The organism is Campylobacter sp. TTU_617, assembly GCF_016599045.1.
In the GTDB taxonomy this organism is placed as follows: domain Bacteria; phylum Campylobacterota; class Campylobacteria; order Campylobacterales; family Campylobacteraceae; genus Campylobacter_D.
On sequence record NZ_JAENKV010000004.1, the window covers coordinates 1 to 57,671 of the forward strand.

Below are 57,671 nucleotides of genomic sequence, written 5' to 3' on the forward strand. Positions count from 1 at the left end.
TATTCATAGTATCAAAAGCTATTTTACTATCTAATTCTTTACAATCTATATAAAAGATTTTAAATTCTTTTTTACTTTCTAAAAATGCTTTTATGTTGGAATAGTAGTTGAAATTTGTTGTAACTTTTTTAATTGGTTGCATCCAATAAGATAAACCCTTACAATCTGGTTTAGTATTGGTATTTCATAACCATTTTTTCCAATATAATATATAGTATCAAAGTTATCATCTAAATGATAAAAAATCTTTTTTTCACAAAGTCCGTGATTGATAAAAGTTTTAAATCTTGAAATAGGATCTCTTGTTAAAATGAGAATTTTAGTAGAATTAAAAATGCTTACTATATTTGAAATATATTTATTTTCTTTATTCCAAAAAATTAAATCCAAATAACTTTGTGAATTTTTAATCTTTTTAAGTTCATGTTTTGCGGTATAACAACGAGTAAGACTATCTTCAAAAGCAACATTTTTTTCAAATTACAAAATTACAAAAAATTTCCTAAAGCCCAATGAGCTGAAACACTATAAGAGCAAAGTATAAATTTATAATTTTTAGGCAAGGGCTTAAAGCATTTTGTATATTTTAAAACTATATGTTTTTCATAAGTTCTTAAAATTTTAAAATATCTATATTCTAACCAAGCTTTTAAACCTTTTTCTTTTAAAAGTTTAAAAGATTTACTTTGCGATAGTAGCTTCATAAAACTATCTCCAAATCACTTTTAAAATCTATTTCACACCAATTTCCATAAATTTCTATTGCTTTAGCATTATTAAATGTATCAATTAAAGCTTGCAGAAAACTTGTCATATACATATTGTTAAAATCTTTTCCATCATAAAAAATATTTTTATCAAGATTATCGTAAAAGTTTAAAACAGAAGGTAAAAAATTAGCACTAATTTTAAAAAGTCCTATGTATTGTCCTTCTATTTCATCATAACTTTTAGCCTTTTTTCCTAATTCTTTAATAAATCCTTTATTATCAAGTTTTAAAGTTTCAGCATCATCTAAAGGATTTTTAAATCTTTTTTGCCAAAGCTTTCTCCATTCTTTATCTATCACTATAGCCAAATCATCTTTAGCTTGCATAAGTTTTTCTATACTATCTTTAAAATAGATTATATCTGCATAAGAGACAATTAAATCTTCTTTTTGTTCTATGCATTTTTGCAAAAATTCTCTTGCACAAAAAAGAGTTTGAACCATATTTGTATGAGCGTAATTTTTATTTTCATAAAAATTATAAAGATTAAATTTATCCTCGATAAATTCTTTTAAAATATTAGATAAGTATCCTCCAACTACTGCTATATCAGAAATTCCAGCTTCTTTTAAAGCTTTAATTTCATAAGAGATTAATTCTTCGTTTTGATATTTCACCATACATTTAGGATTATTTTTTGTTAGAGGCATAAGTCTTGATCCAAATCCTGCTGCTAAAATAATTGCTTTCATTTGTTTTCCTTTATTGTATTAAGCCATTGTTTCAAAATTTTTGTATTATTGAGTCCATTTTTTCTTTCTATATGCCACATTAAACCAAAAATATTTTTATCCTTATGCTTAAAAGCTTCTATACTTTGATCTTCTGCTATAGCTAAAATTTCTAAATCCTTGCCTAAATTTACAATAGCATAATTATGAAAGGAATTGCTTATAAAAGAATTTTCATCATTTAAAATCACTTTGTGATTTCCTACGTGATTAGAAAGCATTTGCAATGAAGAATTAAAAAAATAAGCTATCATTTGCGCCCCACGACAAATTCCTAAAAGTGGGGTATTTGTTTTTAAACAATATTTAATAATTTTTTCTTCATAAATATCTCTTTTTTTAGACAAAAAACTTTCTTTAAATATACTTAAATCATTGCCTCCGCTTAAAATAACAGCTTTTAAGTAAGGAGCATAGCGTTTAAAATCTATTTCATAACTTAAAGCAAGAGGAATAAAATCTTTAAAAAGAGCAGAATTTGAAAATAAATCTCCCCATTCAAGCGCTAAGGCTTCTCTTAATTCTTTATATTTTTCTTCTTCTATTAATCTTTGTGTAATACCTATAAACAAATGATTTGCTCACTTTCACAATCTATGATAAGTTTCTTTGCTTTTAAATATTTTGCAAAATCAACCTCTCCAACACCTATAACAGCTGGTATTGCAAGTTCTGAAGCTCTTATAGCCATATGAGAATTAGCTCCTCCATAACAAGTAATAAAACCAGCGATATTTTTAGTAAATAAATAATCATATCCAGGATCTGCTGCATAAATAAGAACGATTTTACCCTCTAAATCAGTTTCATTTTCTTTTGCTGTTTTAGCATTGATACGCTTTTGAGTAATAAAATTTGGGATAACAGAGCTTGAAGAAAAAGCAAAAATTTGACTAGCTTTATTTAAAAGTGAAGGAAGTTTCAAAGCCAAGGTTAATTCATACTCTTTTTTATGACGTTTAATTTCTTCTAAAAACTGCTCTCTAGGATTTTGAGAATAAAGACTTGAATAAAGATTTAAAATACTTTTTATATCAAGATGTGCCATATCTTCTTTATCTATTTTATAATATTTTCCAAGCTCTTCAATCATGGAAATGCTTTTAGAAAGTAATTTTGTAAAATCAAATTTTACAAGTTCTCTTCCTTCAATAGCATTTTTTAAAAAAGAAAAAAACTCATCTGTATTTATGCTAAATCCATGCTCTTTTAAAAGATTTTGTAATTTCTCTTTTTTATCAATACTAAGAATGAAATCTGATTTTAAATTTTCTTCTTGCTTATAATTTTTTATATCAAAATAAGCTTTAAAATTTTCATCATATCTTGGAGATAAAATATTATAAGTTCCAGCTCTTAAATGTCCAAAAATTTCCAAAAACTCTTGCTTATTTTCTTCATTTAAAGAATTTATTTTAAAACTTAAAGTTTTACTTATGGTTTCTAAAGAGTTTAAAAAAAGCATTTTTTCTTCTTTGGTAAAAAAATTAATCTCAACTAAAGAATTTAACATTTGCATTGCTACAAACCCAGCTCTTGCAACTCCAGCAAAAGGTAAAGTTCCATAACGCTTGCATTCTTCTAAAAGCCAATAAATTTTATCAATCAAAGAAAAATCAGAATTAATAATATCTTCATAGCTTTGTTTTAATTTTTTTGATTTTTCAATATCTTTTAAATAAAGTCCTTTTTTAGAATCTATAATCTCATTTGTAAGTTCAAGTAAAGAAAATTCAAGTCTTTTAATCTCGTTTTCATTGAATCCTTCATTCAAAAGAGTTTTAAGTTTATTAGGAGTATTAAAATCATAACAAGAAAATACTATATCAAATTCAACTTTATCATGTAATTCGTGATTTTGATCAAGCTTATCAAGATAGAAATTAATTAATTTCTTTGCAATTTTTTCATCTAATTTTTTAGGAATAAAAGAATTAAAAGAAAGTCTTACATCAACATAAGGAATTCCTAAAAAAGAATGTATCAAAGGATGAGATCTTAAATCTCGATAACCATAATTATTTCTTTGATATGCCCAAATATTATCAGTAATTATTTCTTTATACAGACTTAAAGCCAATCTTTTTGGTTTTAAACCTATAATTTCAGCCGGATTCCAATCAGGCATTACACCAAAAAGTGCTTTATCTCCTAGAACTCTTGGACGTTTTTCTTGTAAAGAAATAAATCGTTTATAAAACCTTTCTAAAGATTCTTTTGGTAAAGCTTTAAAAAGATTTATTTTATTTTGCATTACCAAAGGTCTTACTTGCAAACAAAAAAGTTCGCTTTTACCTTTATAAGTTGCAAAAGCAAATTCAATATCTAAAAAATTACAAGAAAATAATTTCTCTAATTCCTTTATCATAGTAATAATTTCTTGATTATTTTCATCTTCAAATTCTAAATAATTTCTATAATGAAAATAAACACAAGCATTATTACTTGAACCATCTGTAATTGAACTATTTGAACCACTTTTATCATAAGAAAGACAATAATAAGGAGCAAAATTATCTTTATCTACACTAAAAGCTACGCCACAAATTTTAATATCTTCTAACATAGGTTGAATAAGAATTTCATCATTTTTTGAAGGCATAGAATTTCCAACTTCTTTTAAAGCTTTTAAAAGATCTTCTTTATCATTTGAAATATTTGCAAGGGATAAAAATGCCCCTGCATTAGAATTCATTGTACTATCTTCACTTTTTGAAGAACTACGAACAATAAGTTTTTTAGAATCCAAAGTCTTAATTTTCTCTAAAACTTCACTAACTTTATACTCAAGCTCGTTTAAAGAAGTGATAACAAGAGGCAAAACCTTTGCACTTTTTAATTTATCTTGTAAAATAAGTAAATTTTTTGCCTTAGTTTGAAATTCTAGCTTCATTATGATCCTTATTTTTTCTTAGCACTCCAACATCTTGTAGTGTATTTAATATCAAATTCTTTTGGAAGTCTTTCACTCATTTTTAAACTAATTTTTTCAAAAAGCTCTGCTCCCTCTTTTGTTTCTAAATCCCAATAAGGATTTTTAACGCTTTTCCAAGCATTAATATAATTTTCTATACTTTGATGAAAATAAAAATCTTCTTCTATATAAACTATATTATCAAAAAGATCCTTTCTACTTTCAATAATAGGTCTTTGATCTTCTCTTCTAGTTCCTCTTGTATAATTTGGAACAAATTCTAGAATAGTATCTTCAGCAATTTTTTGGATAGGATCATTTAAATCTCTGTGATTCCACATACAAGAAAAATAAGCATCTTTTTTTAACAAACGATAACTTTCTTCTAAAGCTTCATTTCTATCCATCACATTAAAACTACTTCCAAAAGTTACCCAATCAAATTGATTATTTTCTAAAGTAGAATCAACTCCTGTTGCTCTAACCCATTTTATATTTTGCCCTTTAGTTCTCTCTATGCCAATTTCTCTCATAGCATCATTTGGCTCTACTGAAACAACTTCACAAGATCTCTCAAGTAACATAATACTCAAATTTCCAGTTCCAGCACCAATATCAGCAACTTTTAAATTTTTATTAATATCTTTTGATTTTGCTAATGTAATTAACATATCTATAGTTTTTGGTGCATAATTTGGTCTATAACTATAAAATTTTGCATGTTTTGTATAATCCCATACTTGCTCTACTAATTTTTGCATTTTATTTCCTTTTTTCATTCTTAAACAAGCTTTGATGAAAAAAGGGAAATTATTTTATGCTTTTCTAGCTGTCCAAGCTCTTATTTTATAAGGAATTTCTATACTTTGCATATGTGAAATTTTAGCTTCTATCATATCTAAAATTTCTTTCCATCTTTTTTCACCTGCTTGTGCTTGTATATCATTTACAGAATGCCAAGCTCCAAGATAACGTTCTTTATCCCAAAACTCTTTGTAATCACACTCCATAAAAAAGCAATCTGTGAAATCTCCTGTTGAGACAAGAATTTCTTCCCACTTTTTAACATTTTGCGTCCCACTGCTCACACGATTAAGCTCTGGAACAATATTCTTAATTTCCGTTTCAATTTCATCAAAAACAGAACCTTTTACTATATGGCGTGGATTCCAAATTGCAGTGAAATACCCCCCCCCTGTCAATATACGATTAAATTCAGGGAGTGATTTTTTAGGATCAGTCCAATGGAAAGAACTTGCCATAATAACCCAATCAGCTATACCACCTTCTATATTAGTTTCTTCTCCACTGCCTTTTTTCCAAGTAATATTTGAACAATCTTGAGTATATTTTATCCCCTCTTTTCTCATATTATCATTAGGTTCAACTGCTGTAATATTTAAATTAAACTCATTGGCTAAAATCTTAGTTAATTTTCCTGTTCCAGCTCCAACTTCAACGACATTTAGATTTTGTTTATTTTTATCATTAATACAACGAATTAATTTTTCAATCAACATAGAACTATATGCAGGTCTATTATGATAATGTTTTGCAACTTTTGTAAAATCACCTTGCTTCATTGAAATTCCTTATAAATTTTAAAGTATAAATAAAAAATTAATTATACCCCGCCCCTATTAAATTTAAATTAAACAAGAAGGCAAATTTAGGGTATAAAATTATATAAATATATAATCACACTTTTGCTTTAAATACTTAAAAGCTAAAGCAAAGATTTAAATTGCTCTAGAGCATCAAGTTGTTCCCAAGGATAATCTTTTTGACCTACTTGCCCACGTGCAGCTACATCAGCATATAAAAAAGTTTCTTTGCTTGGTCTATCAAGATGAAATTTATCTCTTATCCAATTTGGAGTTAAAGCAAAATTTTTCATTATAAAATCACTTAAAACCTCATCATTTATCTTGGTATTTGTCCCCATGCAATCAACACTTACTGAAATTGGCTTAGCAACACCTATAGCATAACTAAGTTGAACTATGCATTTCTTAGCAAGTTTTGCTGCAACTATATTTTTAGCAAGCCATCTTGCTGCATAAAGACCACTTCTATCGACTTTAGTATAATCTTTAGAAGATTGTGCACCACCCCCAATAGGTGAATACCCGCCAAAACTATCAACGATAAGTTTTCTTCCGGTTAAACCACTATCATGTAAAGAACTATGATTAACATATTTTCCTGTTGGATTTATCAAAATTCTTGTTTTTTCAAGATTAAAGAGTTCTTTTGGTAAATTTGTGTCTAAAATAAGCTTCATTATCAAAGCTCTTAAATCTTCTATTTTCATACTTTCAATACAAGGCGCAGAAACTACTATAGTATGAATACTTTGTGGCTTGCAATTTTCAAAATTCTCTTTTGTTCCATAATCAATAGTTACTTGAGTTTTAATATCTACTCCAAGTTCATGTGGGTGATCTTTAGCATAAGCATAAACTTTATCACAAAGCATTCTCGCATAAGAAATTGCAGCTGGCATATACTCATCAGCTTCACAACTTGCAAAACCAAACATAATACCTTGATCTCCTGCACCAGTTTCACCATCTTCTTGATCAACACCTTGGTTAATATCTGGACTTTGCTCATTTAAAAATACCATAACCTCGATTTCATCAGGATGCAAACATTGCTCTTTGCTAAAATGTCCTGCTCCATCATAACCTATATTTCTTAAAACATCTTTTACTAAATTGTCATAATCTTGTTTATTAAGTTTGTAATTTGATTTAACCTCTCCTCCAATTACAACTTTATTTCCTGCGACAAAAACCTCACTCGCCACCCTTGAATTTTTGTCATTTTTCAAGAGTATATCCACTATTGTATCAGCGATTATATCAGCACACTTGTCAGGATGACCAGGGCTTACGACTTCTGAAGTGAATAGATACATAAAAGTCCTTTCTAAAAAATAAAGCTTTATTATAGTCTTATTAAATAAATTTATAGTTAAAATATTTGTAAGATTAAGTTTAGTTTTGTTAGAATGAAATTAATTTTTATACTAATACAAAAAGGAAAAAAATGAGGCATCTTATTAGTACAAAAAATTTAAGCAATCAGGAAGTTTTAGATATTTTTAAAGATGCAAAGGATTTTCTAGACAAAAAACCAAGAACGCTATTAGAGGGCAAAAGTATTACAACTATATTTTTTGAAAATTCCACAAGAACACTTTCAAGTTTTGAAAGTGCCGCAAGAAGATTAGGTGCTAGAGTATTGCGTTTAGATGTTGCAAGAAGTAGTTCTAGTAAAGGAGAAACACTTTATGATACAGCAGCTAATTTAGATGCTATGAATCCTAATGCAATAATAATTAGACACTCACATTCAGGAGCGCCTGAAATTTTATCACGCTATATTCATTGTCCTTTGATTAACGCAGGAGATGGAAAACATGCACATCCAACACAAGCTTTGCTTGATTTATTTACAATTTATGAACATTTTGAAGGTGCAGTGCAAGGGAAAAAAATTGCTATTATAGGAGATATTAAAAGCTCTCGTGTTGCAAATTCAAATATTGATCTTTTAACACGCTTTGGAATTAAAATCACTCTAGTTGCACCGCCTCATTTTATGCCAAATTCTAATTTAGAATATACTTATGATGCAAAAAAAGCTATAGAAAAAGCTGATATTATTATGAGCTTAAGAACACAAGTTGAAAGACACGAAAAAATAGTTTATGCTTCACTAAAAGATTATGCTAATAATTTTTGCATTAATTCAAATTTGATTGATGATAAAAAAGTAATTTTATTACATCCTGGTCCTGTTAATAGAAATATTGATATCAGCGATGAAGTGATGAATGATCCAAGAAGTTTAATTTTAAAACAAGTTGAACATGGAGTTGCTATTCGTATGGCTGTTTTAAAAAAATTTATCTTAGAAAATTAAGGAGAAATAAATGCTAGAATGGGATTTAAGTTCATTATTTACAAACGAAAATAAACTTGATGAATTTATGCAAAATTATTTAAAAAAATCATCTGAATTTAAGCTAAAATATGAAAATAATCTTTATAAATTAAATCCTAAAGAATTTTTAGTTTCTTTAAAAGAATATGAAAATCTCAATCTAGTATTACAAAAAATTCTCACTTTTGCTTATTTAACTTTTGCAAAAGATACAACAAAAGGTTCTTTTTATGCAAAATATGAAGAAGAATGCAAAAAAATTGAAGAGAATATACTTTTTTTTGAACTAGAATTTTGCGATTTAAAGCAAGAAAAATCACAAGAATTTATTAATTTTTGCAAAGACTATAGCTTTTATCTTGATAATTTAATTAAAAACAAACAATATAATCTATCAAAAAAAGAAGAAAGAATTTTATTACAGCTTTCAAATACTGGAGCAAATGCTTTTGCAAGACTTTTTGATGAAAGTATGAGTGCTTTAAAAATTCCTTTTGAAGGAAAAAAATTAAGCGAAGAAGAGATTTTAAGCAAACTTTATCATCACGATAGAAAAATACGTAAAAAAGCAGCTAAAAAATTCACTAAAAGTTTAGAAAAAAATTCTCTACTTTTAACCTTTATTTTCAATATGGTAAAAACCCAAAGACAAATAATTTGTAATTTAAGAGGTTATGAAAATTACGAACTTCCAAGACATATAAGTAATCAAATTTCACAAAAAAGCGTTGATACTTTAATTTTAAGTGCTCAAAAAAATTTTCATCTTGTTTCTAAATTTTATAAAAGAAAAAAACAAATTTTAGGTTTTAATAAATTAAAAGATTATGACAGATATGCACCTATTGGCAAAGAAGCCCATTTTGACTTTAAGGAAGCTAAAAAAATAGTTTTAAATGCTTTTGGAACTTTTTCTAAAGAATTTAAAGATATAGCACAAGAAGCCTTTGATAAAGGTTGGCTTGATGTATATCCAAAAAATAAAAAACAAAGTGGAGCATTTTCTCATCCAGCAACACCTGATTCTCATCCTTTTATTTTATTAAATTATACTAACCAAAGACGTGATCTTTTTACCCTTGCACACGAATTAGGACACACTATACACCAAAAACTTTCTTATAAAGTAAGTTTTTTAAACCAAAATACTCCTTTAACTACTTCTGAAATGGCTTCTGTTTTTGCTGAAATGCTTGTTTTTGATTATATTAAAGACAGACTTAATAAAGAAGAATTATTAGCCCTTTATGCAGCTAAAATTGAAGATATTTTTGCCACTTTTTATAGACAAATTAATTTTACTTGTTTTGAAAGACGTATTTATAAAGAAAAAAATGAATTAAGCAAAGATAAAATTGATAGAATTTGGCTTGAAGAATCTCAAAAAATGTTTGGAGATAGCGTTATTTTAACTAAAAACTATGCTTGCTGGTGGTCTTATATCCCTCATTTTATACATTCGCCATTTTATTGTTATGCTTATGCTTATGCACAACTTTTAGTCTTAGCTCTTTATGGACTTTATAAAAGCAATAAATGTTCTAATTTTAAAGAATTGTATCTTAAGATGTTAAGTTCAGGAGGTAGTATTAGCCCTAAAGATCTCATAGCTTCATTTGGTTTTGATATAGAAAGTAAAAATTTCTGGGAAATAGGCATTAAAGAAATTGAAAAATTAATTAATGATTTTATTAATTTTAAATAGTCTTTTATTTAAGGAAAAATTATGATAGAAAAGCTTTTGCAAGATAATGATTTTATAAAATTAATGCAACAACACTGCTATGAAATTATCCAAACTTTAATTGAAAAAAATATAGAATTTTCTATAGTTTGCAATACAAAATATATTCAGTTTAATCCCGAACTTCCTAAACATTTAGATCTAAGCGAAAATCCTTATACACTTTTTGCTTTAGCAGGATATACCTTTACTTCTATCAAATTAGATAAAGAATACATTCATTTTCATGCAGGATTTGGAGCAGATGATTTTGCTACTTTTGTTAAAGTTGATTTAGGAGCTATCACTCAAATCCAAATTGAAAATAATGCTATATTTATCAATTTTAGTTTCTATAAAAGAAAAGATGAAAATCTTGCCAAAAAATCAATAGATTTATTTTTAAATAATCCTAAAAATAAAGATATCTTTAAAAAATGATTTTTAAAGATTTAAACCAAAGCCAAAAAGAGGCTATTAAACATATAGATGGACCTATGCTTATTTTAGCAGGAGCAGGAAGTGGAAAAACAAAAACTATTACAACAAGACTTGCTTATTTAATTGATGAAGTTGGCATTCCTGCGCAAAATACTTTAACTTTGACTTTCACCAATAAAGCAGCTAATGTTATGAAAACTAGGGCTTTAAATTTGATGAAAAATTCCAAGAATCAAAATCCTTTATTATGCACTTTTCATAAATTCGGTCTTTTATTTTTAAGAATGCACATAGAAAAATTGGGGCGTAAAAATAATTTTATCATTATTGATACCGAAGATAAAAAAAAGATTATCAAAGAACTTATAGATGAAGATTTAAATGCTTCAAATCTTTCTAATTATATTTCATATTTAAAAAATCATTCTAAAAATGTAGAAATGGTTTTTAATGATTTAAATCTTTACAAAAATGAAGAGGAAAAATTTAAAAAATTTGAGAAATTAGCTCTTTGTTATAAAAATTATCAAAACTATCTTTTAAAAAATAATTTTGTTGATTTTGATGATTTATTAATGTTAAGTAATATAATCTTAGAAAGTGATCAAAATTTTGCCAAAGAACAAAGCACACTTTATCACTATATCACAGTAGATGAATATCAAGATACCAATGCTTTACAATATAAAATTCTAAAAAATCTTTGTTTAATACATGAAAATATTTGTGTTGTAGGCGATGATGATCAAAGTATTTATGGATGGCGTGGTGCAAAAATCGAAAATATTTTAAATTTTCAAAGCGAATTTAAAAATGTAAAACTTGTAAAACTTGAACAAAATTATAGATCAGTAGGAAATATCTTAAATGCTGCCAATAAACTTATAAAAAACAATGATAAAAGATTAGGTAAAGAACTTATTTGCACTAAAGATCAAGGAGAACAAATTAAGATCGATGAAGCGCAAGATGAAAAAGAAGAAAGTCTTAAAATAGCAAAACATATAAAAACATTACTCCAACAAGGAGTTGATGCCAGCGAGATTGCTGTTTTATTTCGCATTAATGCTCTTTCGCGCGCCTTAGAAGAGGCACTTAATAAAGAAAAAATTCCTTTTAAACTTTTAAGTGGAATTAAATTCTATGAAAGAGCTGAAATTAAAGATATTATTTCTTATCTTAGACTTCTAATCAATCTTAATGATGATTATTCTTTGAAACGTATCATAAATAGACCAAGAAGAAATTTTGGTTCTACAAGTTTAAAAAAATTAGAAGATTATACACAAAAAGAAAAAATCTCATTATTTGAAGCTCTTAATAATCTTGATCAAAGCGAATTTTTTCCTAAAAAAACACAAAAAGAAATTCATCTTTTTTTAGAACACATAAAAGCTTTACGAGAATGTAGCAATTTAAAAGAACTTATTAATCAACTAGAAGAAAAAATAAAACTCAAAGATTTTTATCAAAATCAAGCAGATTCTGAAGATAAAATTTCTAATATTGATGAGTTTTATGCAAGTCTTAAAGATAAAATTAAAGAAGGATATTACGAAAATTTAGATGATATCTTAAATGAAATTGCACTTTTAAGTGATCAAGATGATCTTAGTGAAAAAAGCATTAATATAATGAGTATCCACTCAAGCAAAGGACTTGAATTTGATCATATTTTTATTATGGGATTAGAACAAGGTATATTTCCATTATTAAATGATACAAGCGATATTGAAGAAGAAAGACGCTTAGCATACGTTGCTATTACAAGAGCTAAAAAATATCTTTATCTTAGTTTTGCACATTCAAGATTTCATAAAGGCATAAGAATGCCATTTAAAAAAAGTCAATTTCTTGAAGAAAGCTGCTTAAATCTTAAAAATTTAAAAAAAGAAAGCATTTCACAAGGACATATTTTACAAGAAAAAGAAATAGGATTTAAAAAAGGGGATTTAATTAAACATAAAATTTTTGGGATAGGAAGAATTATTGAGGTTCAAAAAAGTAAAAATGAAGAAAAACTCAGTATTAATTTTGGTGGTATTACCCGTAATATCTTATCTTCTTTTGTGGAAAAAATAGTATGAATAAACTTTTTGTCGGCTACAAACCAAGCGGAATGAGTTCAAATGCTTTTTTAAATTCTATTAAAAAAAAATATAAAGTAAAAAAAGCAGGTTATTCAGGAACGCTTGATCCCTTTGCTAAAGGGGTTTTAATTATAGCTTTTAATCAATTTAGCAAACTTTTTCGCTTTCTAAAAAAAACTCCAAAAATTTATAGGGCTACTCTTTGGCTTGGGGTTAAGTCTTTAAGCTTAGATGATAAAAATATCACACAAGTAAAAATAATCGATTCTTACAATCTTGATTTTTTAGAGAAAATTAAAAATGAACTTTTAGGAGAAATTGAATTTATTCCTCCTCAATTTAGTGCAAAAAGAATTCAAGGTAAAAGAGCTTATGAATTTGCAAAAAAAGGACAAAATGTAGAACTTAAACCTTGTAAAATGTATATTTATGAATGTAAAATTTTACATTATAATCATCCTTTTTTAACTATAGAACTTTCAGTGAGCGAAGGAGCTTATATTAGATCTTATTGTGAAATTTTTGCTAAAAAAATAGGAATAAATGCAACATTAAGCGCTCTTGAACGTATTAAAGAAGGTGAGTTTTTTTATAACAATGAAAAAAGTTTAAATGTGCTACAATATTTAAATTTAAAAAAAAATTTCCTTAAAGATAGCGATAAATTAGAAAATGGAATAAAAATTGATATCAAAGAATTAACATATCAAGAAAATGGTACTTACTATCTTGAAGAAAAAAATTTTTTTTCAATTATTAACATTGAAAATAATAAAGTAAATTATATTTTAAATAAGGTTGCAAAATGTTAATATTATCACGAAAAGAAAATGAAAGTATAAAAATTGGTGAAGATATAGAAATTAAAATTGTTCAAACTGGAAAAGGTTATGCAAAAATAGGCATAGAAGCACCAAAATCCTTAATGATACTTAGAAAAGAACTCATTACACAAATTAAAGATGAGAACTTACATTCAGTTGTCCAAAAAGAAATCAAACTTGATGATCTTAGCAAGAAACTAAAAAAATGAAAGCTTATGCTAAAGCAAATATTTTTTTAAAACTTATTGGCTTAGATAAAAGATCTTATCATTTATTAAAATCTCGCTTTATTTTAATAGAGGAACTTTTTGATGAACTTTTAATCATAAATCAAAAAACACAAGAAGGATTTGAGCTCATTAGTGATTTTATATGTGAAAATAATATCATCGAAAAAGCTTATCATTTGCTTTGCAATTATGGATATAAATCTGAATTAGAAGAATTTTTTAAAAACAAAAGTCTTAAGCTCATCAAAAATATCCCAACTTGTGCAGGTCTTGGCGGAGGAAGCTCAGATGCGGCAAGTTTTTTACTGATGATGAATGAAGAATTAAATTTAAAAATTTCTAAAGAAAAACTTGTAAATTTAAGTTTGCAATTAGGTAGCGATGTAGCTTTTTTCTTAAGTGGTTATAAAAGTGCTAATGTTAGCGGTTGTGGAGAAATTATCGAAGAAATTTATGATGATATTCCAAATTTAGAATTTGCTTTCCCAGAAATTCGCTGCCATACAAAAGAGGTTTATAAACAATTTGATAAAACTTCTTTTGATTTTTCAAAAAATTTTGAAGAAGCTAAAAACTATGAAAAATTAAATACTAAAGAGCTTTTAGAAAGATTTAATAATTTCAAGCTTAATGATTTATTTACTCCTTGTGTAATTTTATATCCTAAAATGAAAGAATATTTAACTAATAATTTTTTCTTAAGCGGTAGTGGAAGTAGTGTTTTTAAGGTTAAAAAATGAAAAAAAATATTGCAAGAAATAAAAAAGCTTTATTTGATTATACTATTTTAGAAACCTTTGAAGCTGGAATTGTTTTAAAAGGGAGTGAAGTTGTAGCATTAAGACAAGCTAGGACAAATCTAAAAGATTCTTTTGTTCGCATTATTAAAGGGGAGCTTTATTTGCTTAATGCCCATATTTCTCATCTTAATACAACACATTCTCATTACAAACATGAAGAAAGGGTGCCAAGAAAACTTCTAATGCACAGAAGACAAATAGACAAACTTTTAGGAAAGGTAAGTGTAGAAGGTTATACTTTAGTGATTTTGGATCTATACTTTAATATTAAAAATAAAGTTAAGGCAACCTTAGCATTAGCTAAAGGAAAAAATTTACATGATAAACGTGAAACTTTAAAGAAAAAACAAGCTGATTTAGAGGCAAAAATGGCTATAAAAAATTATAAAGGATAAAGATGAAAAATAAATATACTTTATTAGTTTTATTATTACTAGGTTATTTTATCAGTGCTTGTTCTAATAATGAAGAAAAAATTCAAAATGATTTTTTATTTAAAGAATATAATCAAGGTGATAAAATTGTTTTAAATAACGTAAATGGTGGAAGTAAAACTTTAATAAGAACTCAAAAAGGTTTTATCATAGAAGGAGATGAAAATAAAGTGCTTATGTTTGATTTTTTTGGAACTTTTTGCACACCTTGTAAAGAAGAAGCACTTGAACTAAGCACTTTATGGAAAAATAACACTAAACAATTTTTTATTATAGGCTTAACACATTTTGAAGATGTAAGTGATACTGAAGTTAAAAAATTTGCTGATGATTATGGAGCTTATTATTTTTTAAGTAATTCTAATGAAAATAGTAGAATTATTGCACAAATTTTAAAAGATATTAATTATCAAAGCATGGAACAACTTCCTTTTAAAGTCGTTTTAAAAAATGGAATTTATCAAGAATTAACTGATTATTGGAATGAAGGTAAAAAAACTTATTTTTATTTAGGAAAAATTCCTACAAGCTTAATGCAACAAGATTTAAATTTAATTTATGAGAAAAAATAATGGCAAAAACTCAAATTTTAGAACATACAAAATTAAAAGAACCAAAAATGTTTAAAGTTTTACTTTTAAATGATGATATTACTACGATGGATTTTGTTATAGAAATTTTAATGAATATTTTTCATCATAGTTTTGAAGTGGCTAATAATATTATGCTTGAAGTTCATTGTAATGGTTCAGGTGTATGCGGAATTTATACGCAAGAAATTGCCCTTTCAAAGCAAAAACAAGTTTCAAATGCTGCCTTAATGGCTAATTTTCCATTAAAAACTAGAGTAGAAGAAGAATGAAATATCAAGAAGAATTAAAAAAATTTTTAGAAAATGCTAAACACCTAAGTAGTATAAATCATCACGAATTCGTTACTTGCGAACACGTATTATTTGTTCTTTTAAAATTAAGTGAAAACTTTAAAGAAATATTTAATGAACTAGGCAATAATGATTTTACACTTTTAGAAAATGAACTCAAAAATTATATTGCTCAAAAAAATCAAATTTTAAATAAAGAAGTTATACCTGAATTTTCTTTAGTGTTAGAAGAAATTTTATTTAAAGCCAAAAAAGAAAATCCTTTACAAGAAATCACAATTATTGACTTTTTAGACCAACTTTTACAAGATGATAGAACCTATTGTAATTTTTTACTTCAAAAATATGGTTTAAATCTTGATAAAATTCAGCAAATTAAAAATTCAAGTCAATTAGATAATCTTAATACCTTTGCAAGTGATTTAATAACCTTAGCAAAAGAAGGAAAAATAGATCCTTTAATTGGTAGAAATTTTGAACTACAAAGAATTATACAGATTCTTTGCAGACGCAAAAAAAATAACCCTATTTTAGTAGGAGAAGCTGGAGTTGGTAAAACAGCTATTGTGGAAGGATTAGCCTTAGCAATTTATGAAAAAAAAGTTCCTAAACAATTACTTGATGTAAAAATTTATAGCCTTGATTTAGCCAGTCTTTTATCTGGAACAAAATACAGAGGAGATTTTGAAAAAAGAATTAAAGATATTTTAAACGAACTTAGTTCTATACCCAATGCTATTTTATTTATAGATGAAATTCATACTATTGTTGGAGCTGGGGCTGGAAATGATTCTTATACTGATTTTTCCAATCTTTTAAAACCAGCTCTTAGTAATGGAGGATTAAAATGTATTGGTGCTACAACATTTATAGAATATAAAAATACTTTTGATAAAAATAAAGCCTTGAGCCGTCGTTTTGCTAAAATTGATATTGATGAACCTACAGAAGCTGAATGTTTTCTTATACTTCAGGGTTTAAGACCTAAATATGAGAAATTTCATAATATAAAATTTAATGATGATATACTTAAATCAAGTATAAAATGGAGTAAAAAATTTTTTAATGATAAATTCTTGCCAGATTGTGCTATTGACCTTATTGACGAACTAGGTGCTTCATTTGCACTTGAAAAAAAAGCGAAGAAAAATGCAACTTTAAAAGATTTAGAACTAACATTAGCAAAAATGACTAAATCTCATAAAATTTTTGAATTTGATCAAAATAGTGCCTTAATCAATTTAGCTTCTAATTTAAAATCTGTTATTTTTGGACAAGATGAAGTTATTGATAGTGTTTGCAAAACTCTTAAACAAAGTTATGTAGGATTTAAAAATCAAAATACACCAAAAGGAGTTTTTCTTTTTACTGGTTCAAGCGGAGTAGGAAAAACAGAACTTTGTAAAAATTTAGCTAAATTTTTAGGACTTCATTTAGAAAGATTTGATATGAGCGAATATGCTGAAAAACACGCTCTAAGCAAACTTATAGGATCTCCTGCTGGATACATTGGTTATGAAGATGGCGGGATTTTAAGCAATGCAATTAGAAAAAATCCTTTTAGTGTAGTTTTATTTGATGAAATTGAAAAAGCTCATCCTGATCTTAGTAATACTTTTTTGCAAATATTTGATAATGCAAGCTTAACAGATAATAGCGGAATGAAGATAGATTTTCAAAATACTATTATTATTATGACTTCAAATCTTGGCTTAAAAGATTATAATGAATTAGGTTTTCTAAGTCAAAAAGAAGAAAAAAATAATAGAGCTATCAAAGATTTTTTTGCCCCTGAATTTATCAATCGTATCGATAAAATTTTACATTTTAATGATTTAAATGATGATATCTTAAGCAAAATTGTTCAAAAAGAAATTAGTGAAATTTCAAAGAATTTGGCTATTACTTTAGACATTGACACAAAAGCTAAAATTTATCTAGCTAAAAAAGCTTATAATAAAGAATTTGGAGTCCGATTACTAAAACGCATTATAGCTGAAGAAATCGGAGAAAAAATAAGTGATGAAATTCTCCAAGGAAAACTTAAAAGCGAAAAAATAAAAATCAAACTTAATAAAAATGGAAAACTTCAATTTATATACTAAACTTTTAAAAGCTCCAAAAGATAGTCCTGTATTTTTAACCTCCAAATTGGAAGAAGAATTTATACTTAAGGCTTATACTTTTGGATTATTTCCTTGGACTAGTAATCCAGTAACTTGGTGGTGTCCAGATCCTAGATGTATTCTTTTACCCGAAGAAATTCATATACAAAAAAATATGAAAAAATTTTTTAAAAAATATAGCATTAAACTTAATTTTAATTTTTTAAATTTAATAAAACTTTGTAAAAATACTAGAGAGCAAAGCTGGATAAATGATGATTTTATATACACATATACCAATCTTTTTAATCTAGGATATGCCCACTCTTTAGAAGTTTATAAAGATGATATTTTAGCAGGTGGAATTTATGGACTAATAATAGGAAAGGTATTTTTTGGTGAAAGTATGGTAGGAGTAGAAAAAAATGTATCAAAAATAGCCTTAATTAAGCTATGTGAATTATTAAAACCTTATGATTTTTTAATAGATTGCCAAGTTTATAATTCCCATTTAAAATTCATGGGAGCTAAAAATATTCCAAGAGAGCGATTTTTAAAAATATTAAGCGAGAAAATTCAACTAAATAGTGGATTTAAAAATTTTAAAAATCTTTTATAACTATTTTTTATATTTATAATTAATTAATTATAATTTATATAAATTTGCTAATCCTAATAAAATCATTTTAATACCCATTGCCACTATAAAAACTTGAACTATTCTAGAAAAAACATGTAGAATAAGTTTTCCAAAAATTTTTTCTATTGTTGCCGCAAAATGAAATAAAAAAAACATAAACATAAAAGCTAAAATAGTAGCACCTAATGCTATTTCTAAACCACTATCTTCACGAATAACTATAACAGCAGCTAAAGTTCCAGGTCCCACAAGCATAGGAAATGCCATAGGAATAAGGCTTTTTCTTAAAAAATCTTTTTCACTTAAATCTTGGTAATATGAAAAATCCTCAACAACAATCGAAGTAGAAAAAAGCAAATTTCTAATTGCCATAATCATAAGAATTAAGCCACCAGCTATTCTTAAATGATCCAAATCAATTCTAAAAATATAAATCATTAAATAAGATCCAGAAAATAAAAAAACAAGAACAATTAAACAAGCAGTATAAAGAATATTTCTAAAAAGTTTTTTACGCATAGAAGTTGGCAAACCTTCACTCATAGCAATAAACTGTGTTAAATTTCCAAAAGGATTTAATACAGCAAGCAAAGCAATAGCAGAAACTAATATTAAATGAAATTCTGATTCTAATTCGGCAAACATCTCAAAGCTTAATTATAATAATTATTTAATATTATTAGTAATTTTTACCAAATCACCTTTTGCAAAAGGTTTTAAATCTTTATATGATATCTTAAAAAAATCCAAATTTCTTCCAACCTCTGCCAATAAAATGCGTAAATTAATATAAAGACTATCTTCCTTAAAGGATACATCTTGTTCAAGAATGTTAAAATTATAATTATTTTTAAAAAAATCTAAATTAGCCAAATCATATCTTTTATGAATTTCAAAATAATTCTTAAGTTTTTTTGTAATTAATTTCTTAAAGGCAATATTGTTTTTAACAAGATCTTTTAAAATATAAGTTTTTATTTTTTTATTTTTAAGATCAAGCACAAAACCGCTCTCATAAAAAGAAGGATGAGCTGCAAAACTATAAGAATAGCTTACAAAATTATCAAAAAACATCATATCTTTAGTAATATAAGCAATTTTTAAAGTATTATTAAAATCTTTACCATATACATTAAGAAAATCTTTTTTAAAAAAATTATCTTCATCTTGTAAAATTTTTTCTAAACTTTTATCTAAAGTTATAGAATTTAAATCTTTATTAAATTTCTGATTTTCAAAACTACCTAAAGTAATATTTAAATCTGGTATAAAAAATAAATTATTATTATAAGAATTTAATGCTTTAACTTTACCTTGTGGGGTTAAATTTTCTACTTCTAACTCTTTTGTAAGTTTAATATAATTAATTGAGCAAATATTATTTATCAAGCATTGATCTTTTTGATTTTCAATTAAATAATAATTTCCATTTTTCACGCTAAAGCCATAATTTTTAATTTCATAAGCATAAAGATTAAAAATAAAAAATAACATTAATATTAAAATTTTCAACATTATTTACCTTTAAATAAATTTAAAAAATTATAAGGTAATAAATTTAATATTTTTTAAAATTAACTACTTCTAATTATCTTTTTATTTTATAAAATTTATTTTAAAATGCAATTTTCTTATAAAAATAAATTCAAATCATTTAATAAATTATTTTCAACATAAAAATTAATACCTTTAATTATTTATAAAATTAAAATTTCTTAAAAATTATTCAATCATTTTATAAGTTAATTTTTGTATATTAATCAATTAAAATAATTTATAGTAAAATATATAATTAATTAAGGTTTAGCAATGAAAAAAGAATTTTTTGAAACTTTAGAAATAATTTTATACAATCAAAATTTAAATCAAAAAATTAATGATTTTTATAATTTTTATGATGATTTTAAAAGCAAAAAAGTTATTTTTAATCATTCTAATATCAGCATTCTTAAAGAAAGTAGCTATAAAAATGTAAAATTCATACATCCTACACGTATTAGAAGACCTAAATTTACCAAAAGCATAAAATCCTTAGCTCAAATTATACATTCAATTGCTCACATTGAATTTAGTGCTATTAATTTAGCTTTAGATAGTGCTTATCGTTTTAAAAATCTTCCTTTAAAATTTTATCAAGATTGGTTAGAAGTTGTAGATGAAGAAATAAAGCATTTTCAATTTTTAAATCAAGCCTTAGAACAATTAGGATATAAATATGGAGATTTTTTTGTTCATGATAATTTAGATTTAGCTTTAAAATTAACAAAAGATTCTTTAGCTCTTAGAATGGGGGTTGTACATAGAGGTTTAGAAGCAAAAGGACTTGATGCAAATCCTTTTGTTTTAAAAAAAATACAAACAAGTGATAATGAAATTAAACCTTTTTTGGAAGAAATTTTACACATTATTTTAAGAGATGAAATCACACATGTCGGCAAAGGGGATTTTTGGTGGAAATATTCTAAAAATAAAGAAGAAGATTTTTTAAATTTATGTAAAGAATTTAAAACTTTTTCTTTGGCTGGAAAACAACTTAATTTTGAAGCAAGAATTCAAGCAGGATTTGATCCTTTAGAATTACAAAAAATTAATGAATTTTATAATAATTAAATCTTTTTAAACATTAAAATTACAAAATTATACAAGGCTCTAATAATTCCATAAAGAACATATAAACTTGCTAAAAAAACTAGAGCCTCTAAAGGATAAAGATATAAAAAAGAAAAAATTATTATCAAAACAATTAACACTCTTAAAAAATTTGCACGAGAGAAATCAACTTTTTTAAAACTCGGATAACGGATATTACTTACCATTAAAAATCCAAGAATTGCTTGTAAAATTAAAAAAATAAGACCATAAGACTCTAAAAATTCATATTTTACATAAGCATAAGTATAAATTGCACTAACAACAGCTGCAGTAGGAATAGGTAAGCCAATAAATACCGAAGGTTCATATGTTCCAGTTGTCACATTAAATCTTGCCAAACGAATAGCACCAAAAACAACAAAAAAAGCTGTAATCAAAGAACCTAATTTTCCATAATCAGCTCCAATGCTTGTATAGAAAAATATTGCTGGAGCAACACCAAAAGCAACTAAATCTGCTAAAGAGTCAAATTCAACACCAAATTTTGAAGTAGTCTTTGTAAGTCTTGCGACACGTCCATCTAGTCCATCACAAATTAAAGATAATATGATATAAATTAAAGCTTTTTGATAATTTCCTTGTATAGAAGAAATTATTGAAATAATCCCTAAAAACGCCGAAATAGCTGTAAAAAGATTAGGTAATATATAAATAAGTTGGGGTTTATTATTCATAATTTCTCCTTTAAAAAATCACTCTAAATAACCTATTAAAGCTCCTGCTTTTACTTTATCTCCAAGTCCTACTTGAATGCGAATTTTATCTTTTGGCAAAAATAAACTTATGCTTCCATTAATAAAAAATCCTATCTCATCTCCAGCATTAAGTTCTGAATAAATGTTATATATATTCAATTTTCTATCCAATGACCCAGTATAAATTTGATAAATGATATTTTTATTATCCGTACTTGCAAAAATTGATACATTTTCATTCATATCTTTTGAGCTTTTTAGACTATTGCATAAAAAAAGTCCATACTTTTTTTGAATCTTATTAATTTTCATTTTAAAACAGGCATAAAATGTCCCTGGATTATAAAAAAAATTTTTAATATTTATTTCTATACACTCTCCTAATAAATAATGATTTAAATTTTGTATTTTTACAATTTTTCCATCAATAGGAGATAATATAGCTTTCTCATCCATACAAGCTAAAGTTCTTTTTGGCGTTCTAAAAAGAAACAAAAGCAACAAAAGTATTAAAAAGATTAAGATCGAAAAAGACCAAAATATCCAAACTATAAAAAATAAAGCTAAGCAAATTCCTATAGTAAAATATCCAACTTTTGAAATATACTTATTCATCTATCTCTTCTTTTGATAAAGAATCTTTATCTTGTTGTAAGCGTGTTGGAAGATTATTATTTATTTCATATTCTTTAATAATTTCCCTAACTTTAGTACCTTCAATAGTTTCTTCTTCGTATAAAGCTTCTACCATAGTTTCAATAGCACCTTTGTAATCATTTAAAATCTTCTTTACTTCATTGTATCTCTCATCCAATGTTGTTTTAACATAAATATCTAAAGATTCTGCCATTTTTTCAGAATAATCTTTAATTGTTTGACCACCATTTAAAAAAGTATTTCTTTGTTTTTCAAGTACCATTAGACCTGCAATTTCACTCATACCATACATAGATATCATAGCTTTTATAATATCTGTAGCTCTTTCAAGATCGTTGCTTGCCCCTGTTGAAATTTCTCCAATAAATACTTCCTCAGCAGCACGTCCTCCCAAAAGAACATCTACTTCTGCAAGCAATTCATGCTTTTGCATTAAAAATTTATTTTCTTCTGGAGTATTTAAAGTATATCCTAAAGCTGCTAAACCTCTAGGGATTACAGAAACTTTGCTTACTTTTTTAGCACCTTTAGTTGTTTCTGCAATTAAAGCATGACCACACTCATGATAAGTAACAATTTTTTTCTCTTTATCATTAATACGACGTGATTTTTTTTCAAGACCAGCTATAGCTCTTTCAACAGCTTCAACTAAATCATTTTGCTCTACATATTTTTTAGAATCTCTTCCAGCTAAAAGAGCAGCTTCATTGATGATATTAGCTAAATCCGCTCCTGCTAAACCTGCAGTAAGTCTTGCTATGTCTTCAACTTTTACACTAGGAGAAATTTTTACATCTTTCATATGCACTTTTAAAATATCACATCTTCCTTTGAAATCAGGTTTATCTACTAATACTTGTCTATCAAATCTTCCTGGTCTTAAAAGAGCTGGATCTAAAACTTCTGGACGATTTGTAGCCGCTAAAACAATCACAGGAGAACTCTCACTTCCAAAACCATCCATTTCAGCTAAAAGCTGATTTAAGGTTTGCTCTCTTTCATCGTTGCCGCCCATCATACCACTTGCTGCACGACTTTTACCGATAGCATCAATTTCATCAATAAATACAATAGCTGGGGCTTCTTTTTTAGCATTTTCAAATAAATCTCTTACTCTACTTGCTCCAACACCTACAAACATTTCTATAAAGCTTGATCCAGAAACACTAAAAAATGGAACATCAGCTTCACCGGCAACAGCTTTGGCTAATAAAGTTTTTCCTGTGCCTGGAGGTCCAACTAGTAAAAGTCCTTTTGGAATTTTTGCCCCTAATTTAATATAACGCTCAGGAAATTTTAAAAAATCAACTATTTCTTTTACTTCTTCTTTTGCTTCTTCAACTCCAGCTACATCAGAAAATTTTACTTTTGGTTTTTCGGAATTTACAAGTTTTTTAGAGCTTCCTATCCCTAGAATAGAACTCCCCATATTTTTTTGCATACGGCTTGCCAAAAACATCCAAATACCAAAAAAGATAAAAATTGGAAGTACCCATGAAAACAAAATATCAGTAAACCAATTAGTTTCAGAGTAAGCTCCATAAGCAATATTTTTTTGATCAAGCAAATTCACAAGCTCTGGATCATTGACTTTTTTAGCTGTATAAATAGTATTATGAGTTGAGGATATAGCTTTAATAGTAGTTTGTCCTATACTAACTTGATTAATTTGCCCGCTTTGTATGAGTTTTTTAAGTTCTGAGTAAGCTACATTCTTGCTTACCTCACCTCCATTTAAATTAACTCCAAAAGAATTATTTCCATCAAAAAATCCTTTAAAAAGAATTATCATTATGATTGCAAAAATTGCAAAAATAAAAATTGGATTTTTGTTAAAAAAATTATTATTTTTTGGATTATTGTTTTTATTATTTGGTTTATTCATTAAATTTCCTTTTTATAAACTAAACTTATCCATTCATTTGATTGAATTTTATCAATCAATTTTAAATCTTTAAATTTATCTTTTATTCTATTTTCATATTTATCTAAAATTCCAGACAATATAAGTATAGCATTATCATTTAAACATTTTTTAATATCATTTTCTAAAATCAAAATAATATCAGCAATAAGATTAGCTACTACTAAATCATATTTTTTATTTGCTTGATCTACAGAACCATGCCATATATTTTGAAATTTTACACTATTAATTTTAGCATTTTTTTTAGCACTTTCAATGGCTAAAATATCTGTATCGCAAATATCTACCTTACATAAATATTTTGCAATAATAATTGCTAAAATTCCACTCCCGCAACCTATATCCAAAGCTAACATATTTTTTTTAATATATTTTTGTAAAAATTTTATACAAGAATGAGTGCTTTCATGATGGCCAGAACCAAAAGCAAGTGCAGGATTTATTTTGATATTTAAACAATTTTCTTTTGGCTCTTGCCAAGAAGTATGAATATAAACATTATCAATCAAAATAGGATTAATGCTTTTTTTATACTCTTCAATCCAATCTTTATTTTCTTTTCTTTCAAGTTTTTTTTGAAAGAAAATTTCTTTATTTTCTAAAGTAGAAAGTTTTTCTACAAATATACCTAAGGCAAAATCTATATTTTCTAGACTGTCTTCAGATCTTATAAAAAAACCTCCATCTTTTTCCTCTAAAGCCTCAATCCCTAAATCAAATATGAAATCAGTAAATACCTTTTCATAGGATTTTTCAACTTTAAAAAATAATTCATAGTAAAATTTTTGCATTTTGAAACTATTGCCAAAAAGGCTTATATTTTTTATTCAGATACCTCAGAACCAGTTCCTAAAACATCTTCAAGTTTTTCTTTTAATACTTGCGGGGTAAATGGTTTTACAATATAGTTATTAACACCTGCTTTTAAAGCCGTAATAACTTCAGCTTTACCACCTTCAGTTGTTACCATAATAATAGGCATATCTTCATATTTTTTCTCAGCCCTTACCTTTTTCACCAACTCTAAACCATTCATTTCTGGCATATTCCAATCAGTAATTAAAACTTTTACATCTTCATTTTTAGTCAGTAAATCCCAAGCTTCAACCCCATGTTCAGCTTCAAGAACATCATTATGCCCAAGTCTTGTTAGAGTATTCTTAATAATCCTTCTCATAGTAGAACTGTCATCAACAACCAACAATTTCACAATTTCGTCCTTTCAAATTTCTAATTTTACTATTTATTTTACTGAAACAAAAAACAATTATAACATCTTTTCGTTAATTATTTTCATAAATATTACTATTTTTATATTTTACCGCAAATAAGTATATGCTAAGTCCAATTAAAAGAAGATTAATACCAGCTATAAGATATATTACATAAATCATTTGAGATAAATCACTTGATACAAGTTTAAATACTAACATTAAGGCTTCAATAGCTAAAGCAATAATAATCGAACCCAAAAATCTCACCATAGTTTTTTGTATTCCGTGAGTTTCTTTTTTTGTTCTTCCTAAAACTTCTTCTTCTATAATAGTTTTTGTAAGATCAAAAATAGCTAAAGCTAAAGTAATAGCTATAGTACTTTGAAATATAACTTGTATTCCAACTTTTTCTTGCTCGTGAAATAAACTAAAAAAACCTTTTTGAAATAAAAAACATGTAATTATAAATAAAACTACAGCAAAACAAAAATAAATCGCTCGACTAAAATAGTTAAAAGTTGTTTCAAAATATCCAGCTTCTATTACTTTTAAAATATTAATTAAACTTACATCTATACAAACTACAAATAATAATTCATTTTTATCGTTATAAATTGGCATGGATGCAGTAACGCATAACTCATTGTTTAAACTTGAAGGATAAGGATCGCTTAATATACAACGTTTAAATTTAACAGCTCGATAAAAATAAGCCTTAGAACTTCTATCTTCTCCAGCTCCTATTTCGTATTCTTTTTTTAAAGCTATTGTATTGCCAATTTGTTTTCCAGAAGTATCAAGTATATATAAAGCATCGAAAATAGAAATATCATGTTCAATTTTATCTAAAGCTATTTTTATACTATCAAGATGTATATTAGGAAGCTTATTAGGTAAATTTCTTGTTAAAATATAAGTCATATATGCTCTTGCTTTATAACGATTGTCTTCAAATTTTTGCATATCTTTAATAAACATTAATTACCTCCGGCGTTATGTTTAAATTCTGGAACAATTTCAAGCAATATTTTAATTATATCTTCATTCTGCTTAAGTTTATCAATTTGAGAGTTTAATACAGCAAGATCAGTTTTTCTATCTTTTACTACAAAAATACTTTCATATTTTGTTTTTGCATCATTTTCATCAATTAAAAGTTCTTCAAAAAGTTTTTCCCCTCTTCTAAGTCCGGTAATTTTAATTTCTAAATCAGGACGATTTGAAAGCAAAAGCATTTTTTTTGCTAAATCCATAATTTTTACAGGCTTACCCATATCAAGAACAAAAAGCTCTCCTCCTTTTGCTATAGCACCTGCTTGAAGAACAAGCTGCACTGCTTCATCAACAAGCATAAAATATCTTACTATATCAGGATGTGTAAGACTTAAAGGCTCTCCTTTTGCAATTTGTTCTTTAAATTTAGGAATTACGCTTCCACTTGAACCTAAAACATTCCCAAAACGAACACAAGCGACTTCAAAATCTTTATTTGATAAAGCCAAAGTATAAAGCTCACAAACTCTTTTAGTGCAACCCATAATACTTGTAGGTCTTACAGCTTTATCGGTACTAATCATAACAAATTTTTTAACTCCATTATTTTTTGCACTATCTATTAGAATTTTAGTTCCTATAATGTTATTTAATACTGCAGAATATGGATTTTGCTCACAAAGTGGGACATGTTTATAAGCTGCTGCGTGTAAAACAAGTTCTGGTTTATATTGTTTTAAAATATTATCAAGATTATCTTTTTCTAGAATACTCATTAAAATAGGAACGATTTTATCTTTAGATAAACTTAAATCTTCATTAATTTTATAAAGATTAAATTCACTATGATCAATCATTATAAGTTGTTTTGCACCAAATTTAATACATTGTTTACAAAGCTCACTTCCTATACTACCTCCAGCTCCACTTACTAAAACTACTTTATCTTTTAAAAAGTCTATAACTGCATTATTGTCTAAATCTTTAGGTTTTCTAGCAAGCAAATCTTCTATACTGATATCTCTTGCTTCATTTCTTGTAAAAGAAAAAATTTTAACATCCAAAATTCCATAGTTAATAAGTTCTTCAAAAAGTTTTTTTAATTCTTCTTGCTCAAGCTTTAATGCAATAATTGCTGTTTTTGTACCTTTAGCTACATAATCTTTGATTTTATCTTTTGACTCAACCTTAAATTTATCACAATAAGTTCCAATAAGTTCTTTTCTCTCGTCAATCACTCCAACAGGATAAAGTCCTAAATGTCCCTCTTTGGCACCTTTTAACAAATGAAGCGCTTTAGAAGTTGCTCCTATAACTATACAAGGATTTTCTTCAAAAACTTTATTAGATTTAAAATCAACAAACATTCTTTTACTAATTCTTAAAGAACCTATAAACATATAAGATAAAACAAAATCTATCCCTATAACACTTCTTGGAAAAGGATTAAAAAAATCACTATAAAAAGAAAAAATTATCAAAAAAATAATTTCAGATAAAATAAGAGCTATAAAAATTTTTCTTGCTTCATTTAAAGAAAAAAATCTCCAAGCTACTTTATAAATCTTAAAAATAAACAAAAACAAAATCTTTAAAATAATAAGTATAAAACCTGATTTAAACATAGAATGATAAAATTCATCAGGAATATCTCCACTAAATCTTAAAGAAAAAGCTAAAAAAATAGAAAGTAAAAATAAAAAAATATCAAAACAAACAAAAAATATCAATCTTTTGCTTTTATAAAAAGTAAAATCCATCTTAACCTCGAATACTCTTTAAAATGAGATTAGAAATTTCTTTCACATCATCTTTGCTCATAGTGGTACTACTTGGCAAACAAATTCCTTTATAAAAAAATAATTCACTATTACCATTTATATAAGCTTTCTCTCCTTTAAAAACTGCTTGAGCGTGCATAGCTTTCCAAAGAGGTCTTGTTTCAATTTGCTCTTCTTTTAAATCTTTAATTAATTTTGAAATTTTAGGATGCAAAGAAAAATCTTTTTGTGTAATATAAATACTTTTTTTCTCTTTAAAAAGTTCATCTAGCTTAAAATCTATCAAAGCTGTGCTTAACCAACGATTACTTCTTGAATTTTCAAGTTCATCTAAAAAACTAAAACTATCTCCTAAAAATTCTTTATACCACTCATAAATTTCTCTTTTTTTAAGCACTCTTTGTTCTAGAACTTCCATTTGCGCAACCCCAATAGCACCCAAAACATTGCTGAGTCTATAATTATATCCATAATCTATATGTTCATAATGCAAACAATCTTCTCTTGCTTGTGTGCTATAAAATCTTGCTTTTTCTATTTTTTGCTTATCTTTTCCTATAAGCATTCCTCCACCTGAAGTTGTGATAATTTTATTGCCATTAAAAGAATAAACCCCAAATTCTCCAAAAGTTCCTAAAGCTTTACCCTTATAAAAACTTCCTAAAGCTTCTGCGGCATCTTCAATTAAAACAATATTATTTTCTTTACAAATTGCAATAATCTCATCCATTTTTGATGCATTGCCATAAAGATGAGTCAAAATTAAAGCTTTTGGTTTTTTTTCACTCTCATAAATAGCTTGTTTTAATAAAGCTACATCTAAATTAAAGGTTTCATCACAATCAATAAAAATAGGCTTAGCCTTAAGATAGTAAATAGGCGCAACTGAAGCAATAAAGGTAAAAGAAGAAGCTAAAACTATATCATTTTCTTTTATCCCAGCTACTCTTAAAGCAAGGTGCAATGCTGCTGTTGCAGAATTTAAAGCTAAGGCGTAATCACTTTTTGTATAATCTTTAATACTTTGTTCAAAACGATTAACAAATTCTCCTAAAGGAGCTATATAATTACTTTTAAAAACTTCTTGTATGTATTTTAATTCGTTTTCACCCATATGTGGAGCTGAAAGAAAAAATTTCATAATTTATCCTTTATATTTTTTGCAGGAACACCAATATAAGTTCCTTTTTTGGTTATATCACGCGTTAAAACAGCACCTGCACCCAAAATACTATTATCTATCATTGTTAAATTAGGCAAAATACAAGAATTAATTCCCATAAAACATTTTTCACCTATTTTAACATTTCCAGCCATTTTGGCACCTACACTTATATGAGAAAATGCGCCTATTTTGCATTCGTGTTCTACAACACAAGAGGTATTTAAAATAACTCCTTTAGCAATAAAAGCCTTAGCATTAACTACCACACAAGGCATAATTAAAACTCCACCTTCTTCCAAAAAAGCACTAGGACTTATAATAGCACTTGGATGGATTAAATTAACTATTTTAAAACCATTTTCTTTAATAATATTAAAAACTTTCTCTCTAATATTATTATCACCTATAGCAACAAATATATCCCATTTTGGCAAATCTTTGCTAAATTTCATACCCTTATTATCATCTAAAAAAATACATTCTTCATAGCCTAAAGACTTTGCCACATCTGCACAAACTAAACCGTGGCCCCCTGCTCCATAAATATAGATTTTTTTAGTTCTTTCCATTAAATTTTTCCGTTGTAGCTTGACCTGTTTTATTAATTCCACTTCGTTTTAAAACTTTGAAAAAGGTCAAAAAAAGAATTTTTAAATCAAGAGCAAAAGAAATATGTTCTACATAATATACATCAAGTTCAAATTTTTGTTTCCAAGAAATATCATTACGTCCATTAACTTGAGCCCATCCTGTAATACCTGGCTTTACATTATGACGCATTTTTTGTCTTAAGTCATAAAGTTTTAAATATTCGGGCAATAAAGGACGCGGTCCTACAAAGCTCATATCACCTTTTAAAACATTAAAAAGTTGCAATAATTCATCTAAGCTTAAACTTCTAATAATTTTCCCTAAAGATTTTAAACGCATTTCATCAGGAAGTAAATTTCCTTGCGCATCTCTTTCATCACTCATTGTTTTAAATTTATAAATTTTAAACTCTTTTTCATAAAGCCCAGGTCTAATTTGTGTAAAAATTACGCTTTTTTGAGTAATTTTTAAAAGTATAGCAATAATTAAAATCAGAGGCGAAAAAAAACTTAATAAAATCAAAGCTAAAATAAAATCTAAAATCCTTTTAATATATTTTTTATACATTTTTTATACTTTCATCATAAATTTTTAAATAACTTTTTGCAATTAAATTTTCATCCAATTTTAAAGCTTCCTTGAATGCATTATGAGCTAAATTTTCTCTTAATTTTATATCTTCTATTAATAAAATAATTTTTTCAACAAAATCATTTGTATTTTTACTTTGAAATAAAAGACCATCATAGCCATTTGAAATCGCTTCTACACAACCTTCACAATCACTTACTATACAAGCTTTTGCACAAGCTTTTGCCTCTAAAATAGTAGCAGGAAAACCTTCTTTATAGCTTGGCAAAACAAAAATATCACATAAATTTAACAAAAAAGCTATATCATCTCTTGATCCAAGATAAAAAACTTCACCTTTTTGTAAAAACTCCAAAGGAGCACAAGATTTATTATCATCTCTTCCACCTACTAAAATAAAATTAGCTCTATCATTTAAAAGCTTGGCCGCTTCATAAAATTCTTTAATTCCCTTATGCCACAAAGCCCTAGCTATCATTAAAACCAAAGGTTTATCAGGCATATTGTATTTTTTTAAAAAATTCATTTTAATATCATTTTGTATTTGCATAGGAAAAAATTTTTTAAGATTAACTCCTACAGATTTTATAATACAAATTTTATCCTCTTTTAAGCCCAAATTTTTCATAAATTTAGCATTGCTTTCATTGACAAAAATAAATTTGGTAGCCAATTTAAAAGATATTTTATATAATGAATTAATCATTGTTCTTACTAATTTACTTTTAAAGTCTTCATCAATATAAAATGATCCAAGTCCTTCTACAAGAGCAAAAATAAATTTAATTTTTGCTACTTTTGCTGCCATTACTCCAAAAGTATTGCTTTTATGAGCACTTGTTTGAAGCAAATCTAAATTTAAAGTTTTTAAAGTTTTTACAAGGTGTAAAAAATTTCTAAAGACAATCAAAGGATTAAGGCTTGAACGATTTAGTTCATAAAAAATAATATTAGCTTTTAATTCTTGAAGCTTATTAGCATAATTATCTTTTGGAACTATAATAAATACCTCATCTCCTCTTGTCAATAAAGCTTTAATAATTGGGGCTCTAAAATGATAAATACTCATACCAGAATGGCTTAAAAATCCTATTTTCATATTTTTAATTTAAATACCTTTGCTTCTTTAGTGTTTAAAACCAAATCAAATAAATTTTTATCATAATTGCCTAAAAAAAACATTTGAACAAAAGCACTTTGATACATATTTTTATCCATTAAAATAAATTGAGTAAAAGGCATAGAGGAATCTTTGATATAAAAAATATAAAAATTTGCATTAGGATCTACATTGATAATTTTATATTCATTTTTTTCAACAGAATCAAACTCTATAAAACTATTAATTGCAAAAATATCTCCGTTTAATTTAAAATTTCTAAAATCATTACTTAAAATAATTCCATTACTTAAAATAATTTCCCCATTATCTTCACCTAAAACATAAGAAGTGCTAAAAGTAAAAGGTTTATTAATCTCTCCTGTTTCAAGATCTATAAAAGAAAAACTTGCAACAGTTGAAAAAATTGAAACCATTCGTGATGGAAGATAAAGATAAATATCTCTTGTCTTTGGGGTATTAATTTTAAAATCTTCTTTACTTAAAGAATTTAAAAACAATTCAACATTGCTTTGATTGTAATCTTTCATCATAGCATCAAGCAAATCATTATATGGTTTATAAAAACTTTTTTCAGTATATTCTACACTCAACCTTGCCATATTTGCAGCTGATCTTTGATCTTTGCTTAGAACAAAAGAAGGAAAAAAATTATCTTTTCCTAAATGTTTTCCACCATCCACTAAAGTTTTGACATCACTATAATATCTAATAGGATATCCATAATCCCACCAAGTTACAACATAATCTTCTCTTGAGGCTAATGCTTTAAGTTTTGTTAAAAGAGTCGCTTCATTTTGAGTAAAAACAGTTGGAGCTTTATAATTATAAATATGTTTTAAAGCAAAAGATAAACTCATTATTAAAATAGCTATCATAAAAAAAACACGCATTAATTTTAGATCTTTTTTATGAAAACATTCTAAAATCATAAAAATACAAAAAAATGCTATTAAAAATACAAAATATTCTAAAAAATCATATAAATTAAGATTTTCATTTTGCATTAAATAAAAAAATATAAACAATACCGAAATAAAAACAAAAGCTACTATTAAAAAAAATCTAAAAAATCTTATATCTTTAGCATTTTGTATTTTAATTTTTTCTATATATTCTAAAATTTTAATACTCAAAAAGCCAAATCCCAAAGCCATAATAGGCACAGCATAGATAGTAAAACGAAGCCCACCTTTAAGCGCTAAAAAACCAAGCAAAAGCATAGGTAAAGTTAAAATCATACTTTTATGCTGTTTGGCAAATAAAATAAAACCTATAAAAGAAAGCAAAAAGATAATTTCATTAGAGCTTATTCTTTGCATAAAAACACTTAAATCTATACTTTCAACTTCTTGTATTGTTTTATTGACATTAAAATAAACAAAACCTCGAGTCAAGCTGGTGCTTAAATCAGTGCGAAATATATAAAATTTAAGCTGATAAAGTATAGGGTCAATACCACCACTTAAAATTAAAAAAATAAAAGTGATAAAACCTAAAACGAGAAGTAGTTTTAGATTAAAATAATAATTTTTTAAAACAAAAAGAGAAAAAAGTATCACTATAATAGCACTTTGATAAAACCAAGCAATATTTGAAAGAGTGATAAGCATTAAAATAATGCTCATATATAATATTGTTTCTTTTCTATGAAAAATAAGAGTATAAATAAAAAAAAGTCCTATTAATGCAACATTTAAAGTGTAACTTGATGGATACCACCAAAGATAAATCATTACGCAAAAAGGCAAAAGGATAAAAGATAATAAATCTTTTTTTAAAATAAGTCTTATCATAAAAAATAAAATAAACATAGGAAGAACAATTACAAGCATATCTGTATCATAATACCCTGCCATAGTGCGATTATAATAGCTATTTGCTATACTTGCTAAAAGAGCGGCTATAAAACCCATTAAAGGATTTTTATATTCATTAGCAATCAATATAATTGGCACAACAACTAAAGAAGATAAAAATATACTCATATACAAAATAATGCTTTCAAAAGAAAAAGGAGTAATTTTATAAATCCAATAAGTAAGAGTAGAAAGCGATGAACCATAATAACTTAAATCATTAGGCTGATGAAAACCTGCTATCATATCTCTTGCGCCTTCTGCAAAAGCATAGCCATCATTTGAAATAATCATTAATTCATTATTGAAAAAATACTCATTAAATTCACTTGCCCAAAAAATCCAATAAAAACGACATATAATACTAAAAATAAAAGCAATTAAAATAAAAGCGAGTAAGTTGTAATTTTTAAAAATATCATTCATCTTTTGCATTTTCTACCCTAATAAATATTTTAAAGCATCTCTTGCGATTTTAACTTTATCAAACTCTGATGCCCTTTGTTTTGCTTTATTTTTATAAATATTTTTTAAATTTTCATCTTCTAGCATTAATTTTAAACCCTCATACATACTCTCTTCATTATTTACTTCCACCAAAAGACCAAATTCATTATTGCCAAACAACTCTTTTGCTCCGCTTTGATGATCTGTACAAACTACCGCACAAGAACAGGCTAAACTTTCAATTAAAACATTAGAAAAACCTTCAAACACTGAAGCAAAAGCAAAAAATTCGCATTTAGACATATATTTATAAGGATTATTATCAAAACCTAAAAGCAAAACCTTTTCTTTTAAATTTAATTGAAAAATTAATTTTTCAAGTTCATTTTTTAAAATTCCTTCTCCTAAAATAACAAGCTTTAAATCTGTTTTTAATCTCGCATAAGCTCTAATTAATAAAGTATGATTTTTTCCTTTATCTAATCTTCCTACGCTTAATATAAACTTATCTTTTAATTTAATAGGTTCTAAAGATTTTTTTTCTATATTTTCTAAATCAATAGCATTATATAAAATATTACATTTTTCTTTTTTAATATTAAAATTTTGCACTAAATCTTCTAAATTTCCCATAGAATTAGGTAAGATTAAATCGGCCTTAGGATATAAAAAATAAATTAAAGCTTTATTAATAAGAGAATTAAAATTTTTTTTAGCATACATCACGCTAGGAGTTGTGCATTCATTAATCACCAATCTTACTTTTAATCCAAACATTCTTGCTAATAAAGCAATATAATTAGGACGATTAAGAAAAACAAATTGTATATCAATATTTAATTCTTTACAAAGTTTTTTATATTTTAAGGCTAAAAAAGGAAGTTTTAAAAATTTCATCAAAGAATTTTCATTAGGATATGATTTTTCTAAAAAATGTATTTTACATTCTGGAATTTCATAAGAAATTTTACCATTCATTAAAATAAGATGTACTTCAAATTTCATATTTAAAATAGGCAATAAGGTTGCAACAACTCTTTCTGCTCCACCACTGCCTAAAGAATAAATAAAAATAGCTAATTTTTGCATAAACTCACTCTAACTTTTGATAAAAAAATAATAATCTTATTTGGAATTATACTTAAACTTAGTAAGATTAAGGCAGGTGTATTAAATTTAATCCATAAGCTTTTATAAAGACAAAAATACATTTGTTTATAAAGATGGGCTAACTTAGCATAATAAGCCGCCATTTTATAATAATTTGCACATTGTTTTTTATAATCTTTATCTTTACTTTTTAAAAGCTCATCTTCAACTATCCTAGCAAGCTCTAAATAACCAAGATAAACTCTTTTTGAATTTTTAATAGCTCCTAAAGTTACACTATCTTCTCTATTAATCTTATATATTCTTAATGCTTTATGAATATAAAAACTTTTTTCATCATATAAATGCACCCAAAGAGTTGCCTCATTTCCATAAAATTCTTCATTAAAACGATGATTTTTAAGCAAAGATTTCTTAAAAATTGATAAAAACTCTCCATAAAATCGTGCCATTAAAAAGTCTTTTTTTGTTACTTCACTATCTTTAGTAAAGCCTTTACCGCTTAACTCTTCTTTTAAAATGCCATTTTCTTCAATTAAACAATTTCCAAAAATATGAGAATAACCTTGCTTACTTTTTTCTATTAAAACGCTAAGTGCATTAGGCAAAAGCTCATCATCATCATCTAAAAAAGTAATAAATTCTCCTTTAGCATAATCTAAGCCATTATTTTTATTGCCATTAGGGCCGTGTTTATATTTAGTATTTTTAACGTATTTTATACGCTCATCATTAAGCATAAATTCTTGCACAATTTTTTCGCTTTGAGAATTTAATTCATCATCACTAACAATAATTTCTAAGTCTTTAAAATCTTGATCTTGCACACTTTTTAATGCCTTTTTAAGCAATAAAGGACGCTTAAAAGTAGGGATAATAACAGAAATTTTAGGAAATTCCAAGCTCATTAATCACCTTCATCCATTTTTCTTTTATATGCAAAATATCATAATCTTTACATCTTTTTCTTGCATTTAAAACTAATTCTTTTCTTAAAGATTCATTCTGCATTAACAAAGACATTTTTTCAGCTAAAGCTTTTTCATCATCACAATTGATTAAAAACCCATCTTTACTATCATCAATTAAATCATTTGCTCCATTATAATAATGAGTTGCTATACGAGCTACATCAAAATATAAAGATTCAATTAAAACCGTTGGCAAACCTTCCATAAAAGAACAAAGACATAAAATTTTAGCTTTAGAATAATAAGTTTTTACATCCTTCACGCGACCTAAAAATTCCACCTTAATATTTAAACTTTTAGCTTTATATTCTAATTCTTGTTTTAATTCTCCATCTCCTAGAATTAAAAATCTATAATTTTCTCTTAAATTCTCATCTAAATTTGCAATAGCTTTTAAATACATCAAAGCATTTTTATTGTGATCTAAACGTCCTATAAAAAGTATAAGATTTTCTTTTTCAAAATTTTCTTTTTGCAAATAAAAATGAGTTGGATTTGCAAGCACAATAACTTTTTTAACAAATTTTTCATAAAATTCTTTATCCTTATATCCTAATACACTTAAAACATCACAAAAAGGATAAGCAATTCTTCTTAAAAAGCGCCAAATTTTTGATTTTAAATAAGCCTCATTACTATGCTCGCAAATTATTAAAGGGGTTTTTATGCCTATTTTTGCAAATATACAAGCAATATTAGTTGTATCTAAAAAAGAGATAAAAATATCACTTTTTTCTTCCTTTAAAGCCTTTCTTAATGCAAAATATTTTTTAAAACGACTGGCAATTTTATGATAAATATTATCAAATCTAAATTGTTGCAAGGTTTTAACTTTTATCTTTGCATTCAAAGGATAAAAAGATTCTCCAGAATGAAATTTTATAATTTTTATCTCATGCTCTTTGCAAAACTCATTTGCCAAAGTCACTAAAACCCTCTCAGCTCCACCAGAATTTAAAGTAGCTATAATAAAAGTAATTTTCATTTTTGTCTCTCTAAAATAAGCTTTGAATTCTCTAATTTATAAACTTTATCACACTTTGCTATACCTAAAAGCCTATGAGCAATAATAATCATAGTTTTATCTTTAGAAATTTTAAAAAGCTCTTCCATAATCTTCATTTCACTTTCATTATCTAAAGCAGAAGTTGCTTCATCAAGAATTAAAATTTCAGGTTTTAAATATAAAGCTCTTGCAATAGCAATTCTTTGTTTTTGTCCTCCGCTTAAATTATTTCCACCATCTCCTACTTTTGTATGAATTCCATTAGGCAAACTTTTAATAAATTTTTCAAGATTAGCCTGTTTGATAACTTCTTTTAATAAATCAAAATCAATTTCATCACCAAAAGCGATATTTTTAGCAATGCTATCATTAAAAAGATAAATTTGCTGTGGAATATAGCCTATTTTAGATCTTAAACTTTTCATATTGTTTTCATTTAATATTTTATCATCAATGTAAATTTTTCCTTCTTTTATCTTTAATAAGCCCATAATAATATCAACTAAAGTGCTTTTTCCGCATCCACTCTCACCGATAAATGCTATTTTTTCACCTTTTTTTATACTTAAATTTAAACGAGTAAATAAATTATTTTTATTCTGATAGGCAAAACTTATATTTTCTAAACGAATCTCTTTTTGAAAAGTAATATTCTCATCTTCTAGTTGTTCTTCTTTTTGATTTAAAATATTATAAACAATATCTAAAGAAGACCTATAATAAAGTAAATCATGATAACTTGTGATAATACGATTTGCACTAGGCATCAATCGATAAAGCGCTAAAACAAAAATAGAAATAGTGGCTAAAATATTAGAAATATCTCCTTCATTTTTAAAAACCAAAAAAACAACGATAAAAATCAAAACACAAAATCCAATGGCTTCAAGATATATTCTTGGCAAAGCGGCAATACTTTCATTGCTTATATTTGCTTTACTAAAATTCTTACTTTGCTGTTCAAAAAGTTTCAAAATCGCTCTTTCTTTAATTTTTAATTTAATAAATTTAAAATTATTTAAACTTGTATTAATAATTTCAAAAAAATTTTTCATTGCCTCTTCACGCCTTAATCCAGCTTTTTTAACAAGAGGAGAAAGAATACGCATTAAAATAAAAGCATTTAAAAACAAAAAAATACTTAAAGCTAAAGTAATCTTATAATCAATTAAAAGTAGCAAAATATAAAGCAATAAAACAACAAAAATTTCACTCATCATAAGCAAAAAAGAAGAGATCATTGTGCTGAGATTATAAACTTCTCCTGTGACATTTTTTAGTAACTCAGAATGACTTTTTTGTGTGAAATTCTCATAATTAATATGAAGATATTTTGAGAAAATTTTATAAGATATACTATGATACCTTCCTTTGGAAAATTTTGCTAAAAGATGGAAATAATAAGAATTTAATAAAGCACGTATTATATAAAAACAAACTAAAATTAATCCAAAATAAACAATGATTTTATAAGTAGGCAAAGCTAAGTACTCTTTAATAATAATTAGAAATTCATTTTTATCAAAATAAGAAAAATCACTGGCTAAAGTAACAAAAGGCATTATTAAAGATATAGCAAAAGTTTCCATAAATGAAATAAAAATAGAAAAAACCAACAAAGAAAATAAAAAATTCTTATCTTTTTTATTTAAAATAAAAAAAAGTTTTTTTAACACTGTTTTTCCCAATCAAAAGCACTTTTGCAAATTATTTCTAAGTTATCAAATCTTGGTTTCCAAGATGTTAAAGAACGAATTTTATCTGCATTTGAAATTAAAACACTAGGATCTCCTGTACGTGGTGGAGCAAGTTCTACTTTAAAATCTACACCGCTTACTTTTTTCATAGTTTGAATCACTTCTTTTACACTAAAACCGTGACCATAACCTACATTAAAAATATTACTTTCATTATTTTGCAAGTATTCTAAAGCTGATAAATGAGCACTTGAAATATCATCTACATGAATATAATCTCTTATACAAGTTCCATCTTTGGTATTATAATTATCTCCAAAAATATATATTTTATCACGTTTATTGGCAGCACATTCTGCTGCTACTTTTATAAGTAAAGTTGCTTTTGGATAACGTTGTCCTAATTTAAAATCCATACAAGCACCCGCAACATTAAAATATCTTAAAATACAATATTTAAAAGAAGGATTAGCCATATTAGCATCTTTTAAAACCTCTTCGCTCATAAGCTTACTTCTTCCATAAGGGTTAATAGGATTTAAAGGACTTTTTTCACTTACTACAGAAGTTTGAGGTTCTCCATAAGTTGCTGCAGTAGAAGAAAAAATAAAATTTTTAACATTATTTTCTAAACAAGTCTGTATAAGATTGCTTGTATTAGCCGTATTATTTAAATAATATTTCAAAGGATTTTGCATACTTTCAAATACTTCAATGCTCGCAGCAAAATGAACTACTGCATCAAATTTTTCTTGTTTAAAAAGTTCTTTAATAGCCTTAAAATCACTCAAATCTTGTTTAAAAAATTTAAAGTCTCTAATACTTTTTAAATCTTTAATTGCAATTTCACTTCCTTTAGATAAATTATCTAACACACAAATTTCATAATTTGTATTTAAAAATTGTCTTAAAGTGTGCGATCCGATATAACCTGCTCCACCAGTAATTAAAATTTTCATCATTTATTCCTTTTTTTACTTAAAATAATATTCTAGTATATTTGATTAAATGCTAAGTTTTATTTTAGAAATTTCATCTTCACTTGCTTTAATAAAAATATCAACATAAGAACGATCTTGTTTTTTTTGTATAAGAAATTCTTTCATTGTATTTAAAGAGTCAATAAAATCATTTTCATTGATATTACCTTTAATAAATTCGTATTTTAAAAATAACATAAAAGTATTTAAAGTATCGCTTTCGCAATATTCATGAATTTTTTCTAATTTGTTTTCATAAAATAAATCAAGAACTTCATTGCCGTGAATTTCATATTTTCCAGGTAAATTCGCCATAGCACAAATAAGATCAAGTTTTAAACCACGATAAGATCCAAAAGATTCAAACAAATCGCAATGTTTATTTTCAGAAAAACGCGTTTTGTAATTATTCCATTTATCTGTAATGGTATCTAAATAAGTATTAGCCTTGATATTATATTTTAATGCTCTTAAAACAAGTAAAGGCATATCATAATTTTTACCATTAAAACTAACCAATTTTGGCTCATACTTATCAATAAATTTAAAAAAATTAGCAATCATACTTTGCTCATCATCGCCATCAATTTTATTGACTTTAATAAATTTTCCAAAACTATTTGTTATAACTGCACAAATACTTACAATCTTATGATAAGGCAAGGGTAAAAATTCGCTAGAAGTTTGTTCTTTTTGGAGTTCTAAAGCTTTTTTAGAAATTTCTAAATCATTTCCTTTTAAATTTAAAGTTTTTCTTATAAGTTCAGTATCTGGGATACTTTCACAATCAAAAATACAAATATAACCTTCTTGATTCATTTTAACCCTTTTTTAAATAAATTTGATAAAATCATAACAAAATTTTAGTATTTTAGGTTTTTAATGAAAATAGCAATTGTTAGGTTATCAGCACTTGGGGATATTATCCAAAGTGCTATAGTATTACAATTTATTAAAAAATTTAAAAAAGATATAGAAATTCATTGGTTTGTTGATGAAAGATTTAAAGATATTTTAAAAGATCATCCTTTAATTGATAAAATATATCCTTTACCTTTAAAAAATAAAAAAATTTCAAAAACACTAAAAATACTTTTTAAAGCAAGAAAAAATAATTATAATGTAGTAATAGACTTACAAGGGCTTATTAAATCAGCTATCATAAGTCGAATTTTAAATCAAAATAACTTTGGTTTTAGTAAAAATAGCCTTAAAGAAAGTTTTGCTCATAATTTTTATAATCAAAAATTAAATATTAATTATAATGAAAACGTCTTTGTGCGTTATTTGGCTTTAATTTCTTTTGTATTTAATGAGGATTTTGATATAAAAAATCTTTTTTTTAAAAAAGATGTTTTTTATGCTGATGATATTATCAAAGAGAAACTTATACAAGAATTTAAACTAAAAGAAAACAAACATAATATACTTATACACGTTGGATCAAGCGCAAAAAATAAAATTTATCCAGCTAAAAATTTTGCATTACTTTGCAAAAAAATTAACGATAATATAGCAAATTCAAAAATTTTTCTTGCTTGGGGAAATTTAAAAGAATATGAAATTGCAAAAGAAATTCAAAATTTTTATCCAAACGATCATATTGTTCTACTTAGAAATTTAAATTTACAAGAATTAATTGCACTTACAAAAGCCGTAGATTTAGTTATAGGAAATGATAGCGGACCTACTCATTTAGCTTTTGCTCTCAATAAAGCTTCTATAACTATTTTTGGAGCAACACCAAGTCAAAGAAATGCTTTTGTAACAGAAGTTAATAAAATTATTGATGCAAAAAAGAAAATTTTAGATGCTAAGCATATTGATAAAAATGATTTTTGTATTGAAAATATTGATGCACAAGATATTTTTGAAATTACTAAGGAATTATTAAATGAAAAATAAAGATAATCTTTATCTTATGATTTATTATATTTTAAAATTTATTGTTTTTATTTTTCCAAATTTTATTTTAGATTTTTTTGCTAAAAATATAGCATTTATTGTTTTTTGTCTTAATAAAAAACATAGAAAAATTATTGATATTAACTTAAAAATTTGTTTTCCACAAAAAAGTTCAAAAGAAAGAAAGAAAATTGCTTTAAAAATTTATCAAAATTTCGCCAAATTTGGACTTGATTGCATTAAAAATCAAAATACTAATAAAGAAAAAATTCTTAAAAAAGTTGTATTTGATAATGAAGAACTTTTATGTAATGCCTTAAATTCAAATAAAGCTTTAATTTTAACAACAGCTCACTATGGAAATTGGGAACTTTGTTCTTTGGCATTTTCTGCTAAATTTGGAGCCATGTCCATAGTAGGAAGAAAATTAGATAGCAAAAAAATGGATAAAATTTTAGCCCAAAATCGCACTCAATTTGATATAGAATTAATTGATAAAAAAGGTGGGATTAAAAAAATGTTTCAAGCTCTTAAAGAAAAAAGAACATTAGGAATTTTAACAGATCAAGATTGCTCTGATAATGAAGGGATAAAAATAGATTTTTTCAATAAAAAAGTCAATTTTTTAATTGGGGCGAGTTTAATTGCAAAAAAAACTAAAGCTCTATTATTACCTGCTTTTATTTATCAAGGCAATGACAATAAATATCATATAAAATGCTTTAAAGCCCTTGATGGAGATGTTAAAAGTTTAGAAGAATTAACCTCTTATCAGGCAAAATGTTGCGAAGAAATGATCAAATTTAAACCTGATGAGTATTTTTTCTTCCATAAAAGATTTAGAAGTTTTAATAAAGATTTGTATCTTAAGGCGTAAAATGAAAATTTTTATAAATCTTCCTACTTGGCTAGGAGATGCTGTAATGTCTAGTGTAGCTATTTATGCTTTACTTGAAAAATTTCCTAAAGCTCAAATTATTTTTTATGGTTCCTTTGTAAGTATAGAACTTTTTAAAAATATAAAAAATTCTAAAACAATCATAGAAGATAAAAAACATAGATATTTAAATATTTTAAAACAAAGATCTCTTATAGGAGAATGCGATATTGCCATCTCATTTAGATCAGCATTCTCAAGTAAAATTATTTTAAATTTAATTAAAAGTAAAAAAAGATTTTATTTTAATAAAAAACAAAATAAAGATGAACATCAGGTTTTAAAATATTTATATTTCATAGAAAAAAGTTTTAATTTTAAAACCAATTCAACACAATTAAGACTTCCTATTTTGCCAAAATATAAATGCAATATTACTTTAAAAGATGATAAAAAAATTCTAGCTTTAAATCCAGGTGCTCATTATGGAAGTGCAAAAAGATGGGAAGCTAATTATTTTGCTAAAGTGGCAAAAGAATTTGCTAAAACGCATAAAATTGTTATTTTTGGAGTAAAAAGCGAAGAAGAAATTTGCAATAGCATAGAAAATATTTTAAAAAAAGATGGTATTAAAGTAAAAAATTTATGTTCTAAAACAAGTATAAATAGCCTTTGTAAAAATATAGCATTTTGTGATTTATTTATTAGCAATGATAGCGGTAGTATGCATATAGCAGCTGTATATAAAGTAAAAACTATAGCTATTTTTGGATCTACAAATTTTAATCAAACTTCGCCTTGGCAAAATGAAAATGCTAAAATCGTTCATTTAAATTTAGCTTGTATGCCTTGTATGCAAAAAACTTGCCCCTTAAAACACCATAAATGTATGAAAGACTTAACTCCTGATATCGTAATCAAAGAAGCTAAAAAATTGCTAAACTATTCTATCTAATCTATTTTTCAAATCATTAAGCTCTTTTTCTAAAATTTCAAATAAATTCTTATGAAATATATCATTTTTAAATTCCAAAGAAAATTCTTTTATAAATTTAAAACTTTTTTGCTTATCTAAATAATTTTGATATAAAAATTTTTTACTTTCATAGCGTCCATTTTCATTAAATTCATAATAATAAACAAGCTCTTTGCAGATTCTTATTTTCTCACACTGCATAAAATACATATAACAAAAAAACATATCTTCGCTATAGCTTAATTTTTCATAAGGATTTATTTTTTGAAAAACTTTAAATATCATATCTTTTTTAAAAAGTTTAGCCCAAACGCTCCAGCAAAAATGTCTTTGCTGGAGTAAAAAATTCAAAAACTCAGATTGATTAAAATTTTCATTTTGTTTAAAACGATAAAATTGTTTGGTATTTACTCTATGTACTAAAGCATCAAAACAAATCAAATCAAAATCTTTAATCTCTTTTAAAGCTAACTCACAAGCATTTAAAGCTAAAGTATCATCAGGGTCTAAAAACATTATATAAGCTGAGCTTGAGTTTAATACTCCTACATTTCTACTTGCAAAGGTTCCTAAATTCTTCTCATTGTGAATAATTTTAATTCTTTTATCTTTTAAAGCTTCTTCTTTAGCTATATTTATACTATTATCACTTCCTAAATCATCTACTACAATAATCTCTATATCTTTAAGACTTTGATTTATACAACTATCTAAAGCTTTTTTTATATATTTTTCTACATTAAAGGTTGGAAGTATGATAGAGATTTGAGGCATATTTAACCTTTTTTTACAAATTAAAAAGACTAATTGTCTTAAAAAATGGCTTTAATAAAAATCAAAATTTTTAAAAAATTCATTAGCCTTTTTCAAATCTTCTAAAGTATCTATATCAAAACTACTTTGTTTATCCATTTCGAAATAAGTAGTATTTTTAAGTAAAAAACTAGGATTTTTTAAAAATTCTTTAATTTTTAAAATATAAATAGCCCCATTACCCATATAAACATTTGGAAGTTTTTGTCTTGGCATAAAAGGATAAAAATCATTACAAATTCCTTTTAAATTTTTATTTTCATCTATAGTAAAAGCTTTTAAAATTTTATTATCCTCTTTATAAACACTGATAAGTGCATTAGCATTTTTTTGCATAAAATGATAAAAAGATTCATCTATATGTTTACTTGTTCTAAAAGGTGATGTAGGTTGAAGCAAAATTATATTTTCATAAGTTTTATATATTTCTAAAGCATGCAAAATCACTTTATCACTTGTAGTATTATCAAGCGCCAATTCTTTAGGACGCTCAATGGTATCAATTCCTTGACTCCTTGCATAAGTTAAAATTTCGTCTCCATCACTACTTAAAACAATTTTATCAATGCAAGTTGCTTCTTTAGCAGCTTTAATAGTATGATAAACTAATGGTTTGTTAGCCAAAAGAACTAAATTTTTATTTTTAATACCTTTTGATCCAGCTCTTGCAGGAATTAAAGCCAAAGTTTTATTTGACATTTTTATCCTTTAATTTTAAAAAATTACTAGTTTATTTTACATTTTTTTTAATTTCAATTATGATCTAATTCTATATTTATATTTTTAAATCTTTAAATATTTTTTGTTTAGAAATTTTAAAAAACATCCCACTTTTTAAAAGTTTTATAAATTTAGCACTACTTTTTTCTTTTATTTTTTTATAAATAGTTTTTTCTTTTTTCTTTACTTTTTGTATAGCTTTTAATATCTCGTCACTTTCATAAGAGCTTTGTATAACTTTCTTTAAACCATTTCTTTTTTGTTGTCTTGAGCCTATATTTATTCCATCAACTCCAAAAAAAACAGCTTCTTTTAAAATACAACTTGAATTTCCTATAATAAAATCTGCATTTTTTAATAAAGTAATAAAATATTCAAATCTTAAAGATGGAAAAATTTTAAAACAAGATAAATTCTTAAGTTTTTCATAACTTTTTAAAATAAACTCAAAGCCTAAATCATTATTAGGATAAATCACTATATAATTTTTCTTGCTTTTAATTAAAGCATTTACAAATTTTTCACTTTGCTCTTTAATAAATTCAAGCTCTGTTACCACAGGATGAAAAGTAGCTATAGCATAGTTTTTAAAAGTAATATCATAATAAGCCTTAGCTTCTTCAATGCTAATAGAATTATCAGATAAAATATCCAAATCAGGAGAGCCTATAATAAAAATTGAATTCTCATCTTCTCCAAGTTGTATTAAACGTTTTTTAGCTAATTCATCATTGACTAAATGAATTTGAGCTAACTTTGAGATAGAATGTCTTATACTATCATCTATAGTTCCAGATAACTCGCCCCCTTCAATATGAGCAACTAAAATATTATTTAATACTCCGACTAAAGCTCCAGCCAAAGGCTCTATTCTATCTCCATGCACTACAATTAAATCAGGTTCTATTTCATTAACAAATTTAGAAAAACCGTCTATAGTTGAAGCTAAAGCTGCTGGCATTTGATAGTATTTGTCATGGTTAATAAATTCATAAATATTTGTAAATCCACTTTTATAGATTTCTTTTGCAGTATATCCAAAATTCTTACTCATGTGCATCCCTGTAACAAAGACGAAAAGTTCAAATTCATTTGATTTTTCAATCTCTATCATTAAAGATTTAATTTTAGAAAAATCAGCCCTAGTTCCCGTAATAAAAACAATTTTTTTCATTGAAAATCCTCATATTTTAACTGCACATCTTTTGCAATATCTCTTAAAGCAACTTTGCCTAAAATACTCTCAAATTCACTAGCTCTAATCCCACCAACCCCTGGTCTTTTCACCCAAATATTTTCCAAAGAAAAAATATCACCTTTTTTAATTTCTTTTATACTAACAACACTTGCAAAAGCAAAATCAATAGTAACTTGCTCCTCTTTTACTGCGTTCTTTTTAGCATTTAAACCACGCATTATTGCCATTTGTTCACTTTGAATTATAAGCTCTTTTAAAGCACTTTCATCCATAGAGCAAATTATATCAGGACCACTTCTATCCATAGTATCTACAAAGTGTCTCTCAAGCATACAAGCACCCAAAGCAACAGCTCCTAAACAGGCAAGATTGCTAGTAGTATGATCACTAAGCCCCACCAAACAAGAAAACTCTTTTTTAAGTTCAAGCATAGCATTTAATCTTACAAGATTCATAGGAGTTGGATAAAGATTGGTTGTATGAAGCAATACAAAAGGAATTTCACTAGCCCTTAAAATTTCTATAGTTGGTTTTATACTTTCAATGCTGTTCATTCCTGTGCTTACAATCATAGGCTTTTTAAAATTTGCAATATGTTTTATCAGTGGATAATTATTACATTCTCCAGACCCTATTTTAAAAGCGTTAACTCCCATATCTTCTAGTCTATTTGCAGCCGCCCTTGAAAAAGGAGTACTAAGATAAACAAGTCCTTGCTTTTGAGTATATTCCTTAAGAGCCAACTCGTCTTTATAATTTAAAGCACACTTTTGCATAATCTCATATATACTCACATTCGCATTTCCTGGGATTACATTTTTAGCTGCAACACACATTTCATCTTCAACAATATGAGTTTGATGTTTAATAATCTTAGCACCCGCTCTTTTGGCACTATCTACCATAAGTTTTGCCAACTCTAAACTACCATTATGATTAATACCAATTTCTGGGATAACTAAAGGAGAATTTTGTTCAGATATAGTTAAATTTTCGATTTTTATTTGCATTATTCTTTCCATTCTTTTTTAATTTTTTTAATTCTAAATAAAAAAGTAAAAGGATGTTTAATTAAAATACTGCCTAAATTATAAGCTAAAGTTCGTTTTATTTTTAAAGCTTCCTTATAGTCACGATAAGACTCCAAAGGCGGTAATTTTAATGATGGACTTTGTTTGATTCTTTTTTTATAGCGTCTTTGATCTTTTAAATGTCTATAAATAATATAAGATAATATAAAAGGTAACCTAATATAATCACTTAAATTTCTTAAATCAATTAAAACATTACCTAATTTATATGAGAGATGATTTTGAATTCTTTCTTTAGCTGAACGTTGGTTAAAATTATTTTTAACATTTGAAAATATATTAATTTTATTTTTCTTTTTAATTTCTAATTGATTAGGGTTTTTAGTCTGAAGAACTTTATCATAATAAAGCTTTATAAAAGGAGTTTCTTTAGGGATAAGAATATCATCTAAGGCATTTTGTGTCTTTTTTAAAAGTATAAAAGAATTATTAGTTAATGGAGCTAAACTAAAATTTTTAGCTAAAATTGATTCTGGGTTTAAAGAAAAAAATGAAACATTATAAGTTTTAGCAAGAAATTCTAAAGCCTTTAAATCAGTATCCTTACTATGAAAATAAGATGGAACTTTATTTTCTCCTATTAATTTATTATAATTTTGTTTATTGGCATTATAGGCATAAACATTTTTTCCTGTTGAAAAATCTATATTACCCTCATAAAAATCAATTCCACTCAAATAAATCTTTTTATAACCCAAAGCTACTGCAACAGCACACATGTAAATTCCACTAGTTATACGTTTATCCTTATAAAGTTCATTATAACAAATATAAGCATTAAATTCTTTTAATTTCTCAAGATAACTACTGCCTAAATTAGCATCTGGAAAAAAATAATCAAAATACTTTATAAAATTTAAATGATTTTCATAAATACTATGAAGTTTAAAATTAGAACAAATAAAATTATCAATTTTATATTCTTTATTTTTTATAAGAGTTTTAGCAGTATAAATTTGTTCTAAGAAAAAACTTTGATTAAAAAAAGTCATCTTAATGTCTTTACCTAGGTAATATTTATCTTCAAGATAAAATTGATTACACCTAAAAACTTCATAATCTTTTGGTAATCTTTTATAATCAATATTTTTTAAACTAGGACCATTACCCGCTACAATTAAATTCTTCATTCTTTCTCTTGCTGTTTTATTTTTGAAAAAATGATTATACCCCCCCCCTGTGAATTTAAGCTTAAAATAAAAATAATTTAAATTTCAAGTTTTAAAAAACTAAGATTTGCTATAATTTATAAAAAATAATGATAGGAAAATTTATGCCAAAACGAAACGATATTAATACCATTTTACTTATAGGAAGTGGCCCTATTATCATAGGACAGGCTTGTGAATTTGATTATTCTGGTACTCAAGCTATTAAAACCTTAAAAGAACTAGGCTATCGTGTCGTACTTATAAACTCAAATCCAGCAACCATTATGACAGATCCTGATTTTGCTGATGCAACTTATATAGAACCTATAACTAAAGAAAATATTTTAAGCATTATCAAAAAAGAAAAAGTTGATGCTATTTTACCTACTATGGGTGGTCAAGTTGCCTTAAATGCTGCAATGCAAATTTATGAAAGCGGACTTTTAGGAAAAGTAAAATTTTTAGGAGCTAATCCTGAGGCAATCAAAAAAGGAGAAGATCGTCAAATTTTTAAAGAAAGTATGAAAAAAATTGGTATGGATCTTCCAAAATCTATGTATGCTTATAATTACAATGAAGCCTTAAAAGCTATAGATGAAATAGGTTTTCCTTTAATGATACGCTCTTCTTTTACTTTAGGCGGAGCTGGAAGTGGGGTTGTTTATAATCTAGAAGAATTTCAAGAACTTGCCCAACAAGCACTATCTTTAAGTCCTATAGGTGAAATCTTAATAGAAGAAAGCTTACTAGGTTGGAAAGAATATGAAATGGAAGTTATTCGTGATAAATTCGATAACTGCATTATAGTTTGCTCAATAGAAAATTTAGATCCTATGGGAGTTCATACTGGAGATAGTATCACTATAGCACCTGCCCTTACCTTAACTGATAAAGAATATCAGGCTATGCGTAATGCTTCTTTTGAAATTTTACGTGAAATTGGAGTAGATACTGGAGGATCAAATGTTCAATTTGCCATAAATCCTGAAAATGGTAGAATGATAGTAATAGAAATGAACCCTAGAGTTTCAAGATCAAGTGCTTTAGCAAGTAAAGCAACAGGCTATCCCATAGCAAAAGTAGCTACACTTTTAGCAGTAGGGTTTAGTTTAGATGAAATTAAAAATGATATTACGGGAACCCCTGCTTCTTTTGAACCTGTAATTGATTATATAGTAACTAAAATTCCGCGTTTTGCTTTTGAAAAATTTCCTAAAGCAGATAAAATTTTAGGGACTTCTATGAAAAGCGTTGGCGAAGTTATGGCCATAGGACGCACCTTTAAAGAAAGCATACAAAAAGCTCTTTGCTCACTTGAAAAAAATTATGATGGATTTAATGAAATCAATATCAAAGATAAAAATGAACTTGTCTTTAATATAAGAAATGCTAACGAAAAAAGACTTCTTTATATAGCTGAGGCTTTTAGAGAAGGTCTAAATATCAATGAAATTTATGAGTATTCTAAAATAGATACTTGGTTTTTAAATCAAATCAAAGAAATTATTGATTTTGAGAAAAAAATAGATATGGATATTTTAAACAATAAAAATTTACTAAGAAAAGCTAAAACTATGGGTTTTTCTGATAAAAGAATTGCACATTTAATAAATACAAAAGATAATTTAGAATTAAGTCAAAATGATATTTATTATGCAAGAGTCAATCAAAATATCATAACCGAATTTCACGAAGTAGATACTTGCTCAGGTGAATTTAATGCTATTACGCCTTATTATTATTCTAGTTTTAATGTTTTAGAACTCACTCAAAGCATAAACAAAAAAGAAAAAAAAGAAAAAAAGGTAATGATTATAGGTGGGGGACCAAATAGGATAGGACAAGGGATTGAATTTGATTATGCTTGTGTTCAAGCTTCTTTTGCTTTAAAGGATATGGGTATAAAAACTATAATGTATAATTGCAATCCAGAAACTGTTTCAACTGATTATGATATTAGCGATGTGCTTTATTTTGAACCTATTGATTTTGAACATTTAAGAGCTGTAATAGAAAAAGAAAAACCAGATGGTATTATTGTTCATTTTGGAGGGCAAACTCCTTTAAAATTTGCTAAACAACTCAGTGCTTTTGGAGCTAAGATTATAGGGACAAATGCTAGAGTCATTGATCTTGCTGAAGATAGAAAAAAATTTTCAGAATTTATTGTAAAACTTGGAATCAATCAGCCTAAAAATGGCACAGCCTATAGCATAGAAGAAGCTATTTTAAAAGCAAATGAAATAGGTTATCCTGTTTTAGTACGCCCAAGCTATGTTTTAGGTGGGCGTGCTATGCGTATTGTCCATAATGAAGAAGAATTAAAACTTTATGTTAAAGAAGCTGTTAAATTAAGCAATAAAAGCCCTATTTTGATTGATCAGTTCTTAGATAATGCAAGCGAATTTGATGTTGATGCAATTTGCGATGGTAAAAATGTTTATGTAGCAGGAATTATGGAGCATATCGAAGAAGCTGGAATTCACTCAGGCGATAGTGCTTGTTCATTACCACCTTGCAATATCGATGAAAAAATACAAGAATTAATCATACAAAAAACAGCTGATATAGCTTTAAATTTAGGAGTGATAGGGCTTTTAAACATACAATTTGCTCTTTATCAAAATGAGCTTTACATTATAGAAGTAAATCCTAGAGCTAGTAGAACCGTTCCTTTTGTAAGTAAAGCAACAGGCATAGCCTTAGCAAAAGTGGCAACACGTGTAATGTGGCAAGGAAATTTAAAAGAGGCTTTAAATTTTTATGATAAATTCGGAATTGTTAAAGAAAAAAATGGAATTTTAAGACCTAAAAAATCTCAAAGAATCAATTTAAAAGGTGTTGTTTTTCCTTTCTCTAAGCTAAGTGGAAGTGATTTAGAACTTGGACCCGAAATGAGATCAACTGGTGAAGTAATGGGGATTAGTAAAGATTTTGCTAATTCTTATGCTAAAATTCAAATTGCCTCATCTAATAATCTTCCAGAAAAAGGAAGTATTTTTATATCCTTAAAAGATGAAGATAAAAAATATACTAAAAAAATCGCCTCTGAATACTCAAAACTCGGTTTTAAACTTATGGCTACAAGTGGAACTTATAAAGAAATTATTAAAAATGGTTTTGAGTGCGAGTTAATCTATAAAATATCAGAAGGACGCCCCAATGTTGAAGATAAGTTAAAAAATGGGGAAATAGAACTTGTTATTAATACAAGTGATGAAAATAGTTTTAAAGAAGATACAAGAAAAATAAGAGCTAATATTATACGTTTTAAAACTCCTTATTTTACAAATTTAAGAGCTGCTTTTGCGGGAGCAAAAAGCATAAAAGCTATACAAGATAAGAGTTATTTAGAAGTTAAAAGTTTACAAGAATGGCTTAAAGTATAAAATATTATGATCTACTTAGCACAAACTGATACAACGGCGGGATTTTTAAGTAAAAATTTAGAAAAGCTTAATGCTTTAAAAAATAGAGATCAAAAGCAATTTTGCATTATAACAACAGCTAAATTTGATGAACTTAAAAAACTCGCAAGAGTGCCAAAATATTTTAAAAATTTGATAAGAAAAAGTAAAAAAACAACTTTTATTTATCCAAATTTAAAAGCTATTCGCATTATAAAAGATCATCCACACGAAGAATTTTTAAAAGAATGGGATTGGCTTTTTTCCACTTCAGCAAATAAACACGGAGAAAAATTTGATGAAATTTGGGCAAGAAGTGTTGCAGATAAAATTATAGATCAAAAACTCTTTGAAGATAGTGCTTCTAAAATTTTTAAATTAAGCAAAAAAAGAAAAAGAAAAATACGCTAATTTTAGATGATATTTTTAGTATATAATATTTATTTTCAAAAAGGATAAATTTGAAAAAGCAAATTAGTTTAAATCTTGCTTGGAGCTTAGTGATTCTAGGTGGAATCATTGAATGTTTTTGGGTAAGTGGTCTAAAATACGCTAATACCTTGCCTTTATATATCTTAACAGGTGTAGGAATTTGCATTTCATTTGCTTGTGCGGTTATTGCCATGAAAAAGATTGAAGTTAGCATTGCTTATTCTGTATTTGTAGGAATTGGAACAGCTGGAGTAGTGCTAGTTGAAATGTTTTATTTTAAGGAAAATTTTTCTTTATTTAAAATTATACTTATTTTAACCTTGCTTAGCGGAGTTATAGGTCTTAAATTTATAAGTAAAGAAAATAAAGATTGAGTTATAAAATGAGTTGGTTTTTTTTATTTTTAGCAGGTTGTATGGAAATCATAGGCGTTATAGCTATGAAAAAACTAATTAATACAGGTAAAAAAATCTTTTTATTTATTATTTTGATTCAATTTTCTCTTAGTTTTAGTTTTCTCTCTTTAGCTATGCGTGAAATTTCTATGGGAGTAGCCTATGCTATATGGACAGGTATTGGTGCTGGAGGTGGTGTTATCGTTGGAATTATATTTTTTAAAGAAAGTAAAAATATGTTAAAATTTTTCTTTCTTGGCTTAATTCTAGCTTCAAGTATAGGCTTAAAACTTTTAGGAAATTAATGAAAATTTATATCAGTGGAATTCATACAGATGTAGGAAAAACTCATTTTAGTGCAAGTTTTTGTGCAAATTTTGATTATGATTATTTTAAATTAATTCAAGCAGGAACACCAACAGATAGCCAAAAAATAGCTAAGCTTTGTCCAAAAACTAAAATTTTTAAAGAGGGTATTTTTTTAAAAACTCCAGCTTCTCCTCATCTTGGAAAAATCAAAGAAAATCTTACCTTTAAAGGTCTTGAAATTCAAATTCCAAAAAGTGAAAATTTACTTATAGAAATTGCTGGAGGACTTTTTTCTCCTATAGATGAACATTATACTATGATAGATTTTATGAGTACATTTAAATTTCCTACTATTTTAGTGGCAAAATACTATCTTGGTAGCATTAATCATATTTTATTAAGTATAGAAGCCTTAAAAAAAAGATCTATTGATATCATAGCTCTTGCAATGATGGGACAAAAAGATATTTTACAAGATAATTTTATACAAAATTACTCTCAAATTCCTATCATTAATTTAGAGTTTTTAGATGCAAAAAATCTTATTAATTTAGAATTTCAAAAACAAATGAATACTCTTCTTAAAAATCTTTAAAAATTTCTTTTAAACTTTGCACTACATAAGAAACTTGCTCTTTAGTAACAATATAAGGAGGCATAAAATATATAGTATTTCCAAGCGGTCTTAAAAGCAAACCTTTAATTAAAGCCCTTTTATATACTTCAAGCCCTGCTCTTTGATATTTGCTTTTTATGATATCAAAGGCGCTAATCATTCCGCAAGTTCTAAAATTAGCCAAAAACTCAAATTCTTTTAATTTAGCAAATTCTTCTTTAATGAAAAAACTTAAATCTTTATTTTTTTCTATGATATTTTCTTTTTCAAAGATATCAAGAACAGCATTAGCAGCTGTGCAAGCTAAAGCATTTCCCGTATAGCTATGAGAATGCAAAAAAGCTTTTTGCGCTTCATAAGGAGCATAAAAAGCATTATAAATTTCATCTTTTGTTACAACTACAGATAAAGGCATAAAACCTCCAGTAATCCCTTTAGAAAGACAAATAAAATCCGGTTTTTGTCTGCATTGCTCAAGAGCAAAAAGCGTGCCTGTGCGTCCAAAACCAACTGCGATTTCATCGAAAATAACTTGTACTCCATAATAACGACAAAGTTTTATAGCCTCATCTATAAATTCAGCCTTATACATATGCATATTTCCTGCACATTGCACTAAAGGTTCTAATATAAAAGCACAAAGCTCGTTAGAATGCTTTTCTAAAATATTTTTTAATATATTTAATTCTTTTTCAAAGTCTTCACCCAAAGGCACAGGAGTATTTAAACACTCTAACAATAAAGGAGTATAAGTTTTCTTATAAAGTGATACATCTCCTACGCTTAAAGCTCCCAAAGTCTCCCCGTGATAAGAATTGCTTAAAGATAAAAATTTATTTTTTCTTTTATTTTGATTTAAAAAATAATGAAAACTCATTTTTAAAGCTATTTCTACTGCAGAAGAACCATTATCTGCATAAAAACATTTACTAAATTTATCTCCCAAAAGTGAGCAAAGTCTTGAAGATAATTTTATAATAGGCTTATGCGAAAAACCAGCTAGAATTATATGTTCTAAAACATCAAGTTGATCTTTTATGGCTTTACTTATATAAGCATTAGAGTGACCAAAAAGATTTACCCACCAAGAACTTATACAATCCATATAAGCTTTATCATCAAAATCATAAAGCCATATTCCTTTTGCTTTTTTTATAGGAATTAAAGGTATATTTTCATGATCTTTCATTTGTGTGCAAGGATGCCAAATATATTTTAAATCCAAATTTTTCAAATCACTATGCATCATTTAGCCTTTAGACATCTTATAATTTTCTTTAATTTTTAATTCTTTAAAAGAATTAATTATAAAAAATATTTTAGATTTATTTTACTTGCTAAGATATTTTATATAATAAATACTTATATTTATTCTAAAAATTTTAAAAACTTGCTTTTATTAAAACATCAATATAAGTTTTTGTTTAATTTTATATTAAAACTAATATAGATAAATTATAAAAATTCTTAAGTAAAAATTAGATTTATTTAAAAGTATATTTAAGAGTAGTAATTTAAATGAGATTTGGTGTCAAGGGGGAGACTTGAACTCCCGACCTCCGGCTTATGAGACCAGCGCTCTAACCAGCTGAGCTACCCTGACTTAAAAAAGCAAATTTAAAATACAAAAAAGAATTATAGCTTTTTTTTCTAAAAATTTTCTGATTTTGTTTATTTATAAAATTTTAGCTATAATAATCGCTTTTTTAGACAGGTGTCCGAGCGGTTTAAGGAGCACGCCTGGAACGCGTGTAAAGTTAAAAGCTTTCGAGGGTTCAAATCCCTTCCTGTCTGCCATTTAATTAAAACTTCAAATACTCATTAAAATTTTTCAATCAGCCAAGCAACACTTGAATTTGTTTTTTTTTTTTTTGATAGAATGCCGGAAAAAGTAATGGTTTTATAATGCTTCAATCAAGATTATTTATGAATTTAAAGGGTATAAGCATATCATTTATACCAAGATATTTTTTCCAAATAAATTTAAATAAAATTTTTAATGAAATTCTAAAATACAACACTAAAGAATTAGAAAATATACAAACTAGAGTTAAGTATTATAATAAAATAAATCAATTTTTTACACCAACAAAAAAAGAAAAAATAGGAAAATTTCCTTTTAAAAAAACTTCTTATGCTTTTGATGCTTATGAAATTAGCAAATACTTCAAAGATGGATTTTTATGGGATAAAGATTTTAATGATATAAGATATACTTTCAAAAGTCCAACTATTTGTAAATCACGACCACTAGAAGATAATAATAAAAATAATATTTTATTAAAACTTGATAAAAATAGACATTTTTGTTTTTTAAAGGATGGTATAAGTTATGAAAATAAAAAAGATATAGCGATTTTTAGGGGTGCTGTATATCAAGAACATAGAAAAAATTTTTTTCACTCTTATTTTAATAAAACATTTTGCGATATAGGAGATACTTCAAAACAACCTAATCAATGGAAAAAATCTTTTTTAAGTAAAAAAGAACAGATGAAATATAAATTTATAATTTCATTAGAAGGCAATGACGTAGCAAGTAATTTAAAATGGGCGATGAATTCTAATTCTTTAGTTTTGACTCCAAAAATGACTTGTGAAACTTGGTTTATGGAAGGATCTTTAAAACCAAATTATCATTTTGCTTTAATTGATAATGAAAATTTAGCTAAAGTGATTGATCATTTTAATAATCATCCCAAAGATGCATTGGAAATTATCCATAACGCACATAAACACATCAAACAATTTTTAGATAAGAAAAAAGAATTTCATATAGGAATTTTAGTTTTAGCTAAATATTTTTACTACTCTGGGCAACTTGATCTTGGTAAAAAAGAATACGAAAAAGACATTCTAGCATTGATTAAGTAATTTGTCTTTTTTAAATTAATTTTATATTATAGTGATTTTAAATTTTTAAGAATGAATTATTTTTGAATTCTATAACTTATTAAATTTTATATACATTTTAATTTATCAAAATATTTAAAAAATATTAATTCGATTTTCATTTTCAGCCAAAAAAAAGTAATATTACGATAGAATTTTAAATTTTAAGGGGCATTAGCTCAGCTGGGAGAGCACAACGCTGGCAGCGTTGGGGTCAGCGGTTCGAACCCGCTATGCTCCACCATATGGTTCCGTAGCTCAGCTGGTAGAGCACTACCTTGACATGGTAGTGGCCGTTGGTTCAAGTCCAATCGGAGCCACCATTTTTATTTCTTTCGATTTCTTTAATTTCCAAAAAAATGCTTTCAAAATACTATACATAAACAAACTAAATGATTTTTGATTTCAATTAATTTCTTTTGTGTTATAATTATTTTCAATTAATTAAGGTCATTATTAAGGTTTAAAACCTAATAGAGTTCTTTAAAGGAAAATAATGGCGAACATAGCAAAACAAAGCTTACAAAATAAAGATATTAGAAATTTAAAACCTAGCGATAAACAATATAAAAAAGCGTAGGTAATCTAAAAGAGCTTTATACTTTTGTATATCCTAGTGGTCAAAAAAACTTTTAGTATTAAAATTGATAACAAATACACAAAATTTAAAGAATTTAGAGAAAGAATTTATAGCGTAGCTAAAGCTAGAAAAGAAGCTATTCAATTTTTAAAAGAATTTGAAAAATCTAAAGATATACAGTTGCTAAAAAAATGAAAATGATAAATATAAATTAAAAACTTATTTATTCTTTATATAGAAATACCTTAGTGATAGCTATTTAAAAAATTACGCAAATAGTAGAAAAAATACCTCATACCAAGTTTATGCAATTT

The 57,671-nt window shown here is 26.1% G+C and carries 56 protein-coding genes and 4 tRNA genes; 26 read left to right on the forward strand and 34 right to left on the reverse strand.

Features of this window, described 5'->3' with window-relative positions:
- Positions 1 to 488: 488 nt before the first annotated feature.
- The 7 genes from GQV94_RS02825 to metK form a co-directional block, all read right to left on the reverse strand.
- Positions 489 to 704 carry a hypothetical protein gene (locus GQV94_RS02825; protein WP_200169447.1) on the reverse strand — a complete coding sequence of 72 codons (216 nt, stop codon included), beginning with the start codon at positions 702 to 704 and terminating at the stop codon, positions 489 to 491.
- The gene (locus GQV94_RS02830) at positions 701 to 1,462 is read right to left on the reverse strand and encodes a phosphocholine cytidylyltransferase family protein (protein WP_200169448.1); all 762 of its coding nucleotides are present in this window, start codon (positions 1,460 to 1,462) and stop codon (positions 701 to 703) included. Before GQV94_RS02830 ends, GQV94_RS02825 begins: the two co-directional genes overlap by 4 nt.
- Positions 1,459 to 2,073, reverse strand: a complete 615-nt coding sequence (locus tag GQV94_RS02835; protein ID WP_200169449.1) for a gamma-glutamyl-CDP-amidate hydrolase — start codon at positions 2,071 to 2,073, stop codon at positions 1,459 to 1,461. Before GQV94_RS02835 ends, GQV94_RS02830 begins: the two co-directional genes overlap by 4 nt.
- The gene (locus GQV94_RS02840) at positions 2,064 to 4,394 is read right to left on the reverse strand and encodes a PEP-utilizing enzyme (protein ID WP_200169450.1); all 2,331 of its coding nucleotides are present in this window, start codon (positions 4,392 to 4,394) and stop codon (positions 2,064 to 2,066) included. Before GQV94_RS02840 ends, GQV94_RS02835 begins: the two co-directional genes overlap by 10 nt.
- A gap of 8 nt (positions 4,395 to 4,402) precedes the next feature.
- Positions 4,403 to 5,176 carry a class I SAM-dependent methyltransferase gene (locus GQV94_RS02845; protein WP_200169451.1) on the reverse strand — a complete coding sequence of 258 codons (774 nt, stop codon included), beginning with the start codon at positions 5,174 to 5,176 and terminating at the stop codon, positions 4,403 to 4,405.
- 54 nt (positions 5,177 to 5,230) lie between these two features.
- Entirely contained in the window at positions 5,231 to 5,998 is a 768-nt protein-coding gene (locus GQV94_RS02850; protein ID WP_200169452.1) for a class I SAM-dependent methyltransferase, read from the reverse strand.
- A 143-nt stretch (positions 5,999 to 6,141) separates the two neighbouring features.
- Positions 6,142 to 7,338, reverse strand: coding sequence for a methionine adenosyltransferase (gene metK / locus GQV94_RS02855; protein WP_200169453.1), 1,197 nt, complete (start codon positions 7,336 to 7,338; stop codon positions 6,142 to 6,144).
- Positions 7,339 to 7,469: 131 nt separating this feature from the next.
- Here metK and GQV94_RS02860 point away from each other — a divergent pair, with 131 nt between their 5' ends.
- From GQV94_RS02860 to aat, 12 genes are read left to right on the forward strand one after another with little or no spacing between them, the layout of a single operon-like run.
- A complete protein-coding gene (locus tag GQV94_RS02860) occupies positions 7,470 to 8,348 on the forward strand; it encodes an aspartate carbamoyltransferase catalytic subunit (RefSeq protein WP_200169454.1) in 879 nt (292 codons plus the stop codon).
- A gap of 10 nt (positions 8,349 to 8,358) precedes the next feature.
- Positions 8,359 to 10,074 carry a M3 family oligoendopeptidase gene (locus GQV94_RS02865; protein WP_200169455.1) on the forward strand — a complete coding sequence of 572 codons (1,716 nt, stop codon included), beginning with the start codon at positions 8,359 to 8,361 and terminating at the stop codon, positions 10,072 to 10,074.
- Between the two features lie 21 nt (positions 10,075 to 10,095).
- On the forward strand, positions 10,096 to 10,533 hold the full coding sequence (locus GQV94_RS02870; protein ID WP_200169456.1) for a hypothetical protein: 438 nt from the start codon (positions 10,096 to 10,098) through the stop codon (positions 10,531 to 10,533).
- Positions 10,530 to 12,620 carry an ATP-dependent helicase gene (locus GQV94_RS02875; RefSeq protein ID WP_200169457.1) on the forward strand — a complete coding sequence of 697 codons (2,091 nt, stop codon included), beginning with the start codon at positions 10,530 to 10,532 and terminating at the stop codon, positions 12,618 to 12,620. Before GQV94_RS02870 ends, GQV94_RS02875 begins: the two co-directional genes overlap by 4 nt.
- Positions 12,617 to 13,435: a tRNA pseudouridine(55) synthase TruB gene (gene truB, locus GQV94_RS02880; RefSeq protein ID WP_200169458.1), complete on the forward strand. Its 819-nt coding sequence runs from the start codon at positions 12,617 to 12,619 to the stop codon at positions 13,433 to 13,435. The genes GQV94_RS02875 and truB overlap by 4 nt, the downstream gene beginning before the upstream one ends.
- Positions 13,429 to 13,656, forward strand: a complete 228-nt coding sequence (gene csrA, locus GQV94_RS02885; protein ID WP_200169459.1) for a carbon storage regulator CsrA — start codon at positions 13,429 to 13,431, stop codon at positions 13,654 to 13,656. Before truB ends, csrA begins: the two co-directional genes overlap by 7 nt.
- Positions 13,653 to 14,417, forward strand: coding sequence for a 4-(cytidine 5'-diphospho)-2-C-methyl-D-erythritol kinase (locus GQV94_RS02890; protein ID WP_200169460.1), 765 nt, complete (start codon positions 13,653 to 13,655; stop codon positions 14,415 to 14,417). The genes csrA and GQV94_RS02890 overlap by 4 nt, the downstream gene beginning before the upstream one ends.
- Positions 14,414 to 14,872 carry an SsrA-binding protein SmpB gene (gene smpB / locus GQV94_RS02895; protein WP_200169461.1) on the forward strand — a complete coding sequence of 153 codons (459 nt, stop codon included), beginning with the start codon at positions 14,414 to 14,416 and terminating at the stop codon, positions 14,870 to 14,872. The genes GQV94_RS02890 and smpB overlap by 4 nt, the downstream gene beginning before the upstream one ends.
- Before the next feature lie 2 nt (positions 14,873 to 14,874).
- Positions 14,875 to 15,483: a TlpA family protein disulfide reductase gene (locus GQV94_RS02900; protein ID WP_200169462.1), complete on the forward strand. Its 609-nt coding sequence runs from the start codon at positions 14,875 to 14,877 to the stop codon at positions 15,481 to 15,483.
- Positions 15,483 to 15,773, forward strand: a complete 291-nt coding sequence (locus GQV94_RS02905) for an ATP-dependent Clp protease adaptor ClpS (protein ID WP_200169463.1) — start codon at positions 15,483 to 15,485, stop codon at positions 15,771 to 15,773. The genes GQV94_RS02900 and GQV94_RS02905 overlap by 1 nt, the downstream gene beginning before the upstream one ends.
- A complete protein-coding gene (locus GQV94_RS02910; RefSeq protein WP_200169464.1) occupies positions 15,770 to 17,899 on the forward strand; it encodes an AAA family ATPase in 2,130 nt (709 codons plus the stop codon). The genes GQV94_RS02905 and GQV94_RS02910 overlap by 4 nt, the downstream gene beginning before the upstream one ends.
- The gene (gene aat / locus GQV94_RS02915; protein WP_200169465.1) at positions 17,874 to 18,518 is read left to right on the forward strand and encodes a leucyl/phenylalanyl-tRNA--protein transferase; all 645 of its coding nucleotides are present in this window, start codon (positions 17,874 to 17,876) and stop codon (positions 18,516 to 18,518) included. The genes GQV94_RS02910 and aat overlap by 26 nt, the downstream gene beginning before the upstream one ends.
- 27 nt (positions 18,519 to 18,545) lie before the next feature.
- Here aat and GQV94_RS02920 read toward each other — a convergent pair whose 3' ends face one another.
- Both GQV94_RS02920 and GQV94_RS02925 read right to left on the reverse strand, forming a co-directional pair.
- A complete protein-coding gene (locus GQV94_RS02920; protein WP_200169466.1) occupies positions 18,546 to 19,184 on the reverse strand; it encodes a MarC family protein in 639 nt (212 codons plus the stop codon).
- 21 nt (positions 19,185 to 19,205) lie between these two features.
- Positions 19,206 to 20,054 (reverse strand): hypothetical protein, encoded by an 849-nt coding sequence (locus tag GQV94_RS02925; RefSeq protein WP_200169467.1) that lies wholly within the window; start codon positions 20,052 to 20,054, stop codon positions 19,206 to 19,208.
- 294 nt (positions 20,055 to 20,348) lie between these two features.
- Between GQV94_RS02925 and GQV94_RS02930 the strand changes: the two genes are divergently transcribed.
- The gene (locus GQV94_RS02930; protein WP_200169468.1) at positions 20,349 to 21,149 is read left to right on the forward strand and encodes a ferritin-like domain-containing protein; all 801 of its coding nucleotides are present in this window, start codon (positions 20,349 to 20,351) and stop codon (positions 21,147 to 21,149) included.
- Here the strand turns inward: GQV94_RS02930 and pssA are convergent.
- The 18 genes from pssA to GQV94_RS03020 all read right to left on the reverse strand — a co-directional run bounded on the left by pssA (position 21,146) and on the right by GQV94_RS03020 (position 40,814).
- Positions 21,146 to 21,865 (reverse strand): CDP-diacylglycerol--serine O-phosphatidyltransferase, encoded by a 720-nt coding sequence (pssA, locus tag GQV94_RS02935; RefSeq protein ID WP_200169469.1) that lies wholly within the window; start codon positions 21,863 to 21,865, stop codon positions 21,146 to 21,148. The genes GQV94_RS02930 and pssA overlap by 4 nt on opposite strands.
- 18 nt (positions 21,866 to 21,883) lie before the next feature.
- Positions 21,884 to 22,501 (reverse strand): phosphatidylserine decarboxylase, encoded by a 618-nt coding sequence (locus GQV94_RS02940; RefSeq protein WP_200169470.1) that lies wholly within the window; start codon positions 22,499 to 22,501, stop codon positions 21,884 to 21,886.
- The gene (gene ftsH, locus GQV94_RS02945; RefSeq protein WP_200169471.1) at positions 22,494 to 24,428 is read right to left on the reverse strand and encodes an ATP-dependent zinc metalloprotease FtsH; all 1,935 of its coding nucleotides are present in this window, start codon (positions 24,426 to 24,428) and stop codon (positions 22,494 to 22,496) included. The genes GQV94_RS02940 and ftsH overlap by 8 nt, the downstream gene beginning before the upstream one ends.
- Positions 24,428 to 25,261, reverse strand: coding sequence for a 50S ribosomal protein L11 methyltransferase (locus tag GQV94_RS02950; protein WP_200169472.1), 834 nt, complete (start codon positions 25,259 to 25,261; stop codon positions 24,428 to 24,430). The genes ftsH and GQV94_RS02950 overlap by 1 nt, the downstream gene beginning before the upstream one ends.
- A gap of 32 nt (positions 25,262 to 25,293) precedes the next feature.
- Complete coding sequence (locus tag GQV94_RS02955) at positions 25,294 to 25,680, reverse strand: chemotaxis response regulator CheY (RefSeq protein WP_200169473.1); 387 nt, start codon at positions 25,678 to 25,680, stop codon at positions 25,294 to 25,296.
- 73 nt (positions 25,681 to 25,753) lie between these two features.
- Entirely contained in the window at positions 25,754 to 26,662 is a 909-nt protein-coding gene (locus GQV94_RS02960) for a PDC sensor domain-containing protein (RefSeq protein WP_200169474.1), read from the reverse strand.
- Positions 26,662 to 28,437 carry a UDP-N-acetylglucosamine 4,6-dehydratase (configuration-retaining) gene (gene pglF, locus GQV94_RS02965; RefSeq protein WP_200169475.1) on the reverse strand — a complete coding sequence of 592 codons (1,776 nt, stop codon included), beginning with the start codon at positions 28,435 to 28,437 and terminating at the stop codon, positions 26,662 to 26,664. The genes GQV94_RS02960 and pglF overlap by 1 nt, the downstream gene beginning before the upstream one ends.
- A gap of 1 nt (position 28,438) precedes the next feature.
- The gene (pglE, locus tag GQV94_RS02970) at positions 28,439 to 29,599 is read right to left on the reverse strand and encodes a UDP-N-acetylbacillosamine transaminase (protein ID WP_200169476.1); all 1,161 of its coding nucleotides are present in this window, start codon (positions 29,597 to 29,599) and stop codon (positions 28,439 to 28,441) included.
- Complete coding sequence (locus GQV94_RS02975) at positions 29,596 to 30,192, reverse strand: acetyltransferase (RefSeq protein ID WP_200169477.1); 597 nt, start codon at positions 30,190 to 30,192, stop codon at positions 29,596 to 29,598. Before GQV94_RS02975 ends, pglE begins: the two co-directional genes overlap by 4 nt.
- Complete coding sequence (gene pglC / locus GQV94_RS02980) at positions 30,179 to 30,781, reverse strand: undecaprenyl phosphate N,N'-diacetylbacillosamine 1-phosphate transferase (protein ID WP_200169478.1); 603 nt, start codon at positions 30,779 to 30,781, stop codon at positions 30,179 to 30,181. Before pglC ends, GQV94_RS02975 begins: the two co-directional genes overlap by 14 nt.
- On the reverse strand, positions 30,774 to 31,904 hold the full coding sequence (locus GQV94_RS02985) for a glycosyltransferase family 4 protein (protein WP_200169479.1): 1,131 nt from the start codon (positions 31,902 to 31,904) through the stop codon (positions 30,774 to 30,776). Before GQV94_RS02985 ends, pglC begins: the two co-directional genes overlap by 8 nt.
- Positions 31,901 to 34,219: an STT3 domain-containing protein gene (locus GQV94_RS02990; protein ID WP_200169480.1), complete on the reverse strand. Its 2,319-nt coding sequence runs from the start codon at positions 34,217 to 34,219 to the stop codon at positions 31,901 to 31,903. Before GQV94_RS02990 ends, GQV94_RS02985 begins: the two co-directional genes overlap by 4 nt.
- A 3-nt stretch (positions 34,220 to 34,222) precedes the next feature.
- Positions 34,223 to 35,320 carry an N-acetylgalactosamine-N,N'-diacetylbacillosaminyl-diphospho-undecaprenol 4-alpha-N-acetylgalactosaminyltransferase gene (gene pglJ, locus GQV94_RS02995; protein WP_200169481.1) on the reverse strand — a complete coding sequence of 366 codons (1,098 nt, stop codon included), beginning with the start codon at positions 35,318 to 35,320 and terminating at the stop codon, positions 34,223 to 34,225.
- Positions 35,308 to 36,249 (reverse strand): GalNAc(5)-diNAcBac-PP-undecaprenol beta-1,3-glucosyltransferase, encoded by a 942-nt coding sequence (pglI, locus tag GQV94_RS03000; protein WP_200169482.1) that lies wholly within the window; start codon positions 36,247 to 36,249, stop codon positions 35,308 to 35,310. Before pglI ends, pglJ begins: the two co-directional genes overlap by 13 nt.
- Positions 36,230 to 37,297 carry a GalNAc-alpha-(1->4)-GalNAc-alpha-(1->3)-diNAcBac-PP-undecaprenol alpha-1,4-N-acetyl-D-galactosaminyltransferase gene (pglH, locus tag GQV94_RS03005; protein WP_200169483.1) on the reverse strand — a complete coding sequence of 356 codons (1,068 nt, stop codon included), beginning with the start codon at positions 37,295 to 37,297 and terminating at the stop codon, positions 36,230 to 36,232. The genes pglI and pglH overlap by 20 nt, the downstream gene beginning before the upstream one ends.
- Positions 37,294 to 38,994: a BC-type lipopolysaccharide transporter PglK gene (pglK, locus tag GQV94_RS03010; RefSeq protein WP_200169484.1), complete on the reverse strand. Its 1,701-nt coding sequence runs from the start codon at positions 38,992 to 38,994 to the stop codon at positions 37,294 to 37,296. Before pglK ends, pglH begins: the two co-directional genes overlap by 4 nt.
- Positions 38,988 to 39,974: a UDP-glucose 4-epimerase GalE gene (gene galE / locus GQV94_RS03015; protein ID WP_200169485.1), complete on the reverse strand. Its 987-nt coding sequence runs from the start codon at positions 39,972 to 39,974 to the stop codon at positions 38,988 to 38,990. Before galE ends, pglK begins: the two co-directional genes overlap by 7 nt.
- A 45-nt stretch (positions 39,975 to 40,019) precedes the next feature.
- Positions 40,020 to 40,814 carry a 3'-5' exonuclease gene (locus tag GQV94_RS03020; protein ID WP_200169486.1) on the reverse strand — a complete coding sequence of 265 codons (795 nt, stop codon included), beginning with the start codon at positions 40,812 to 40,814 and terminating at the stop codon, positions 40,020 to 40,022.
- A gap of 63 nt (positions 40,815 to 40,877) precedes the next feature.
- On the opposite strand from GQV94_RS03020, the gene waaC reads away from it, so the two are divergent.
- Genes waaC through waaF form a run of 3 tightly spaced genes read left to right on the forward strand, consistent with a single transcriptional unit; the run spans position 40,878 to position 43,732 of the window.
- The gene (gene waaC, locus GQV94_RS03025; protein ID WP_200169487.1) at positions 40,878 to 41,900 is read left to right on the forward strand and encodes a lipopolysaccharide heptosyltransferase I; all 1,023 of its coding nucleotides are present in this window, start codon (positions 40,878 to 40,880) and stop codon (positions 41,898 to 41,900) included.
- The gene (locus GQV94_RS03030) at positions 41,890 to 42,777 is read left to right on the forward strand and encodes a lipid A biosynthesis lauroyl acyltransferase (protein WP_200169488.1); all 888 of its coding nucleotides are present in this window, start codon (positions 41,890 to 41,892) and stop codon (positions 42,775 to 42,777) included. Before waaC ends, GQV94_RS03030 begins: the two co-directional genes overlap by 11 nt.
- 1 nt (position 42,778) lies before the next feature.
- Positions 42,779 to 43,732 carry a lipopolysaccharide heptosyltransferase II gene (gene waaF, locus GQV94_RS03035; RefSeq protein WP_200169489.1) on the forward strand — a complete coding sequence of 318 codons (954 nt, stop codon included), beginning with the start codon at positions 42,779 to 42,781 and terminating at the stop codon, positions 43,730 to 43,732.
- On the opposite strand, the gene GQV94_RS03040 is transcribed toward waaF, so the two are convergent.
- The 5 genes from GQV94_RS03040 to GQV94_RS03060 all read right to left on the reverse strand — a co-directional run bounded on the left by GQV94_RS03040 (position 43,715) and on the right by GQV94_RS03060 (position 48,705).
- A complete protein-coding gene (locus GQV94_RS03040) occupies positions 43,715 to 44,527 on the reverse strand; it encodes a glycosyltransferase family 2 protein (protein WP_200169490.1) in 813 nt (270 codons plus the stop codon). The two genes, waaF and GQV94_RS03040, sit on opposite strands and share 18 nt — an antisense overlap.
- A gap of 51 nt (positions 44,528 to 44,578) precedes the next feature.
- Positions 44,579 to 45,265 (reverse strand): acylneuraminate cytidylyltransferase family protein, encoded by a 687-nt coding sequence (locus tag GQV94_RS03045; RefSeq protein WP_200169491.1) that lies wholly within the window; start codon positions 45,263 to 45,265, stop codon positions 44,579 to 44,581.
- A 76-nt stretch (positions 45,266 to 45,341) separates the two neighbouring features.
- Positions 45,342 to 46,460, reverse strand: a complete 1,119-nt coding sequence (gene neuC / locus GQV94_RS03050; protein ID WP_200169492.1) for a UDP-N-acetylglucosamine 2-epimerase — start codon at positions 46,458 to 46,460, stop codon at positions 45,342 to 45,344.
- Positions 46,457 to 47,494 carry an N-acetylneuraminate synthase family protein gene (locus tag GQV94_RS03055; RefSeq protein ID WP_200169493.1) on the reverse strand — a complete coding sequence of 346 codons (1,038 nt, stop codon included), beginning with the start codon at positions 47,492 to 47,494 and terminating at the stop codon, positions 46,457 to 46,459. Before GQV94_RS03055 ends, neuC begins: the two co-directional genes overlap by 4 nt.
- Positions 47,494 to 48,705, reverse strand: coding sequence for an alpha-2,3-sialyltransferase (locus tag GQV94_RS03060; protein ID WP_200169494.1), 1,212 nt, complete (start codon positions 48,703 to 48,705; stop codon positions 47,494 to 47,496). Before GQV94_RS03060 ends, GQV94_RS03055 begins: the two co-directional genes overlap by 1 nt.
- 143 nt (positions 48,706 to 48,848) lie before the next feature.
- Here GQV94_RS03060 and carB point away from each other — a divergent pair, with 143 nt between their 5' ends.
- Genes carB through bioD form a run of 5 tightly spaced genes read left to right on the forward strand, consistent with a single transcriptional unit; the run spans position 48,849 to position 53,864 of the window.
- Complete coding sequence (gene carB, locus GQV94_RS03065; RefSeq protein WP_200169495.1) at positions 48,849 to 52,115, forward strand: carbamoyl-phosphate synthase large subunit; 3,267 nt, start codon at positions 48,849 to 48,851, stop codon at positions 52,113 to 52,115.
- 6 nt (positions 52,116 to 52,121) lie between these two features.
- Complete coding sequence (locus tag GQV94_RS03070; RefSeq protein WP_200169496.1) at positions 52,122 to 52,544, forward strand: Sua5 YciO YrdC YwlC family protein; 423 nt, start codon at positions 52,122 to 52,124, stop codon at positions 52,542 to 52,544.
- A 50-nt stretch (positions 52,545 to 52,594) separates the two neighbouring features.
- The gene (locus tag GQV94_RS03075) at positions 52,595 to 52,939 is read left to right on the forward strand and encodes a DMT family transporter (protein WP_200169497.1); all 345 of its coding nucleotides are present in this window, start codon (positions 52,595 to 52,597) and stop codon (positions 52,937 to 52,939) included.
- Positions 52,940 to 52,947: 8 nt separating this feature from the next.
- On the forward strand, positions 52,948 to 53,265 hold the full coding sequence (locus GQV94_RS03080) for a DMT family transporter (RefSeq protein ID WP_200169498.1): 318 nt from the start codon (positions 52,948 to 52,950) through the stop codon (positions 53,263 to 53,265).
- Positions 53,265 to 53,864, forward strand: a complete 600-nt coding sequence (bioD, locus tag GQV94_RS03085) for an ATP-dependent dethiobiotin synthetase BioD (protein WP_200169499.1) — start codon at positions 53,265 to 53,267, stop codon at positions 53,862 to 53,864. The genes GQV94_RS03080 and bioD overlap by 1 nt, the downstream gene beginning before the upstream one ends.
- Here bioD and GQV94_RS03090 read toward each other — a convergent pair.
- Together GQV94_RS03090 and GQV94_RS03095 are read right to left on the reverse strand one after the other, a co-directional pair.
- Positions 53,851 to 55,134, reverse strand: a complete 1,284-nt coding sequence (locus GQV94_RS03090) for an adenosylmethionine--8-amino-7-oxononanoate transaminase (protein ID WP_200169500.1) — start codon at positions 55,132 to 55,134, stop codon at positions 53,851 to 53,853. The two genes, bioD and GQV94_RS03090, sit on opposite strands and share 14 nt — an antisense overlap.
- A gap of 277 nt (positions 55,135 to 55,411) precedes the next feature.
- Positions 55,412 to 55,488 (reverse strand) — tRNA-Met (locus GQV94_RS03095).
- Positions 55,489 to 55,593: 105 nt separating this feature from the next.
- Between GQV94_RS03095 and GQV94_RS03100 the strand changes: the two genes are divergently transcribed.
- The 5 genes from GQV94_RS03100 to GQV94_RS07775 all read left to right on the forward strand — a co-directional run bounded on the left by GQV94_RS03100 (position 55,594) and on the right by GQV94_RS07775 (position 57,552).
- A tRNA-Ser gene (locus GQV94_RS03100) sits at positions 55,594 to 55,682 on the forward strand.
- Positions 55,683 to 55,790: 108 nt separating this feature from the next.
- Positions 55,791 to 56,759 carry a glycosyl transferase family 90 gene (locus tag GQV94_RS03105; RefSeq protein WP_200169501.1) on the forward strand — a complete coding sequence of 323 codons (969 nt, stop codon included), beginning with the start codon at positions 55,791 to 55,793 and terminating at the stop codon, positions 56,757 to 56,759.
- A 186-nt stretch (positions 56,760 to 56,945) separates the two neighbouring features.
- Positions 56,946 to 57,021: transfer RNA gene (locus GQV94_RS03110), tRNA-Ala, on the forward strand.
- 3 nt (positions 57,022 to 57,024) lie between these two features.
- Positions 57,025 to 57,100: transfer RNA gene (locus GQV94_RS03115), tRNA-Val, on the forward strand.
- A gap of 293 nt (positions 57,101 to 57,393) precedes the next feature.
- Positions 57,394 to 57,552, forward strand: coding sequence for a hypothetical protein (locus tag GQV94_RS07775; RefSeq protein WP_234126339.1), 159 nt, complete (start codon positions 57,394 to 57,396; stop codon positions 57,550 to 57,552).
- Positions 57,553 to 57,671: the final 119 nt, after the last annotated feature.

What these genes read in the sequence shown, in the direction of transcription:
- GQV94_RS02825 (WP_200169447.1), bottom strand. Translation starts at nt 704, where the DNA reads ATGAAGCTACTATCGCAAAGTAAATCTTTTAAACTTTTAAAAGAAAAA.
- GQV94_RS02830 (WP_200169448.1), bottom strand. Translation starts at nt 1,462, where the DNA reads ATGAAAGCAATTATTTTAGCAGCAGGATTTGGATCAAGACTTATGCCT.
- GQV94_RS02840 (WP_200169450.1), bottom strand. Translation starts at nt 4,394, where the DNA reads ATGAAGCTAGAATTTCAAACTAAGGCAAAAAATTTACTTATTTTACAA.
- GQV94_RS02845 (WP_200169451.1), bottom strand. Translation starts at nt 5,176, where the DNA reads ATGCAAAAATTAGTAGAGCAAGTATGGGATTATACAAAACATGCAAAA.
- GQV94_RS02850 (WP_200169452.1), bottom strand. Translation starts at nt 5,998, where the DNA reads ATGAAGCAAGGTGATTTTACAAAAGTTGCAAAACATTATCATAATAGA.
- metK (WP_200169453.1), bottom strand. Translation starts at nt 7,338, where the DNA reads ATGTATCTATTCACTTCAGAAGTCGTAAGCCCTGGTCATCCTGACAAG.
- GQV94_RS02860 (WP_200169454.1), top strand. Translation starts at nt 7,470, where the DNA reads ATGAGGCATCTTATTAGTACAAAAAATTTAAGCAATCAGGAAGTTTTA.
- GQV94_RS02865 (WP_200169455.1), top strand. Translation starts at nt 8,359, where the DNA reads ATGCTAGAATGGGATTTAAGTTCATTATTTACAAACGAAAATAAACTT.
- GQV94_RS02870 (WP_200169456.1), top strand. Translation starts at nt 10,096, where the DNA reads ATGATAGAAAAGCTTTTGCAAGATAATGATTTTATAAAATTAATGCAA.
- GQV94_RS02875 (WP_200169457.1), top strand. Translation starts at nt 10,530, where the DNA reads ATGATTTTTAAAGATTTAAACCAAAGCCAAAAAGAGGCTATTAAACAT.
- truB (WP_200169458.1), top strand. Translation starts at nt 12,617, where the DNA reads ATGAATAAACTTTTTGTCGGCTACAAACCAAGCGGAATGAGTTCAAAT.
- csrA (WP_200169459.1), top strand. Translation starts at nt 13,429, where the DNA reads ATGTTAATATTATCACGAAAAGAAAATGAAAGTATAAAAATTGGTGAA.
- GQV94_RS02890 (WP_200169460.1), top strand. Translation starts at nt 13,653, where the DNA reads ATGAAAGCTTATGCTAAAGCAAATATTTTTTTAAAACTTATTGGCTTA.
- smpB (WP_200169461.1), top strand. Translation starts at nt 14,414, where the DNA reads ATGAAAAAAAATATTGCAAGAAATAAAAAAGCTTTATTTGATTATACT.
- GQV94_RS02900 (WP_200169462.1), top strand. Translation starts at nt 14,875, where the DNA reads ATGAAAAATAAATATACTTTATTAGTTTTATTATTACTAGGTTATTTT.
- GQV94_RS02905 (WP_200169463.1), top strand. Translation starts at nt 15,483, where the DNA reads ATGGCAAAAACTCAAATTTTAGAACATACAAAATTAAAAGAACCAAAA.
- GQV94_RS02910 (WP_200169464.1), top strand. Translation starts at nt 15,770, where the DNA reads ATGAAATATCAAGAAGAATTAAAAAAATTTTTAGAAAATGCTAAACAC.
- aat (WP_200169465.1), top strand. Translation starts at nt 17,874, where the DNA reads ATGGAAAACTTCAATTTATATACTAAACTTTTAAAAGCTCCAAAAGAT.
- GQV94_RS02920 (WP_200169466.1), bottom strand. Translation starts at nt 19,184, where the DNA reads ATGTTTGCCGAATTAGAATCAGAATTTCATTTAATATTAGTTTCTGCT.
- GQV94_RS02925 (WP_200169467.1), bottom strand. Translation starts at nt 20,054, where the DNA reads ATGTTGAAAATTTTAATATTAATGTTATTTTTTATTTTTAATCTTTAT.
- GQV94_RS02930 (WP_200169468.1), top strand. Translation starts at nt 20,349, where the DNA reads ATGAAAAAAGAATTTTTTGAAACTTTAGAAATAATTTTATACAATCAA.
- pssA (WP_200169469.1), bottom strand. Translation starts at nt 21,865, where the DNA reads ATGAATAATAAACCCCAACTTATTTATATATTACCTAATCTTTTTACA.
- GQV94_RS02940 (WP_200169470.1), bottom strand. Translation starts at nt 22,501, where the DNA reads ATGAATAAGTATATTTCAAAAGTTGGATATTTTACTATAGGAATTTGC.
- ftsH (WP_200169471.1), bottom strand. Translation starts at nt 24,428, where the DNA reads ATGAATAAACCAAATAATAAAAACAATAATCCAAAAAATAATAATTTT.
- GQV94_RS02950 (WP_200169472.1), bottom strand. Translation starts at nt 25,261, where the DNA reads ATGCAAAAATTTTACTATGAATTATTTTTTAAAGTTGAAAAATCCTAT.
- GQV94_RS02960 (WP_200169474.1), bottom strand. Translation starts at nt 26,662, where the DNA reads ATGTTTATTAAAGATATGCAAAAATTTGAAGACAATCGTTATAAAGCA.
- pglF (WP_200169475.1), bottom strand. Translation starts at nt 28,437, where the DNA reads ATGGATTTTACTTTTTATAAAAGCAAAAGATTGATATTTTTTGTTTGT.
- pglE (WP_200169476.1), bottom strand. Translation starts at nt 29,599, where the DNA reads ATGAAATTTTTTCTTTCAGCTCCACATATGGGTGAAAACGAATTAAAA.
- GQV94_RS02975 (WP_200169477.1), bottom strand. Translation starts at nt 30,192, where the DNA reads ATGGAAAGAACTAAAAAAATCTATATTTATGGAGCAGGGGGCCACGGT.
- pglC (WP_200169478.1), bottom strand. Translation starts at nt 30,781, where the DNA reads ATGTATAAAAAATATATTAAAAGGATTTTAGATTTTATTTTAGCTTTG.
- GQV94_RS02985 (WP_200169479.1), bottom strand. Translation starts at nt 31,904, where the DNA reads ATGAAAATAGGATTTTTAAGCCATTCTGGTATGAGTATTTATCATTTT.
- GQV94_RS02990 (WP_200169480.1), bottom strand. Translation starts at nt 34,219, where the DNA reads ATGCAAAAGATGAATGATATTTTTAAAAATTACAACTTACTCGCTTTT.
- pglJ (WP_200169481.1), bottom strand. Translation starts at nt 35,320, where the DNA reads ATGCAAAAATTAGCTATTTTTATTTATTCTTTAGGCAGTGGTGGAGCA.
- pglI (WP_200169482.1), bottom strand. Translation starts at nt 36,249, where the DNA reads ATGAGCTTGGAATTTCCTAAAATTTCTGTTATTATCCCTACTTTTAAG.
- pglH (WP_200169483.1), bottom strand. Translation starts at nt 37,297, where the DNA reads ATGAAAATTACTTTTATTATAGCTACTTTAAATTCTGGTGGAGCTGAG.
- galE (WP_200169485.1), bottom strand. Translation starts at nt 39,974, where the DNA reads ATGAAAATTTTAATTACTGGTGGAGCAGGTTATATCGGATCGCACACT.
- GQV94_RS03020 (WP_200169486.1), bottom strand. Translation starts at nt 40,814, where the DNA reads ATGAATCAAGAAGGTTATATTTGTATTTTTGATTGTGAAAGTATCCCA.
- waaC (WP_200169487.1), top strand. Translation starts at nt 40,878, where the DNA reads ATGAAAATAGCAATTGTTAGGTTATCAGCACTTGGGGATATTATCCAA.
- GQV94_RS03030 (WP_200169488.1), top strand. Translation starts at nt 41,890, where the DNA reads ATGAAAAATAAAGATAATCTTTATCTTATGATTTATTATATTTTAAAA.
- waaF (WP_200169489.1), top strand. Translation starts at nt 42,779, where the DNA reads ATGAAAATTTTTATAAATCTTCCTACTTGGCTAGGAGATGCTGTAATG.
- GQV94_RS03040 (WP_200169490.1), bottom strand. Translation starts at nt 44,527, where the DNA reads ATGCCTCAAATCTCTATCATACTTCCAACCTTTAATGTAGAAAAATAT.
- GQV94_RS03045 (WP_200169491.1), bottom strand. Translation starts at nt 45,265, where the DNA reads ATGTCAAATAAAACTTTGGCTTTAATTCCTGCAAGAGCTGGATCAAAA.
- neuC (WP_200169492.1), bottom strand. Translation starts at nt 46,460, where the DNA reads ATGAAAAAAATTGTTTTTATTACGGGAACTAGGGCTGATTTTTCTAAA.
- GQV94_RS03055 (WP_200169493.1), bottom strand. Translation starts at nt 47,494, where the DNA reads ATGCAAATAAAAATCGAAAATTTAACTATATCTGAACAAAATTCTCCT.
- GQV94_RS03060 (WP_200169494.1), bottom strand. Translation starts at nt 48,705, where the DNA reads ATGAAGAATTTAATTGTAGCGGGTAATGGTCCTAGTTTAAAAAATATT.
- carB (WP_200169495.1), top strand. Translation starts at nt 48,849, where the DNA reads ATGCCAAAACGAAACGATATTAATACCATTTTACTTATAGGAAGTGGC.
- GQV94_RS03070 (WP_200169496.1), top strand. Translation starts at nt 52,122, where the DNA reads ATGATCTACTTAGCACAAACTGATACAACGGCGGGATTTTTAAGTAAA.
- GQV94_RS03080 (WP_200169498.1), top strand. Translation starts at nt 52,948, where the DNA reads ATGAGTTGGTTTTTTTTATTTTTAGCAGGTTGTATGGAAATCATAGGC.
- bioD (WP_200169499.1), top strand. Translation starts at nt 53,265, where the DNA reads ATGAAAATTTATATCAGTGGAATTCATACAGATGTAGGAAAAACTCAT.
- GQV94_RS03090 (WP_200169500.1), bottom strand. Translation starts at nt 55,134, where the DNA reads ATGATGCATAGTGATTTGAAAAATTTGGATTTAAAATATATTTGGCAT.
- GQV94_RS03105 (WP_200169501.1), top strand. Translation starts at nt 55,791, where the DNA reads ATGCTTCAATCAAGATTATTTATGAATTTAAAGGGTATAAGCATATCA.